Below are 56754 nucleotides of genomic sequence, written 5' to 3'. Positions count from 1 at the left end.
GGCCGGAAACGTGATCGCGTTCCGCCAATTCCAGCCGGGCGGAAGTATCTTCGGCGAGAAATGGGTGGGCTTCAAATACATCACCCTGTTCATCAACGACCCCAGCTTCTGGCAGGCCTTCCAGAACACCATCATCCTGGGTGTCCTGACGTTGGTTTTCTGCTTCCCGATGCCCATCATCTTCGCGTTGATGCTGAACGAACTCAGATCGCAGAAGTTCAAGAAGTTCGTGCAGACCGTGGCCTACCTGCCGCACTTCATGTCAGTGGTGATCATCGCCGGAATGATCCTGCAGAACTTCTCCATGACCGGCACCGTGAACCAGATCGCGGAAACCCTGTTCGGAACCACCGTGAACTTCACGCAGGATCCGGGCTGGTTCCGGCCCATGTACATCAGCTCTGAGGTGTGGCAGACCATGGGGTGGGGTGCCATCCTTTACCTCGCGGCGCTGACCCGCGTGGATGAGTCCTTGTATGAGGCGGCCAGGATCGATGGCGCCAATCGCTGGCAACAGACCTGGCACGTGACCCTTCCCGCCATCAGGCCGACCATCATCACGCTGCTCATCCTGAACATCGGCACGTTCATGGCGGTGGGGTTCGAGAAGATCCTCCTCATCTACAACCCGCTCAACTACGCAACGTCAGATGTCATCTCCACCTACCTGTACCGGGTGGGTTTGGAATCCAGCAACTTCAGCTACGCGGCCGCAATCGGAATGTTCGAATCCGTCATTGGCCTCACGCTGATCCTCTCAGCGAACGCGATCTCCAAGCGCGTCGCAGGAACGAGCCTGTGGTGAACAAGACAGCTACTGCCATCAAGGGTGCTCCAGCCCAAGGCGTCCTCCTGAAAGACATGAAAGTGTCTACCGGCATGCGGGTCTTCCGGGCCCTCAACCTGGTGTTCCTGCTGCTCGTGGTGTTCTTGACGGCCTACCCGTTCCTGAACATCATTGCCCAGTCGTTCTCCAGCGAGGGCTTCATCAACGCCGGGCAGGTCAACCTGTTCCCTATGGGGTTCAATACCGAAACCTACAAGCTGATCCTGGCTGACTCCACGTTCTGGAACAACTACGGCAACACCGTGCTGTACACGGTAGTGGCGACGGCGATCTCCATGGTGCTGACCACGTCCTTCGCCTACGCAATCGCCAAGAAGGAACTCAAGGGGCGCAGCGTTTTCATCGGCCTTGCAGTGTTCACCATGTTCTTCAACGGCGGACTGATTCCCAACTACGTCCTCATCAGTTCACTAGGCATGCGAGACACCATCTGGGCTGTGGTGCTGCCGAACGCCATCAGCGTGTTCAACCTGCTCATCATGAAGTCGTTCTTCGAGAACATGCCCCGTGAGCTGGAAGAAGCAGCATCCATTGATGGGCTCACCCAGTACGGCGTCCTCTTCAGGGTTGTGCTGCCGCTCAGCAAGGCAATCGTGGCCACCATGGTGCTGTTCTACGCGGTGGCCAACTGGAACTCCTGGTTCCAGGCCTTCCTTTACCTCGACAACCCGGATCTCTTTCCGGTCACCATCTACTTGCGCAACATGATCGCCGGAGTCACCACAGCGGGCTCAGCCGGCGGCACAGCGGAAAACGTCGGCCAGATCGCCGCGAACATCCAGTCGGTCACCATCGTCCTGACCGTCATCCCCATCCTTTGTATCTACCCATTCGTCCAGAAGTACTTCTTCTCGGGCGTGATGCTCGGGTCCGTCAAGGAATAACACTTATGAAAGGGCATTCAATGATCCACAAGCGAGAGTTCCGTAGGCGCGACTTCCTTGGACTCGCATCCGTGGTCACCATCGGTCTGATGATGACAAGTTGCGACTCCGACACCGCCGAGAAAGTAGACACCACCAAATCCCGCAACGGTGCGATGGACAGCTTCAAGGTAGGAGACACCTTCAAGGCGACGGTGCCTTTGACGTTCACCTTCCTGTTCTCGGACCAGCCAACCTACCCGTACAAAAAGGACTGGCTTCTGTTCACCAAGATGGCCAGCGACAACAACGTCACACTGGAACCCACCATCGTTCCCAACAGCGACTATGAGCAGAAGCGCAGCCTGCTCATCAGCTCCGGCAGCGCCCCCGAGATCATCGCGAAAACGTACCCCGGGCAGGAAGCGGCGTTCGTTTCCGCCGGGGCGGTTCTCCCCGTCAGCGACTATGTGGACCTCATGCCGCACTTCCAGGAGAAGGTGAAGAAGTGGAAGCTTGAGCCCGAGATTGAAGCGCTCACCCAGGAAGACGGCAAGTACTACGTCCTTCCCGGCCTGCACGAGGAACTGTGGCCCGACTACTCGCTGTGCCTCCGGAAAGACATCCTGAAGAAGGAGGGGCTTGCCGAGCCCACCACCTGGGATGAGTTCCGCGAAGTGTTGCGGTCGCTCAAGAAGTCTTATCCCGACGTCGTGCCCTTCTCGGACCGCTTCAAAGGTGACTGCGTCCTCAACGTTGCCGCCCCGTCCTTTGGAACCGTGGCGGGTTGGGGCTTGGTGGATGGGCTGCAGTTTGATGCAGACAAGAAGGAGTTCGGCTTCGCTGCCGGCTCCGGCGAGTTCAAGGAAGTGGTGACCTACTTCAACTCCTTGGTTTCCGAAGGATTGATGGACCCCGAAAGCTTCACGCAGACCGACGACGCCGCCATTCAAAAGTTCGTCTCCGGCAAATCGTTTGTTATCAGTGCCAACTCGCAGAACGTCATCACTTACCGCACCTCCATGGAACAGACCTTGGGCAAGGGCAACTTCGAGATCGGCAAGATCACGGTTCCCGGAGGCCCGGCAGGGGACATCATCGGCGGGACCCGGCTGGAGAACGGCATCATGTTGAACTCGTCCGTAAAGGACAAGGACAGCTTTGTGGCGCTCATCCAATACATCGACTGGTTGTTCTACAGCGACGCCGGCCAGGAGTTCAGCAAGTGGGGCGTGGAAGGAACCACGTTCACCAAGTCCGGCGGGAAGCGCCAACTCGCCGCCGATATCAACTTCCAGGGACTCAACCCCGCCGGGACCAAGGACCTGCGGGTGGACTACGGCTTCTCTGGTGGGAACTTCGCCTATGGTGGCGCTACGGAACTGCTGCATTCCACGTTCAACGATGAGGAACTCGCGTTCCAGAAGGCCATGAAGTCCAAGAAGCCGCGCCCGGTTGCGCCGCCAGTGCCATTCAACGACGTCGACCGCGAACAAGCCACATTGGCGCTCACCCCGCTCAAGGACCACGTCAAGCAGAACACCCTCAAGTTCATTACCGGGCAGCGCGGCCTCAGCGAGTTCGACGCCTATGTGAAGGAACTCGATAGCAAGGGACAGACAAAGTACGTCGAGCTGGCGAACAAGGCCTACAAGGCTTACGCGGACAAGAAATAGTTCAGATGGCAGGCAGGGAGGCAGAATACGGGTCCGGGCCGTTATTCAAAGCGGCGGGCACGGTATACGGCGTTATGGTCAGCAGCACTTTACTGGTGCTGGCGAACGTGCTGGTTGTTCCACTGTTGCTTGGGGTTGGTCCTCTGGCGTTGCTGGGATTTATGCTGCTTGGACCCTCCGTTGTGGCTTCCTGCTACGCCTTCAACCGGCTCCTGGCAGGCGAGGACAGCGGGGTGTTCCAGGATTTCCTGAAGTCCTATCGGAGCAACTTCGGCCAGGCAGTGGCGGTGTGGCTGCCGTACATGCTTTTCCTCGGCATCATCGCGTTCAACCTGAGCGTCCTGCCAGGATCCGCTTCGCCGGGGTCCGGCGAAGCGGATCCTGTCCAGTTGGCCGCGCGGGTAGGGCTGGTAGGGCTCGCGCTCATGGTTTGCACTGCAGCCATGAACGCGATGCTCCTCCTGTCCCGCTTCACTTTCCGCACCAGGGATATCTACCGCTTGTCCGTCTACACCTTGGGCGCACAGCGGAGGGGGTCGTTGGGGAATGCCGGCATCCTGTTTGTCACCGCTTTTGTCCTGGTCATGACAACCGCCTGGCTGATCCTGTTCGTCGCTGGACTCGTTGTGTACCTGGCGTGCCTTAACTCCCGGCCATTGTTGGCGTCTGTTGAGGCCAGGTTCACGGTGGCCGCCGGGCCTTCCGAGGGCGGCTAGAGGTTCGTCCGGACTACAGCACCTTGCGCGATTACCGTGCTGACCTTCTCCAAAGCGGAGCCGTCCGTCAACGGATCGGAGTCAACCACCACGACGTCGGCCATCGAGCCGGTGACCAGCCGTCCCACGCTTTCGCCCTGTCCAAGCAAACGGGCAGCATTCGTGGTGGCGGCTTGGAGTGCCTCCAAGGGGGTGAGGCCGGCTTCAGCGAGCAGCCGGGCTTCGGTGCCGATTGGCGTGACATCCGTTCCGAAGGAATCTGTTCCGGCCACGATGGTGACGCCGGCATCCTTGGCTGCACGGACTGCGGCCTGCAAGATGGGTGTGTACTCCTTACCGCGGGCGGCCAGAATAGGGTTCGCAGAATTGGCCATGCTGGTGATGGCATCCATGGTGGGCGTGAAGAACGTCCCGCGTCGGGCCATCTCGCTGATGGTGTTCTCCGTCATGAAGACGCCGTGCTCGATGCTTCGGACACCGGCCCGGACTGCGCCATCAATGCCCTCGGCGCTGTAGGCGTGGCAGAGGACGCCGGCACCCTTGGCCGCCTTGACGATCGCTCCGATCTGGTCCACGTTGTGCACCAGTTCGCGGGGGTCCTGCTCGGGAAGGCCGGCCCGTGGGTTGGCGCGGGTCTTGATGACCTGGGCACCGCGCTTGAGGTTGACACGGGTGAGGTACGCAAGATCCTGGGGCTCCTTGACTCCGCCACTCAGCGTCGCCAAAGGGGCCAGATCCGGATCGGCCAAGAGGGAATCGCCCTGATCCGGGGAGATGAACAAGCCTGCCGGTGTCATCCTGGGTGAGAGACCGGGGGCCCACGACGGCAGGGCGGCCAAGGCAATGTCCTGGTAAAAGGTGCTAGAGCCGCTGCGGACACTGGTGGCCCCACCCTGCAGGAGCGCGCGGGCATCGGCCATCGCGTTGGCGTGGACGTGGGCATCGACGAGGCCAGGGAGCACCCACTTGCCCGAAGCGTTCAGTACGCGGGCACGCTTTGCGACGGCGGCCACTGCCTTCCGCGTCTCGTCGCGGCTTCCGACGGCGGTGACCTTGCCGCCGTCGAGAACCAGCACGCCGTCTGCCACGGCATCGCCGGTCTTGGGGTCCACCACGGTTCCACCCTCAATGATCACTGCTTGGGTAGGCAGAGGCTTGCCGGGGTAGTTCGGTCCGGACGGGGCGTTATCCGCGAGGGCCGCGGGCGCTGATGCCAACTGCGCGGCAATGCCCGCTACGGAGATCCCGGCCAGTGCGGCGGCTCCGGCGAGGATCCCTCGGCGAGGCAGTTCACCCTTGGGCGTGGGGGCTGCGGTGTGGTCGTGAAGGCACATCGTTGTACTCCTGGGGGACGAGCTGTCGGAGCCGCCATTGACGGCGGTATGCTTTTGGTATTCCAGAATGCCCCAGTCTCGCACCTCGATGCAAGTGATATCTGTGCCCATTGCGATAATTTCGGAGTTTTGGTATGCCAAAATGGGGACTCGCTTGTCGGGGACGTGGGGATCCTCTTCGTTGCGGGCACGGGCCGACACGGGGAGCTGCCCGGAAGCGAACAAAGTGTCGCGTGGCCCTCCCAATAATCAGACCCCGAAGTTCACTTTCACCTACGCCCGCGGCGTATCCCACGCAACACACTTATTTCTTGAGGGGTGTGTGGTGGTGGTTGCGTCGGGGTGTTTGGTGGGGGTCGATGTGGGGTGGGGGGATGAACCAGGGGATTCCTGTTGTCATGTCGATGCGCCATTGCTCCTTGTGGATGAGGTGGTGGTGGTGGCTGCAGAGCAGGGTGCCGTTGTTTGTGCCTGTGGTGCCGCCGTGGGACCAGTAGGTGGTGTGGTGGGCTTCGCACCAGGGTGCGGGCATGGTGCAGTCGGGGAAGGCGCAGCCTTGGTCGCGGGCGGTGATGGCTTTGCGGATGTGGGGTGGGAAGATCCGGGTGGTGCGGCCGATGTCCAGGACGCGTGAGTCGCTGCCGAGCAGGACGGGAAGGATGTCGGCGTCGCAGGCGATTTTGCGGATGGTGTTCGGGTGGATCGGGCCGGTGAACGTGGCTGTGCCGGTGCTGAGCCGGTTCCCGGAGCCGGGCTGGGTGGGGCTGAGTTGGAGTTGGTTGAAGAGGTCGCGGCGGTCGATGGTGACGGTGACTTGGGGTCGGAGGCCGCCGTTCGACGGGAGTTTCCCGGTGCTCATCGCGACGCTGCACGCACCGACGAGGCCGTCGAGAAGTTTCTGCGCCCTCGAACGCCGGTCCAGATCCGGGCCGCTTGATCCGAGATCTGCTTCTTGCATGGTTGCTTCGTCGGCTCCTGATCCGGCCGGGTAACCTGTGCCAGGTCCTTGATCCGGGCCTTCGCTGGGTGCCGTGCCGGACTCCGGACCATTGAGTCGGGGGTTGGTGGCGGCGTTCATGGCGGTGGTGAGGGTTTCGTATTGTTCGGCGGTGGCGAAGATTTCGAGGTGGTGGAGTCCGTGGCGGCGTCGGCGGCGGAGGAACGCGCCTTGGAGTTGGCGGAGTGCTTCTTCAGTGGGTTCGGGGCCGTCCTGATCGATGAGGTCGGTCCAGCGTCGGGCCATCTTGGCCACGAAGTCCGGGTCGGATTCGATGGCGGTGGTGGTGAGGGCGTGTTCCATGTCGGTGATGGTCCCGGGTTCTGCGAGGTGCCGGACTTTGTCCAGGGCGGTACTGATGATCGTCGCGGACCGGGAGGGCACCAAAGCCGATCCGATGGCGTCGGCGAGGATTTCACGCCGGGCCGGGACGTCCTGCCCGGTCATTCCGGCCTGGGGGAGGACCTCGGCGGCGAGTGCGAGCCTGCGCCGGGCCTCGCCGATACCGATCCGCAACCGTGCCCGCAAGAATTCCGCGGCGTTCCGATACCCATCATCCAAAAAACTGCCCGCCGGGGCCGTCGCCGCGGCATGGGCTACTCCCGCCAGGGCCGCACTCACGTGGGCCGCACTGTGGCTCGCTCCCGCCAGGAATGCTCCCGCCGGGCCGGCACCTGGTGACGCTGCGTCTCCAGCAACCGCCGAAGCACCGGCTGGCTCAGTCCACCCCGTCCGCCACTCCGGCGCTGCCGCCGACACCCCCGGCCGGGCTTGCTGAGCTTCCTTCCGGGTCCGTTCCACCGCCTGCGCAGCAACCAGCTGCAAATACTCCACCGACCGGGAGATCTCCTCGACCCTGCCGGCGAAATCCGCGGCCTCAACAAACCCCAACAGCAGGGCCTCGTCGGCGATGGATTCGCGGAGCGAGCTCAGGGCGTCGTCCGCCTGCGTCATACGCATACCATGATCCATGGCCACTGGGTTCACGTTTGCGGTCGAGCTGAATCCCGACGACCATGTCAACGACACCGGCCCGCGAGGCAGCTCACCGGCCCGGGGGCGATCCGCGAGGGTGCCTGCCGCCGTCGTGCTTTTGAACGCGGCAATCCTCCCTGGCACGCCTAGTGACTTAGCGGGGACGCCTCGTGGGAACATCGACGCGCGCGACACCCTAACCCGCTGCGCGAAGATTGTCCCGATGGCTCCCATGAAACAACCCTGTCATGGGGGTCTGACATTTTTAGCTCGCGGCTACGACGTGACCTGTTCCCGCAGGATATCGGCGTGACCGCAGTGCTGGGCGAGCTCCCGCAGCATGTGCAGGTAAACCCATCTGAGCGGCAGCGGACCGCGGCGGTTTCCCAGCAGAAGGTCGTCAAGCCCAAGGGGAGCCGCAGCCCGCCTGGAAGCTTCGCACGCCTCGCGGTGAGCTGCTTGAATGCTGGCAATGGTGTCGTTGTCGTCCAGAATGAACGACTCGTCGGGTGATGCCGGGATGCCAATCTCTGCGCGGGGCCTCTGCGTAATGGCTTCGTCGAACCACACTTTCTCCACGAAGATTGCGTGCTTCACCAAGCCTAGAAGAGTTGTGCGGGAAGGCACCAAAGGCCGTCGTGCTTGCTCTTCGGTGAGTCCATCCAAGCTGGCGTTCAGGGCCCTGCGGTGCTCCTCCAAGAAGCTATCGAACTGAGCTCGATAATCTTGGTTGATGACGTCGTCAGCGAACGTCGGAGGGAACGCAGTCATCCGAAAACCACCTTGCCGTCGTCGTCAACGCGCCAGCCGGGGTTGTGCGCGATCTCCCAGACGATTCCGTTCGGGTCCTTGACATGGCCGTGGAAGATGCCGCCGAAAGCGCCTGCTTGGGCGGGCTTCACCACAGTGGCGCCCGCCGCCGTCAGGGTGTCGATGGTGCTGGAAACCTCCGCCGCACTGCTCACGTTGTGTGAGAGTGTCACGCCGCTGACTCCCGGCGTCGGAGCAGTAGCGCCGAGGTCCTGATCGAACTTCGCGGCGTCGAACAGGCCGAGCATCAGTCCTGGTGCTACTTGGAAGAAGAGGATCTCGCCGGGAACATCCATAACCGGATCCCAGCCGAGCCCGTCCTTGTAGAACGCGCGCGCGGCGTCGAGATCCTTGGTGGCGAATGTGAGGAAATGCAGTCGCTGGTCCATACGGGCATCGTAGCGGGAAGGTACGACGGCAATGCCACAATGAGGGCATGGTTGAAGCAGCCCAGACCCAGCGCCTGCTTCAACGCGTGGCGCTGGCGATATCTGCGGCGACGTTAACGACGGCGGTCACCACGGGGTGCGGCCTCCTGCGTTCTCCCCACGAAACCACTCAACATCACGGAATAGGCAGACTTGCCGGGTCCTGTTGAGGCCCGGTCAGAGCTGGTGGGAGGATGGAGCAGTGGAACCCCTCTTCGATTTCCTTGGCAGTTACTGGTGGCTCATTTTCCCGATCGGCGGGATGGCTGGTGGCTGGGCAAGTCAGTGGTCCAAGGCCAGCGCAGAGCGGCACCGCCGGAAGGTTGAGTTGCTGAAGTTGCGGAACCAACTCGCGGTGCACGAGGAAGCCAACCAGGCTGAGGTTGTTTCGTTGATTGCCGCGCATGACTCGGTGAATCACAGGTGGCTGGATTACGAGCTCGACGTCGGCAACCTCATTGATTTCCCGCTCATGACGGACGTCCGCGAACCGCTCACCGTCGCCTTCCTGCGGGCCAAGAAAGAAGCCGACGGCTTGCGGCCCGCAACCCCGGAAGAAATTTCGACGCCGGCCCGGCTGGCTGAGTACCGCGCGGCAGTCCACAGCTACGAACTCGCTTTCGACGTTGCCGAACGGGAAGCCAGGCGTATCAAAGATGGTAACTTCACCGGCCCTGAGCGGCAACGGCTGGCTACGGCACGGAAGCTGCTACGGATCGCGGAGGACACCGCAGCCACGCCCGCCGAACGTCAAACCGCGTACAAACGAGCCCGCAAGGAACTGGATGGCTTGATCGTCCTGCCCGAGGCGACCGTTGCCGCGCTGGAGAGCAAAATCATCAGCATGCTCGACACTCGCAGGGACCCGGAAACGGATGTCCGATCTGCTTGACGCAAAAAGGGGGTCGGGACGCTACAACAGCTAGCTGAACTCAACGCCCATCACGGTCCGCACCATGGATCCGCCCAGATCGTCTTCAAGGTGCCGCATCCCAATAGCCTCGGCAACCCGTCGCGACGCAACGTTGTCCGGGTGGATGATCGCCACCAGTTTGGTCGTCCCGAGCAAAGTCCGGGCATATTCCATACACGCCAAGGCCGCTTCCTTTGCATACCCCCTGCCCTGAAGCTCCAATCGCACGTGGTAGCCCACCTCGAGCTCGGGCCGCCCATTTACGTTTTGCCATGTCAGCCCGCAGTCGCCCACGAAGCCGCCGTCGTGCGTTTCAATAATCCAGAGCCCAAAGCCTTCGCGAGCGTAATTCGCCTGGTTCCAAGCGATCCAAGCTGCTGCTTCTTCCCGGGTTTTCGGCGCCGGGTAGTACGTCATGACCGCGGGATCGCCGAGCATCGAGCTCATCACGTCCAGGTCAGACGGTGTCATTTCGCGGAAGCGCAGCCTGTCCGTCGGGTGGGGGAGCATCTCAAAAGCCTACCGACACCATGCCTGTACCTTCAGCAGTAGTGCCGGTACGTTAGCGCTGCCGCACCTCCACCGGCGTCAGCATCTCCCGCTCGAACCCCACAACTCGTCGCGGCCCGTGCAGGATGACCTCATGCGAAGCAACATCGGACACGCTGGACGTGGAAACGTGCAGCTTCACCAGCCCTGACGTCACCACGCGCTTAAGGTCCAGCCCGGTGAAGGACGTGCGGTCCGCGTGAACCATAAAATCCACGACGGCGGATTGGCCGGCTTCCAGTTCGACGCGGGCGTAGCCAATCAACTCGCGGACGGGACGAACCACTTCGCCCACCGGGTCCGTCAGGTACAGCTGGACAACTTCAGCGCCAGCACGCGAACCAGTATTCGTCACAGAGCAACTCACAACCACCGAGTCCGACGTCGACATCGTCGGCGCACTGCGCTGGTGATCGGACAGCTCAAACGTCGTATAGGAAAGGCCGTGCCCGAAACCGAACAGCGGCGAGGGGTCCAGCGCGCTGACCCCGCTGGGACCGGCGAGCTTGGAATGAAGGTACGTGCCTGGCTGGCCACCGGAGGTTCGGGGCACCGAGACAGGCAACTTGCCGGAAGGATTCACGACGCCGGTCAGCACATCCCAGAGTGCCTCGCCACCTTCTTCGCCGGGGAAGAAGCCTTGGACGATCGCGTGTGCCCGGTCAACAAAGTCGCCCAGTGCGTAGGGTCGCCCGCTGAGAACCACCACCACGGCACGAGTTCCGGACGCCTCGCATGCAGAGAGAACACGGTCCAGCATCCGGTGCTGGTCGCCGGGGAGGCGGAGGTCCGCGGCGTCGTTGCCTTCGCCCGAGGTGCCCCGGCCAAACAGTCCGGCGTTGTCGCCGACCACCACCACACAGGTGTCCACGCCGGACGCTACACGGCAGGCTTCGGCAATCTGCTCGTCCGTGGCCGATTCGCAATTACCGGTGACTGAGCTGAGCACAGATCCGTACCGCCCAGCTGCAACGGCCGCGACTGAAGGAACAGAGATACCCATCGGCACCTCGGGATGCGACGCACCAACATGGGCGTCGAAGGAGTAGCAGCCGAGCATGGCGAAGGGGTCGTCGGCCAACGGACCCACAACTGCCAGGGAGCCCACCGGTTCGAGTGGCAGGGCCGGAGCATCACGGAACTTCCTGTTGCTCAACAACACCAGAGACTGGGCGGCCACCTCTCGCGCCAACGCACGGTTCTCGGAGGAATCCAACTCAATCGGACCAGCCTCACTACTACCGGACAGCACCGGAGGAACGGCCGAGAAGTCGGGCGACAACAGCCCAACCTCAGCCTTCTGCGTAAGGACCCGTCGCAGTGCCTCGTCAACCACGGATTCGTCCAGTACTCCGTCGCGGATACGACGCAGCAGCGGCTCACCAAAGCAGTTCACAGTAGGCAATTCCACGTCAACGCCTGCGGACAGCGCCAGCACGGCAGCGTCACCGGAGTCAGCGGCTACTCCGTGGGTGATGTCCAGGAACGCGACGCCGAAGTAGTCGCCCACTACCGTCCCGGCGAAGCCCCAGTCCTCACGTAGCAGCCCGGTGAGAAGGGCGCGGTTCGCGGCGGCCGGTACGCCATCGACGTCGGTGTAAGCGTGCATCACCGAACGCGCGGCCCCGTGGCGGATCGCCATTTCAAACGGCGGCAGCATGACGTCGGCGAGTTCTCGGGGGCCCATGGAGACGGGCGCATGGTTGCGGCCCGCCTGGGAAGCTGAGTAGCCCACGAAGTGCTTGAGGGTGGCCACGATTCCGGTGGTTTCCAGGCCCTGCACGTACGCGGTGGCCACCGTGCCCACCAAATACGGGTCTTCGCCGATGGTTTCCTCCACCCGGCCCCAACGGAGATCGCGGACCACGTCCAGGACGGGGGCCAAACCTTGGTGAATGCCCAAGGACCGCATGGTCGCTCCGATACGGGATGCCATTTCCCGCACCAACACAGGGTTGAAGGTAGCGCCCCAGGCGAGTGGTACAGGGAAGGCCGTGGCCTTCCAGGCAGCCAGACCGGCCAGGCATTCCTCGTGAACCTGCGCTGGTATTCCGAAGCGGGAGGCGGCCATGATCTGTTCCTGGGCTGCGGCCAGGCGGCGCGCGCCTTCGGAGGGTTCCACGGGGACGGTGCCGTACATGCGAGTGATCTGCCCGAGTCCGTTGGCGATGATGTCATCCCAAGAACGCGTGTCACCGGCCATCTGGCTTTGCAAGGGAGCCACGGAATCGCCGTCAGTGGATGCGTTGACCCACACTCCCACCAGTTGCGCGAGCTTTTCCTCAAGGGTCATTTCACGGATGAGGTGCTCCACGACGTCCGATGCGGATATGCGGGCAAGTGCTTGCTGATCGGCGGCGCCGGTGCTCACAGGCTTCTCCTTGGATTCTGACGATGATTTTTAGAAACTATCAGAAATCTACGTTTACTTTACATAGCCCGTATCCCTTGACTTAGCTTGACCGCTCTCCATAGCGTTGAGCACTGACGGGAATTCAGTCATGGAAATTCCTCACATGGCGATACGAAACTTTCGTACATGATCAAGCAAGCTCGACGGAGAGACTCACACATGCAGACGTACAAAGTGGCCATCGTGGGCACAGGTGGAATCGCGGCAGTGCACGCATCCAACCTCGCCCGCACAGACAATCGGGCCGAGTTAGTGGCCGCATGCGATGTTGACGACGCACGCCTACAGGCCTTCGCCAACAACCACGGAATAGCCGGCCGCTACCAGAGCCTCACGGAGCTGCTTGCCGAGGCCAAGCCGGACATCGTGCATCTCTGCACACCGCCCATGATGCACATTGACCAGGCAATTGAGTGCCTCGAGGCCGGGGCGCACGTGCTGTCAGAGAAACCGCCGGCCTTGAGCCTGGCCGACTTCGATCGCCTCAACGAGGCCGAAGCCAGAGGCGGCGCGCAGTTCTCCTGCGTGTTCCAGCACCGGTTCGGCGATGCCTCGGCAGCCGCACGGAGCCTGATCGGCGGCAGCGACTTTGGCCGCCCACTCGTGGCCCGCTGCGATACCCTTTGGTACCGCCCGGACGAGTACTTCGACCTACCTTGGCGTGGCACCTGGAAGGCGGAGGGCGGCGGACCCACCATGGGGCACGGCATCCACCAGTTCGATCTTCTCCTCCACCTGCTCGGTCCGTGGGAAGAGGTCAGCGCCATCGCCTCAAGGCAAGCTCGCGCAACCTCCACCGAGGACTTTTCCGCCGCGCTGGTCCGCTTCGACAACGGCGCCGCCGCAACGGTGATCAACTCGTTGCTTTCACCGCGCGAAACTTCGGACATCCGCGTCGACTGCGAGTTCGCCACCATCGAACTCAGCCACCTTTACGGCTACAGCATCAAGGATTGGACCATCACGGCGGCACCCGGACACGATGAGGCCGTTTCAGGTGCGTGGACCGGCCAACCGTTGGAGCGGGGGAGCGGACACTCCGCTCAGTTCCTTGCCATGTATGACGCGCTCGACGCCGGGCTGCCGCTCCCAGCCGGCGCGGACTCAGCGCGGCAGACGCTGGAGTTCGCTGCCGCAATTTACGCTTCGGCCTTCACCGGACGAGCTGTGCGCCGCGGGGAAATCGTCCCCGGCCATGCCTTCTACGAGGGCATGGACGGCGACGGCCGCGGTACCCGTGTCCTGGCCTCCACAGCCCGCTTCTAAATTCCTTCACTGAAACCGGAGAACCCTTATGACCACCACCGCCCAGTCCGCCGTGACCGACACCCTTAGCTATAGCGACGACGGCCGTTCCCTAACCTTCACGGTGGGGGACCAAGACATCGCGAGCTACACCTACCTCCCGGCCGATGACCAGTACGAAAGCCCCCGCCCCTACTTCCATCCACTGACCACCTTGGAAGGAGACGAAGTCACCATCTCCCGGCCATGGGACCACGTGTGGCACAAAGGTCTTTCCTGGGCGCTGCCGAACGTAGGCGAGCACAACTTCTGGGGCGGAGCCACCTACACACGGGAGACCGGCTACGCCAACCTGGACAACAACGGCGCCATGAACCATCAGGCGTTCACTAGCATCGAGGAATCCGGCACCTCCATTACCGCCACAGAAACAATGCTTTGGACTGTCCAACCCGTCGGACCCGGGCAGCAGGGCCAACCCTTCATCAGTGAAAAGCGTCGCTTTGCCATCCAACTCCTTCCGGCCGGAAACGCGTGGGCACTCCTCTTCGAAACCACCATGGAGAACGTCTCCGGCAGACAGATCGACATCGGAAGCCCCACCACGGAAGGCCGCGACAACGCTGGCTACGGTGGCCTGTTCTGGCGTGGACCCCGATCCTTCACCGGCGGTGAGTTCCGATCAGAAAACGGGACCGGCGCGGACGAGTTCATGGGCACCCGCTCACCCTGGATCGCCTTCACTGGCCAGCACGACGTCACATGCCGGAAGTCCAGCATCCTGTTCGTCGAGGACCAAGCCAATCCTGGCGCCGCGAATCAGTGGTTCGCCCGCTCCTCCATGTTCGCCTGCCTCGGCTCGGCCCCGTTCTTCAGCGAAGTAGTCCCCCTGAAGGTGAGCGAACCGCTCAGCTACCGCTACGCCGTCGTGATTACCGACGGTTCGCTGGAGGATGAGCAAGCCGCCGCGCTCGCCAACGCCGCTAAGTCCGCGCTGGATGCCTGGGCCTGACATGTGCACCTCACCTGACATGCGCACTTCACCTGACATGCGCACCTCTTTCCCGGGTGCCACGGCGGTGTCTGAGGTCAGCATCTACGATTGGCCGGGGTTGGACGGCGCAGCCGGTGGGTCTCCGCATATGCACACGGCATCGACGGAGGCCTATGTAGTGCAGCAGGGGACAGGCCGCTTGGAAACCCTGGATTCGCGCGGCTTTACCTCTACTCCGCTCGCGCCCGGGACTGTTGTCTGGTTCACGCCCGGCACTATCCACCGCGCCATCAACGACAGTGGCGACCTCAGGGTCCTCGTGGTGATGCAGAATGCCGGGCTGCCGGAGAATGGGGACGCCGTCCTGACTTTCGCTGCCGAGCACCTGGTGGATGTCGACGCGTACTCTCGCGCCGCAACCTTGGTGTTCAAAGACGCCGACGCCGGTGACGCTGCAGCTGAGGCGGCTGCGCGCCGTCGTCGGGATCTGGCGTTGGAGGGGTATCTGGAGCTGAAGGCCGCGGTGTTGGAGTCGGGAGTTTCGGCGCTCGCGGAATTCCATGCGGCAGCGGCGGGTTTGGTGAGCGCCATGACGGAAGGCTGGCGGGACCTTCTCAGCGGGGGAGCGGAACGGCAGGCAGCCGTGACGGGGCAGCAGTTGGATTCTCTCGGGTCGTTGGAAAGTTTCTACTTGCAGGAGGCGAGGACTACGATGGGCGAACGGAAATCCCGCAGGATCTATGGCATGTGCGGCCGGATCCAAGCGTGGGAAGTTTCCGAAACTGTCGTCGCTGGGACGTAAATTCCGGCTGGAAGGTGGGGACCGTGGTGACCAAGCAGGATTCAGGGCGTGCAACGATCAGCGAGATTGCGCGGGAGGCTGGCGTCTCCGTGCCCACGGTTTCCAAGGTCCTCAACGGCCACGCGCACGTCGCCGCGGCTACCCGCGCCAAGGTCGAAGAGATCATCGCCAAGCGCGACTACGCCCGCAGGCCTGCCAAGCGCAGCAAGAAGGCCGGCCTCATTGACCTGGTGTTCCCTGGCATGGGCTCCGAGTGGGCGTGCGAGATCATCGAGGGCGTGGAACGCGTGGCTCAGGAAGCCGGTTACGGCACCGTGGTCAGCAGCCTGTCGCTGGACGGTTCGCGGATCCGCCCGTGGCTGGCGAACCTAGCAGAGCGCAAGTCCGACGGCGTGCTGCTGGCTGTTTACGAACTGGACTCCAAGCAGATCCAGCGCATTAAATCGCTTGGCATTCCCGTGATCCTGATCGATCCAGTGGGGCAGCCGGGACCGGACCTCATGACGGTTGGCGCCGCCAACTGGGACGGTGCTTTCTCGGCAACCGAGCATCTGCTGAAGCTTGGCCACACCCGGATCGGCATGATTGGCGGCCGTGAGGATTTGCAGTGCAGCAGTGCCCGCGAGGACGGGTATTTGGCGGCGTTGCGGCGAGGTGGGGTTGAGGCTGATTCTGCGCTCATGGTTCCGGGTGACTTCTCCACCGAGTCGGGAGCCCGGGGGACTGAAGCTCTGTTGGCACTTCCCGAGCGGCCGACGGCGATCTTCACAGGTAACGATGCACAGGCCCTCGGTGCCTACCGCGCAGCCCGATCCGCTGGGTTGCGCATTCCGGAGGACCTCTCCATTATCGGCTTCGACGACATTCCCGCTGCCGAGTGGATCGAGCCCGGCCTCACCACCATCCGCCAGCCAGTGGTCCAGATGGCCGAGACTGCCATGCGCGCACTCCTCCGTCACCTTGAAGGGGACGAGGAGTTGCCGCAGAGGATCGAACTGGGAACGGAGCTGGTGGTGAGGGGCTCGACGGCGGCCCCGGCTTCCTAGCGCTCTTTCCTAGCCCCGGCCGCCGTCGGGCGCTCCGTCCGCACGATGACGGCCCTGTCCGCCTTTGCGATTGCCGTTGGGTGAGTCCTCGTCCATGGCGTTTGAGCCTTCGCTGATGGAGGAGTGAACCTGGATGTCGTCGTCCTTCTCTCCGGGTTCGGGGACATGCCCGTCGTCGACGGGATCGGAGGTACCGGCGAGGTCTTCCATTACGTTTTCGGTGGCCTTGCGGATGCTGTCTTCTACGCCCATCAGATGACTCCTTTGTACTAACTGTCCGGATGGCGGATCTCGGATTGTGATAGTAAGCATACTTACTTTTCGGGTTGCGTGAAACCCTTGCCTTAGTTGACAAATGGCACATTCGGACTCACGTATCCGCAGGTCAGGCCGTTCCGTGCAGCACTTTGTACCGTTGATCGTTGGGCGATAAGGTATTGCCAGACCGTTTTGCAGAGGGCGGCAATATTCGCTCCTTTGCTGTCTGCTGGGGACGCATTTCAGTCAGTAGGAACGTGCATGGTCAACCCCCGCCCTGAGCAGGAAGCTCTCCAGAATGGATACTTTTTGGATCTCGTCCTGGGCAGCGAAGACGTCGAGGCTTTTCTCGGCGATCTGGCGGCTTTCTCCGCCGAAAGCCTCTCGCACACAGAAGCACCCGTCTTCTGTGGCATCACCGTATTGCGTCGCAAGAAGTCGGCCACCGCAGCCAGCAGCGACGATCGCGCCAGAGCAATGGACGAGCTTCAAAACGACTTTGATGGCCCTTGCCTCACGGCCATGGACAAGCTCACGCCGGTGATGGTGCCAGACCTTCTTCAGGAACACCGCTGGCCCGACTATGTGCAGGCTGCCTCGCATTCAGGGCTGCGATCCATCCTGAGCGTCCCGCTTTTGGTGGAAGGCGATACGCGTGCGGCGTTGAACCTTTACTCCGAGCAGCCGGACGCGTTCAGCGACGCGGACGTAGAGCGGGCTGAAGTTTTCGCATCGCACGCCTCAAAGTCGTTGCGGCTCGCCCTGAAGATCGCGCAGCTCAGCGATGCCCGGAACGATCTTGCAGCGGCTATGCAGTCCCGCACGGTGATCGATCTTGCGGTCGGGGCCATCATGGCTCAGAACCACTGCAGCCAGGACGAGGCCTTCACCATCCTTCGCACCGCGTCCAGTAACCGCAACATCAAGCTGCGGCACCTGGCCAAGTCGATCATCTCCGCAGTTTCATCAGGGAAGATCACCACGCACTTCGAGGAGTAGGTCCGCCCACCGAACCTGTTTCGTGACCCGAGGCAACCATGGAGCAGACTTGGACGGGTGACCGCCAACAAACCTCGTCCCGGCCTCGCAATTGCTGCGCTGAGCCTCGGGACGGCGCTGAACCCGCTGAACTCGTCCATGATCGCCGTCGCGTTGGTGGTGTTGCGGGAGCATTTCGAGCTCGACGTCGCCACCGTCACCTGGGTGATCACCTCGTTCTATCTCGCATCCGCCGCCGGCCAGCCCCTGATGGGCCGGCTCGCAGATCGTTTCGGTCCGCGACGCCTGTTCATGTTCGGCATGGCCCTGGTGGCGGTCACATGCGCGATCGCGCCGTTCCTGCCCAACTTCGCCTTGGTCTGTGTGGCCCGCGCGCTCATGGCTGTAGGGACCGCGACGGCGTACCCGTCCGCCGTCGTGATGGTCACCGAGCTGAGCCGGCTGGCCAATTTGCCGTCCACGCGGCCGTTGGGCCGGATCCAGATGGCGAACACCTCGGCGGCGGCTGTTGGGCCCGTGGTGGGAGGGCTCTTGGTGAGCCTGGTCGGGTGGCAGGCGCTCTTCGCGATCAATGTGCCCATCGCCTTGCTGGCCATGATCGTGGTCTACAAAGTGGCGCCTGTGGATTCCGGGCGTGAGACCGGCAGGCTCGGCCAACTGATCCGCGATTCGGACATCCCCGGCATCCTGGCGTTCGTCACCTCACTAATGCTTGCCATGATGGCGCTGCTCAACGTGATGCCCGGCTACCGCTGGTATCTGTTGGGTGCTGCCACTGTGATCGGCGCGCTGTTCGCCTGGCGCGAGCTGCGCTTCCAACCGCCGTTTCTGGACCTCCGTCTGCTGGGCAGGAACCAGCCGCTGCTGCTGGTCTACCTGCTGTTCGTCGTGTTCAGCGGCGTCTACTACTTTGCGTTCTTCGGCCTTCCGCAATTGCTGCAGGAGGCGGGGCATTACGACGCCGGCGTGGTGGGCCTGCTCATGCTGCCCCTCGCGGCGTTGTCGGTTGTGGTGACGCCACTAACCGTGCGGTTCATTGAGCGGTTCGGCGTGCGTCCCGTCCTGATCACCGGGGTGCTGATCCTGACTATTGCGGCCGGCACTCTCGGGTTCCTGACCATGACTCTGTGGGCGCCGCTGGTGTTCGTGCTGACGGCGTTGATGGGTGTGCCGTACGGGGTGGTCAGCACAGCGTCTAACCAAGGCCTCTACGTTTCTGCCCGTCCCGAAGAAAGGGGAGTGGCCGCCGGTATCTTCCAGACCTGCCGCTACCTCGGAGCCATCACCGCGACCGTACTGATTGGCGTGCTCTACGGCCCGGGCGTGAACCAGGCGAACTGGGGGACCATGGTCCTGGTGATGCTTGGCCTCAGTGTTGTAGTGCTGGTGCTTGCGGTGATGTGGCGGAAGCCAGCGGTTTAGGGGTTTAGCGGGATCAGCAGTCCCACCGCGCCAGCAATGGAGAGTGCTGCGCGTACGTGATTTGCCGGAACCCAGCCCCGCAAGAACTGGCTCCAATCGTGGATGGCGCCCTGGGGCAAGCGGTTGTTGAGCGGCGGATCTTGGACCTTCTCCTGCTGCAGTTGGTGCGCATCAACGCAGACCGCGCCGAATCCGGCAATCCGAGTTGGGCCGCTGGAACCCGCGATCCTATCGTTACCCGGGCACTCGCGGCCCTGCACCAGGAACCGGCGGCGCCATGGACCGTGGCTGAATTGGCACTGAGGTGCCACGTCTCAAGGGCGACCATGGCCGCCCGCTTCCGTGCCGCCGTCGGGCAGTCACCCATGGCTTACCTGACCACGCGGCGACTGGCGCTGGCCGCGGACAGATTGGCGTCCAGCACCGTCACCACTGCCGTGATTGCCGAAGAAATCGGCTACAGCAACGCCTTCACGTTCATCGCTGCGTTTTCGCGCGAATACGGGGTCAGCCCGAGTGGGTACCGCAGGTCCGCGTCCTTCCCTCCCGGGGTAAGCGCCGTCAAGCCATAGAACTGCTCCTTGACCAAATTACTGAGTGCGCTCATAATTGAGTTAGGTCAGTAATTATCCAAGGAGCGTTCCATGAAAGCCTTCGTCCTCACCCAATACAAGCAACCGTTGCAGCAGATAGACGTCCCGGAGCCCGTGCTCGGGGATCATGACGTGCTGGTCCAAGTGAAAGCCGCCGGACTGAACCAGCTCGACGAGAAGATCAGGCTGGGGGAGTTCAAGCAGGTCCTCCCCTACAAGCTGCCGCAGGTTCTTGGCCATGATGTGGCCGGTACCGTTGTGCAGATCGGGGCGAAGGTGCGGTCCTTCAAACCCGGCGACGAGGTGTTTGCACGCCCCGGAAATGACAGCATCGGGACGTTCGCGGAGCGAGTCGCTGTCGCCGAGGAAGACCTGGCCGTCAAGCCGGCAACTATCAAAATGGAAGAGGCCGGCTCGCTTCCGCTGGTGGCATTGACCGCGTGGCAGGCACTCGTTGAGCGGGGCTCCGTGGGCCCGGGCCAGAAAGTACTCATCCACGCGGGTGCCGGGGGAGTGGGCTCCATCGCTATCCAGCTCGCTAAGTACCTCGGGGCCACGGTAGCTACTACGGTCAGTGCCGGGAACAGGGACTTTGTTCGGGAACTCGGAGCGGATGTGGTGATCGACTACCGGACCGAGGACTTCACCGAGATCCTTCACGACTACGACCTGGTCCTTGACAGCCTCGGGGGCGAGAACCTGGAGCGCTCCTTGAAGGTCCTGAAGAAGGGTGGCCGGGCCATTGGCATCGCAGGGCCGCCGGATGCCGGCTTCGCACGCCAGCTGGGCGGAAACCCAGTTCTGCTCGGGTTGATGACCCTGCTCAGCTCGCGTATCCGCCGCCAAGCCCGCCGGTTGGGAGTCACGTACGAGTTCCTCTTCATGCAGGCCAACGGCAAGCAGTTGCGCGAGATCGCAGCACTCATCGACGCCGGAGACATCAAGCCAATAGTGGGACGGGTCATTCCGTTCGATCAGACCTCCGACGTTCTGGCAGCCCTTGATAAGGGCGGGGTCCGCGGCAAGACCGTTGTTAGCCATCTCTAACCACTCACACCGACAGGACGAACATCATGAGCAGTGAACAGCAAAACCAGAGCAGCTACCTCCAGGTGCCCGCTAAAAGCGTGACGGCTAACGGGGTCAGCTACGCATACCGTGAAATGGGGCCCAAGGGCGGAATCCCAGTAGTCTTCCTGATTCATCTCGCCGGGACCATGGACAATTGGGACCCGCGCATCATCGATCCCATCACCGAGAAACATCACGTGATCACGTTCAGCAACCGCGGCGTGGGCGCCTCAACGGGAACCGTCCCGGACAGCATCGAAAGCATGGCCGACGACGCCGCGAGCTTCATCAACGCCCTCGGGTATCAGAAGGTGGATCTCTTCGGTTTCTCACTCGGTGGCATGATCGCCCAGTCGCTGGTAGTGAAGCATCCCGGGCTTGTCCGCAAACTTGTCCTGGCTGGTACCGGTCCTGCTGGCGGGGAGGGCATCCAGAAAATCATCGGTATCACTTACTACGACATGCTCAGGGCTACCCTCACCCGGCAGGACCCCAAGGAGTTCCTGTTCTTCAACCGGAACACCGCCGGCAAGCCCGCTGCGAGGGCGTTCATTAATCGGCTCAAGGAACGCACCACCAACCGCGAGGCGCCCATCAAGCTCCAGGCGTTCCAGACCCAACTGAAGGCCATCAGGCGGTGGGGGCTGTCGCCGTCGGCCGATCTGGGAGTCATCACCCAGCCGACGCTGATCGCCAACGGCGACAACGACCGCATGGTGCCCTCCAAGCTTTCCGGCGACATGCACCGAAGGATTCCGGGCAGCGAGCTGGTCATCTACCCCGATTCAGGGCACGGCGGCATCTTCCAATTCCATGACAGGTTCGTCCCAGTAGCCCTCGAATTTCTTGGCCGCTGATTTGGCGGACCGCTGATACGGTAGCTGAATGCAGCCTGCGCCCCAGACAGTTGGCCGACGTGAGCGGAATAAGCAGGAGAAGCTTGACCGCATCACCGCGGCCGCACGAGAACTTTTCACCCAATACGGAGTGGATGAGGTCACCACCCAGCAGGTGGCTGAAAAGGCCGACGTCGGATCGGGAACCTTGTTCCTCTACGCCAAGACCAAGGCGGAGCTGCTGCTGCTGGTGCACAACATGAAATACGCCGAGGCGCTCGCCTCGGGCGTTGAGGCCGCTTCCACGGAGAAGGCTGTTCTCGACGCAGTGATGGCCATCATCAGTCCCATCATTGAGTGCAACCGAGTCCAGATCGAGAACGGCCGAACCTACCTGAAGGAAATCGTCTTCGGGGATCCCGCCGAGCCGCACCATGCAGAAGCGCTGTCTCTCACCATTCGCACAGAAGAAGCCATCGCCGAGATCCTTGGCCGGGACGATCAGCTGGTTGCCCGCGTTCCGGCGAAGCTGGCGAGGATTATTTCATCGATCATGTTCGTCAGCATGTCGTCGTCGGCCACCATGGGATTCACAGACGCCCAGGTTGGCGACGAGATCCGGGATCAGATCAGCGTGCTCCTGGGCGCCTGACGTTTGACGGGCCTTATCGGTTGAGGAACGCCTCGTGTTGGCGGTGCGCTTCGGCGACCTGCTCGCGGATGGTCTCCACGTCCTTGGCCTTGTTCCTGTATTTCAAAGGCATCTGCACGATCTGGGCTTCTTCCGCAGTCAGGGCCCGGTAGATGCGCTCACGCTCGTTGGCGTCGGCCGTGTAGTCGAGGTCGAGGTAGTTGACGGCGTGACGGCGGGCGTTGTTGATAGCAGTCTGGGCCTTGCCCGCGGGGCTTATCAGTGAGAGCACCACGGTGATGATCAGGACGCCGATGATGACGCTCAGCGAAAGGCCCGTGGTGATTTCGATGACGTTGACGTGCTCGCCGTCGTTGATGAACGGCAAGTTGTTCTCGTGCAGGGCGTGCAGGATCAGCTTGACGCCGATGAAGGCGAGGATGGCCGCCAAGCCGTAGGAGAGGTAGATGAGGCGGTCCAGCAGGCCGTCGATTAGGAAGTAGAGCTGGCGCAGGCCCATCAGTGAGAACGCTGTGGCTGTGAAGACGATGAAGACGTTCTGCGTCAGGCCGAAGATCGCCGGAATGGAGTCCAGGGCGAACAGGATGTCCGTGCCGCCGATGGCCACCATTACCAGCAGCATGGGAGTAAGGGCCCTCTTGCCGTTGACCATGGTGAAGAGCTTGTCGCCGTCGTACTTATCCGTGGTGTGGAAGAGCTTCTTGGCCATGCGGATGATGAAGTTGTTAGCCTGACCGTCCCCGTGGTCGCCGGGCTTGAGGAGGTTGCCGGCCGTCAGGAGCAGGATGAGACCGAAGATGTAGAACACCCAGGCGAACGAGTTGATCAGCGCAGCGCCCAGAAAAATGAAGCCGGTCCTGGCGATCAGCGAGAATACGATGCCGAAGAGAAGGACCTTCTGCTGATCTTCACGCGGGACCCTGAAGCTCGCCATGATGATCAGGAACACGAAGAGGTTGTCCACCGAGAGGGCCTTCTCCGTGATGTAGCCGGCGAAGTACTCCGAACCCATTTGGCCGCCGCCGAATATCAGGACCAGGACTCCGAAGAGCACGGCTAACCCTACGTATATGGAGGACCAGATGGCTGCTTCTTTGAGCGACGGGACGTGCGCCTTCCGAATGTGGAAGAAGTAGTCGAAGGCGAGCAGCGCCAGAATAACGACGATGGTGATGCCCCAAATGAGGGGAGAGACAGTCATATGATCCTGCTTTCGTGAGGTGCGGCGTGGTACTCACCGAGGGTCAGAACTTCTGGGATCAAATTTACCGGCTTCCCTGTGGCTGGTGATAACTGTGTGGCGTTCTGCAGCTTGGGAAAGTACTTTCCTAGGCTGGCGTCACTGAACATCACCAATTGGGGGAACCATGAACGAGAACACAGACAACATGTCACCGGCTGAAGCACGCGAACTCCTGGCAAGGGCCGATTCCCTGGGCGCGACTTCTATCAACGCAGCAGCGTGGCCCGTTGCCGTCACTTTCACGAGCCTCGCGATCATGGGTTCCTTGTTGATGATCGGGATGCATATCGTGACCCACACCGGATACGGCGCGGCACTTCTGGCCTGCTCTGTGGGCGCTTGGGGCGCCATAACCGCGTCCATCTGGCCCATGTTTCAACGGTCAACAAAGGCCGGATTCACCAGACGGTTCGTCACGTCCCTCCTCGCCTACTTCGCCCTGTACGTGGTGGCGCTCGTTGGCGGAGCCTACCTCTTCCCGAGCGGCAACCTGTGGTTCTACATCCCGGCCGCTATTACCTTGGCCGCCATCGGCCTGGCTGCGGCCTTTCGAGAGCTGCGCGCATGAGCACACCAGCAGAACACCCGCGGCACAAGCTCAAGGAACGGTCCAAGGAGGCTTTGGTGACCTTCGTGAGCAGCCAGGTAGTTCCAAGAATTCCGATGGGCTTTCCCAAAACCAGTGCCACGATGATGCCGACGGTCACCGGGTCCATTGCGGCGGAGACGAAACCGTCCCAGCCTCCGACGGTGACACCGGCTGAGAAGAAGGCAAAGACGGGGACGGCGATGCCGGCAGAGACCGGCCGGAAGCGGTGTTCAAAGATCTCCGCGAGGCCCGGTCCGGCGGAGGGGCCGCCGCTGGCCTGGTCCCTGATGACGGGGATGGCGAAGCCCAGCAGCACACCGGCGACCGTGGCATGGATGCCCGAGGCGTGCACCAGCGCCCAAGTGAGATGGTCGCCGCGATCGTGCGCCGAGGTTCCCCGGTGGACCCCGAAGTAGTTCATCGTCAGATCCTGAAGCCCGATGACCATATACGCGGCACCAGCCCGGCGAAGATCTCGGTGTTCGTCCATGGCCGATGGGATCTCGATCATCGCTCCGCTGGGGCGCGCAACACCCCGTCTTTCGCTGATATGGGTGAGGGCTCTAAACTCGTCAGTGCTACCGACATACGAGAGCATGAGGGAGAGGTTTGGCCAACGACTCGATACCTCGGCAACGGCTGCCGCTTCGGCCTCGTACTCGTCGGGCTCTTCTAGAGCGCGCCGCGCACCACGTGGGCTGAGGATGGGATTCTCAACCAGCGAGACGGACCTGTATCCCGCAACCGTTAGCAGCTCCCGGGACTCAAAATCACTGAGGCGATACCAGACCTGTTTCGGGAAGAACGAGGCAGCGAGTCGCTCAAGGGAGTCCCGTAAGGCCTCGAAGCCCCCGTCTGTGGTCGGTGACGCGCCGATGCTCCTGATCAAGTACTCACTACGCAGAAGCGAGACGCCCGACGCTCGGTCCACCAATTCAGGATCGAAAAACTCTCCGCTCGCGATGACCCCTATTTCAGACTGCATCGCGCTTGAATACCATCAGTTGATACGGGAAAGGTAGAGCCGGAACGGGGGAGAGTTCCGAGTAGTGAACCAGAACTCCGAACGGCGCGAGGAACTCCTCCCATTCGGCGGCCGTGCGATGCTCACGCACGCAATCGCTGCCAAATTGATTGAGCGTCTGGTTGAAGAACAAATCAAGGGCAGGGTGCAAGTCGCCGGAGAAGTCCTCATCAATGCAGTTCTCTAAGACAACCAGCTTCGTCGCGGTCGTTGACATGATGGCGTCGAGAATTGCCTGTGGATCCCGTTCATGATGCAACACTGCGCCCAAGAAGATGGTGTCGGTGTGTGGGAGCGCGTCGCCGTCCTCCCAAGGAACAAAATCGATGAGCTCGTTGTCAATGAGGTCGTCGAAATGCCCGACGCGTTCCAAAGCGGTGATCTGCTGCCCAGTACGCGCAGCAATCATGCCTGTTAGGCGGCAGTCTCCGGCGAGCAGGTCTACGTCCGGCTTCGTCTGGCCGCATAGATGCGGTGCGACCCAGTCGGCGACGGCGCGCGAACGTTGTTCCGCGAAATTCATATTCCACGCCGCCCTGACCCCAGAGGAGACCAGCATGTAACGTGCCTTGTCCGATTCGAACCCGTCGTCCGCGATGTGCCGTGTAAGTTCCGCCACGAGCGACGGCGGGTGCAGTACGCCGTCGCGGTCCAGCACTTCGCTGATGGCCTTACCGAAGTCACCAGCGACGTTAGCGAAGTGAACGCTTGCAATAGTGGGCGATGGGCTCAATTGATTGGTCCTTCCGATGACTGAGCAGTGGCTGCTCTCAGCGCGATTGCTTTCCGTGTGCGGGACTTGATCGTCTGCAGATGAGCAACTTCAGGAAGCTCTTCAAGCGGGACGCCGAGGAGGTTGTGGAGATCGGCGTAATGCAGGATTACCGCATCCAAACCGGCGTTCTCGGCGGCACTTAACAGGGCGTCATCCACATAACCTGCCAGGCTGATGTGCACTTGTTGCGCTGGTAGCGCGGCGCGAATGAAGGCGAGCGCCTCTCCCATTCCCGGGATCAGACGCGTTCGCGCACCGATCCGGCGGGACGTGGCCCCGAGCAGGCTTGTCAGGTCATTTGATCCGACGACGACTCTCGTGGCGCCCGCCCCAAGGAGGTCTCGGGAGCTGAAGGCAAGCGAGGGAACTTCAATCATTGTTCCAACTCCGACATCGGCTCCCAGGTGGGACTGCACTCGGTCGCGGTACCAGACATACTCGTCGACCGAAGATACGAACGGCGCGATGAGATGGAGGTTCGAGTGCGTAGACAGAACGGACTTCAGTACATCCAGCTCGGCATCCAGGCTGGCTGGGAACTTCATATGGCGGCGTACGCCGCGAAGTCCCGTGAGGTCATGTATGGTCTCCGTCGTCTGCTGTTCAACCCCCCGGAGTACATTCGCTTCAGCTCCTGTGACTTCCATAGTTCGATAGCCCACACTGGAACATGTGTCAGCGCAGATCTGACACATGTACTCGTACAGGCGCTGCTGAGCATCTTCCTCGGTTGGGTAGGCCAAAAGTTCGCGGAATAGGTACTCCGATCGCACGAGGCCAACGCCGTCGTAACGTGCAATGAACTCACTGCCCGGTCGCTCACCGCTTAGCGCGAGCGCGATCGGAATCGATGCTTGGAACGTCACCGGTTGCCCCCGTCGTTGGTTGTCCGATGACTGATGCTAAGGGTCAGATGTTGACATTCCTCGAGGACTGAGTTGACCCACTGGGTGGGCCGCCCCGGATGCAGCCGCGCATGAGTAACTATGTTCCAGTACGTGCTGTACAGGTCTTCGTCATCACTCACGGCCCGCAACAGCTTGGGCCTCCATTTTCCGCGGCCGGTCACGAGCTCGCCCCTTGAGGCGATAAAGGCGTCAATGGTCTTTTCGTACGCGAATTGGGCCGACAGCACGGCGCATTCGGAATGCCCTGCGTCGAGCTGGCCGGTGGCATCCTCGATGTAGCCCTCTCCTTCATTCAGAAGCGCGTTTGAAATGACGGTCAAGAAATGCGAATCCGCCAAACGCTCCTGTGCCGTACGCAGCCAAGCCGGCGATGTGAGCGCTTGCCCGGTCGAGAACTTTGTCAACAACCCCAACTCCCGTGGAGTGAGTTGTGGACTATCAAATACGTCGATACCCTCGAATTTGCCTAGCAGCTGATCGACTTGGTCTGGGGTCCAGAACTCGAGATCGAGACGTCTGTCCCCCTCGAGCGTCCTAATTCGGATGCTCGGAAGCGTGAGCGCAACGGCGGCGAACTTGTCGTTGGATTGGCTGTGGATGTTCGACGTGACGACGAAGATATCCAAGTCACTGTTTTTGTTGCCCCAGCCTCGTGTCACCGAACCTGCCGCATAGATTGCTGCGGGCACTTCCGTGTCGCCCAGACTCAACTTCACACGTAGTAGAGCATTTTCGAGTTCCACATCCAGATTCGGTTTCAAAGCCAATGTTTGTCCAGTCTTTCGTCCAAGAACCCCTCAGCCAAGAGTTTTTCTGCGATTTTTTCGTCCCGAAAAGCCCCGGTACGGCCGAACGCGGTGATGGTGTCGCGTGCTGGGCGCTGCTTCGAAGAAGTCATCGTTGAAGGTGGCGAGTCCTTCACAATGCTGCGTGCCGATTCAATATCAGACCCCAAACTGCAGTAGGACTGAATTTCGGCTTCGACGTCGGGTGCCAGGAATGCCTCGACCATGCGCGGCAGTTGGGAAACTACGCTCTGACGCTGTGTTGGACTGAGATGCGGCCACACTTCGTCCAAAACGGACCGGAAGAATACATTATGGCGACCCTCATCTTTCGCATGGTCAGCAACGACCTCCCGGGCGGACGGCAAAATGCGCTCATCATGCGGTATGTCAGCGAGAAGACTTGAAATCAAGGTTTCGCTAACCACGGCACTGAAAAACCGAAGAAGGCGCGTCTGAGGTCCTTCAGTGCCATGGAAAATCTGTTCGAGGCGCCATTCGAAGGCCGGCGCGACAAGGGTCGGCGCTATCGCTGTCCGCTTCGCGAGGGCTTCCGTGTAGTCATATGCACTTTGAGCATGCCAGGCCTCGTCGGTCGTGATCTTGTAAGCTCCCGCGCGGGTCTGTGCTGCAAAGTCGACGTCGTAGCGATTCAGGCTTATTGACGACGTGACGGGAAGTACAACCACCTGCTCCAGTACTGTCGTGAAGTGCATGTATTGATACAAGTACTGCAGTCCCACGGCCTGGAGGACTTCCGTCGGGGCGTCCTTGAGTTGCTCGTGATGCATTCCCCCCATCAGTTCCGGGGGATAGAAGAAGTAGGCGCCGCGGTCTGCTTCAGTGGCCTCGTAGCGCTTCATCGTTGCTTCTTTGCTCCAAAGTGTGCCGCGGAGGGAAGATCACCATGGGGGTTTTCCGGTTCAGCAGATTGGCCGTCCAGTAGGTCGGCTAGGGCGTCGAGCCGTTGGTTCCATTAATGTGCGTAGTCTTTCAGCCAGGTGCTGACTTCCTTAAGTCGTGCGGCTTGGAGGTGGTACATCCTGTGTCGGCCATGCCGTTCCTCGCGGACCAAGCCTGCTTCTTTGAGGCCCGACAGGTGTTCTGGCGCGCTGGAACGGCTGAGATCCAGCCGTCCCGTGAGTTCGCCCGCCGTGAGGGGTCTTCGCAGGAGGCAGTCGAGGATGGTGTGCCGCGACGGGTTCGCGAGGGCGCCGAAGACGTCGGCGCGGGAAGGTGCAATGAATTGGGCCCAAATTTGCACAGCGACACTTCGCTCAGGGGGTACTCCGTGCGCTCCCTGAAGGCAACGGGGGCGCTGGGCTTGGGTACATCTGCACATCTGACAGAGCCTCCCACCAAGCCTGACGTAGGCGAAGAGTTCGAGGCGATGCGCGAGGCTAGGGAGCGCTGTCCGAGACCGTTGTTTCAATGGCCGTAAGCGTTATAGCCGTTCCTGCCGGTATGTTGCCTTGCGCCTGCGTAAGGACTTCCCGCTCTCCGATGAGTAAACCTGTTGCGGGATCGATGATGATGTCCTGCCTACTATGAGAGGCGTCCTCCACGCGCCCGATTGCAACGCCTACTCGCCCATTCAACGTTGCCTGCGCATCGGTCACGGTTACTCCTGGGATCAGCGCGGCGGCCTTGTACAGAGCGGCTCGTAGATCTGCGGGAACCATCCCGGTTCGCAGAAGGTCAGCGATGAAAACCAGGGCCTCACCATCGACAGACTGCCCATGGCCAAGCGTTTTCTTATAAATGTTGTTCAGGAGCAGGTAAGGGTCCCGGGGCAAAGCATCCAGGTAATTGGCCGAGGGAAATCCGGACTGTTCCGGAGGTCCATAGAAACCGCCGTTCACCGCCCGCAGTGTCTCTCCTGTCGGGGTTCCGAGTTGGCCGTTCATTGCATACTCTTTAGAGGCTTCATCGAAGAACACCGTTGGAATCCGGCCTGAGCGCTCCCATACCCATTCATCCATGCGGTTGGCCGGAATGTACATGGTCATGTTCTCGATATCGAGCCACTGGAACTGTCGGCCGTTCTCATCCACAGATGTGCTGCCCCAGAGATTGCTGCTTTCAATCTTCAGGTACTGGCCAGGGTTGACTACGGGGTCAGCGTTTTGGATGGTGGTTTGCGCGGCATCGTTCAAGACTTGGGCGGCCTGGGCCGTTGCAGCACCCCGCCAACCCGTGGGACCGATCACGTCGACTGCCGCAAGCACGGCCACTGCTGCGACAGCAGCCACCAAGGATATGCCTACCTTCTTCGATCCTTTTCTTTTCCTAGTGGGTAACGACCATGCAGAGGCCAAGGATGGGGAAATGCGGTGAAGCAGCCTTTCTCGCCCCTCCTCTATGGTCGAGTCCTTGGGAACAGGTGTCTTTTCACGCATTGCTCGAAGAAGCGCTAACTCGTCCATGTTCGATCTCCTTGTCTTCTGTGTGATTGAGGGCAGCTGCATCACGAAGGATGCGCCGGGCCCTGTTCAGACGCGACCTGACTGTACCTACAGGAACACCAGTGGCTAGCGCTATGCCGTCATAGGTCAGATCGGCCCAGGCATAGAGCAGAAGGCACTCCCTGTCCGCGGATGAAAGCTTTCGCATTGCGGTCGCGAGGCGCGCTGTAGTGGCCGCTGCATCAAGTCGTTCGGCCACACGGTCAGTTCCGTCGCCGTAGCTTTCACGGCCTGCAGCTTTCGCGAAAGCTTTGAGACGCCTGCCCTCAGCACGGTGGTGCCGGCGGAGCAAATTGGTAGCGATGCCAAAGAGCCAGGGTCTGGCGTCCTCGGACCTGTGGTCAAAAGATTCCCGACTCTCAAAGGCAACCAAGAATGTCTGTGCCATGACGTCATCAGCGACGGATTCACCAGCTCTGGTAGCCGCATATCGGTGCACTGAACGGCAGTACTTGTCGTAAAGCGCAGCGAATGCTTGCGGATCATCGCGGGAGCTACGTATGAGGTCACTGTCGGTCGTCACAAGCTGTATTGCCCTTTCACAGGAAAAGAGTTCACGGCAGCCACAACAAAAGATGCTCACGCTTGTGGTTGCACGCTCTGCATCCCGAAAACAGTCCTTTGTGCGTGCCTTGGTGCCAAAAGAGTTGCTGGGCGGGGACGAGCTTCAGTTTGGGGGGCGGATCGCTGTCCACCCCGATGACTTCTTAGGAGGTTTCGCCGTCGTTGTTTGTCAGCAGGAACTTGCGCAAGAGGTCGGCGAGCTGTGTCCGCTCGGTCTTGGATAGTCCTTGGAGCATCTTCTGCTGGTTCTCGACGTGGTGTTCCACCACCTCATCCACCAAGGCGAGTCCCTCGGGGGTGAGGCTGATCAGCAGTTGCCGGCGATTGTCCGGGTTGGTCTCACGGTGTACCAGCCCGCGGTTGACGAGTCGGTCCACGCGGTTGGTCATGGCTGCGGAGCCGATCATGGTGAGGCTGGCCAGTCGTCCGGGCGTAAGCGGAGCCTCGGCTGCTGAGCGGCGCAGCGTTGCGAGGACGTCGAACTCCCAGGGTTCCAGCCCGAACTGATTCATGAACTTCTGGATGTCCAGTGAAGCCAAGCGGCTGGCCCTATTGAGGCGCCCAAGAATGCCCATGGAGTTGACGTCCAGGTCGGGGCGCTCTTTGTTCCACTGCTCCAGAATCAGGTCTACTGCGTCGCGGTCCATCATGCTCCAATGCTTGACCTCAAACAGTACAACACCTACATTGTTTTACATCAAATAGTTCGACATCGAAATGTATGGAAGTGAACAATGTCCGCCTTGAGGACTGTCAGCAAGCCCATCGGTTCCGGCATGGCGAAGGCGTCTCCTCGAGACCTCTTCATCACTGCACTCGCGCCGATGGTGTGGGGATCCACCTATCTGGTGACCACTGAGTTTCTCCCCGCCGACCGGCCGCTCCTCGCCGCAACCGTGCGGGCACTACCGGCGGGCATCGTTCTGATGCTCGTCACACGAACGTGGCCGCGGGGGAGCTGGTGGTTCAAAGCAGCGGCGCTGGGGGCGCTCAACATTGGACTGTTCTTCTTCCTCCTGTTCTTCACCGCGTACCAACTGCCGGGTGGGCTCGCTGCGTTGGTCATGTCGATCCAGCCCCTGTTTGTGCTCTTCCTTGGGGTGCTGCTGCTGCGGGAGAGCATCCGTCTTATGCACGTGGTTGCCTGCGCGGTAGGAGCGGCCGGTGTTGGCTTGCTCGTCCTGCGATCCGACGCGTCGCTGACTCTTGTGGGTGTGCTCGCCGGGATGGCGGCGGCGTTGAGCATGGCGGCCGGCATCGTCCTCACCAAACGCTGGGGAAGGCCCGACGGCGTGGGGCTGCTTGGGTTTACCGGCCTGCAGTTAGCGATGGGTGGCGTGATGTTGCTGCCCGTGACGTTGGTTGTTGAGGGGCTGCCGGGGTCGGTTTCCGTGCCGAACCTGGCGGGGTTTGCGTACCTCAGCGTTATCGGTGCCTTGGCCGCCTACGCGGTGTGGTTCCGGGGGATCCAGCGACTACCGACGATGGTGGTCTCGTTCCTGGGATTCCTGAGTCCGCTCGTGGCTACGGTGCTGGGGTTCGTGTTCCTGGGGGAGTCGTTGTCGGGGTGGCAGCTGGTGGGCGCGGTATTGGTGCTGGGGGCTGTGGGGTTGGTGCAGCGGCCGGGGGCTGCAAGTCAGGACTCCCGCGAAAGGGGTGCATGCTGAGGTGATTTCAGGAGCAGATGCTCGATGGCGGCTCCCGCCACTTGTGCTTCATTCAATCGAGGTGCGGTTTGGCCGGAAGTACAGCCTTTCCGGACACTCAACGACGATTTAGTCTGCGAGCCCATCCCCGTCACTGGCTGCTGAAGGTACGCCGCAGCCTCAAGATGCGGCGTGTGAACATCGCCAATCCCGAAGAAGGTGACAGTCTTCGGATATGACTACTTCAGACGCGAACGTTGGCGCCATGCAACAGGAATCCTGGAAAATATTACTCAAAGCTCACGAGCAGTATTTCTCCGAGACGCCACGTGCTTACGACGAAGTCCTAGACGAAGTCGCAGGACGCATAGGGAGCAGCAAAAGCATTGGAAAGGCCGACATCGGATCACTGCTCCTTTGGAAGCGACTTCGTGCGGACACCAGGTGGGTCCGCAACCTCATGGTTATCCCGGACAAAGAAGTTCGCGAGCACACCTTGAAAGCCGTTGAGGCAGCCAATGATCTCTCGCGCTCGGTGCCTGAGGCCGCTGCGTCCGGACGATCCGCATTGTCGCCTCTACCTGGATTTCAAGCGGGCGACGCTTTGGCATCGGCACTGCTGCTGGCTGCTGCACCAGAGCGCATGGCCGTGTACGACAGACGTGCCCAAGGGGGCCTCGAAATGCTGGGGCTGCAGCTGTCCCCGGCACGGGGTCGTTATGGGCGCTACATGGAACTCGTTGAAAATATCCGGCTGAGCGCTAGCGCCAATGATCATGAATGGACTGCACGAGACGTTGATGTTGCCCTCTACTGGCTCGGTGGTTCGATTTACTGAGCGTTTAGGGCCTGCCTTTTTGAACCTAATTGCAGCCAAGATATGGAACTAGCCCTCTTGGGATCCATTCTAAATTGGCTAACTTCGTGGCGGACGAGTTCCGAACTTCAGGGGGGACCAGGCGACATTGGGCGACCGACGCCAACTGGCTTTCAAACTTCCCCTATATCGACCACGCACTTGGGAATGCACTCAACAGTAAGGCTTTTAGTACCAAAGAGTTGGCACTGCCATGTCCTAGCCCTTGAGATCTTCGATCGCAGGAAGAGGCGGGCTTTTTGGCGGCAGCCCTAGGAGCTCGCGTATTTCAGATGGCTCGTACGGCGGGTTTCGTCGGTGCGCGGCCGAGTGGCAATTGCTGCAGAGCGGCACGAGGTCCCGGATGGGGTCAACTAGGTACCCGTCGCCCATGGTTGAGACAGGAATTCGGTGGTGGACTTCGATGTACCCTGCGGCTGGCGGACCGTAGAGTTCCCCGAAGTTGAGTCCACAGGCCCAGCATTCGACACCATAGTGGCTGATGCAACGGAGCCGGTTGACGGGGTTGCGCTCGTAGCGGTTCACCTTGACGGTGGTTAGGGCCCCTTCGGGCAGAGGCTCGACGGAGGGTAACTCTGTCACTTCGTCGTCTTCGAGGAACCCGTTCAGGGCCAAGGCTAAAGCCGGGGACGCCACAGTGATGAGACTGCGGGTAATCTCTTCGGGTGTCCGCGCCGGGATCCGTGCCCAGCACTCAATACCGAACGCCCGCCAAAGGCCGCCGGGTGGTTCCCGCGGGTCATCGAGAATTTCATGGTTAACAGTGATGGTGAGTGTCACGTCCTGGGTGCTGATCTCCTCGATAGCACCCAGCCATGCGTCTGGATTGTCCTGTGCCCACCTCCCGAGCTGACGAACGAGCGAGCCGGCAAATTCCTCAGGCATGACCGTCGCAGCGGCACTAGTCATCGTCCGCGAGAGTGCGATGACTAGTCCGCGGCCCGCTTCAGCGGCTGCAAGGCGTGCTCCCGTACCGGCAATACCCGCTTGGGATATCGTGCATGGCTCCAAAGCCAGTGTTGTGACACTGCCCAGTTGCGCCAGCGCGGCCTCGAAGGTGTGTTTCATGGGTGGGTGTCGTCGGGCGTCTGCGGGGAGGGCAGGTCTTTGACGAGTTTGCGCAGGTTACGGCTTATGTCGACACGAATTTCTTCGAACATTTCTTGGGAATCCGCGTTTGTGGCGTCCAGTTCAGCCTGCGCCATCGCGTAAAAAAGAAATTCGATGGCTTGAGCCATGGTGCTATTGGACGCGACCGGGAGATAGGCCTTTTGGTACCAGTCATGTCCGGCATTCAGTTCGACCTGAAGGATGTTGTTGGTTGAGAGGGACATATCCCAGAGCACGCCGTCCTTGAGTGATTCCCGGCGGACAACGTTCATAGAGGAGAATTCGTCTTCCACGGTGACGTTGACGATTCCAGACGGTTGACCATCGGCGCCGATGACGGGGACATTGCCGGTCTTGTTCACCATCATCACGGCACCATCGGAACCCGCGGTGATGGTCGGGATGGTGAGGTTGCCCTTAAGCCGGCCCAAGGTCACTTCGGTCGGCCTGCTGCCGCTCATGCCGCCGGCGGCGACTTTGGCGTTTCCGGCCCTGGATCGCTTGTTGGCTTCACGGCGTAGCGGTGCCAAGATGTCAGTCAGTTGTTCAATGAGGGTTTCATCGATGTGAACCCCGGACTTTTTGATCCCAACCCCGAACACGGGGTCCAGCTGGGCGTCGAAGGACAGTTCGACCCTGAGATTGTTGATATGTGTTTCAGCCGCTCCAGTGCCGAGCCAGCTTGGCCCATCGATGAGCCGACCTTCGCGGTACAAATAGATTCCTTGGCGTCCTAGCGATACAGCGGCTTCCTGCCATGCCTGGAGATCTTCAACTTCGTCTTTGCGCGGCAGGATGAAGGCGCGCAACACAGCTGTGTGCGGGTCGCCTTCGGACAGTTCGAAAGTGAACTTCTGCTGCTTAACCATGTCGCCCCCTGCGCCTTCGGCGAAGGGGTCCCAAGCGCGGAGCTTTTCGCCGTTGAGGTAGATGTTCACATTGCGGGCGCGGTTGTCCTCGGGGTCGAGGAAGCGCTGGAAGACCATGCGCAGGTGCTCACGCAGGGTCGCCTCGCTGCGTTTCATGGCGATCGAGCGGTTCTTGGCTTCCTTGCCGCCTCGTGTTCTCAGGAGACGGTCGATCTTGTCCCATATGATCAGCGTCCCGGCTTCCGGGTAACTGCCAGCCAAGGAAGACAGCTCGTCCAAGGCATCGTCGAGTGCCGCCGCTTCCCTCTCGTCGGCAATGTCGTGTTCCAAGACCCAGCTGCCGGTTTCTGCCACCGTATCAAGGTCCCAAGCTGCTGCGTAGGGCGGTTCGGCGGCAATGGGACGCGAGACCACAACTAGTCGTCGGCAGAACTGGGTGGATGCTGTCTTCAGTCCAAGGCCGAACTTACTCAGGCTGTTCTGATTCTCTTGCCTGTCCGCACCGTATCTCATAGCGTTTTCCAGGCCGTCGAGGTCCATGCCGACACCGTCGTCGGCGACCTCTACTATGGGGTCGTTCGCTGGGTCTAGTCCTATTCTGATGGACACATTCTGTGCGCCGCCAGGGCCGATCGAGTTGTCGACGATATCAGCGATCGCTGCTTCGAAGGTGTATCCGGTGTCCCGGAAACCCTCGATTACCCGCGTCGTATCGGGAAGGACGATTTTCGTGTTTTTAGCCATGGTTCAGTCCTTGGTGTCGGTGATGATCATGCGCCATCCATTGCGCAGTATAGTTTCCGTCGGTTCTGACGCGGTTAGGTCTTCGGCCTCGTAGAGCACAGCCTCTATATCGCCTAAGCTGCTGCGGCGGAACCCGAGCTCGTCCCCCGCAGATGCTGATAATGCGCGCAGCATCTGCGTGGTATGCGTCAATCGATACTCATTACGAGTTCCTTGTCCGTGCGTCTTGTTGTTGTAGTAGATGAAGCGCAGTGACCAATGCTGGCCTGTTTCCGGTGTGGCGACAGTCATCCAGAAGTCGGGATTGTAGGCGGCGACATCCAAAGGGGGAAAGAACGCGAGGATGTCGGGATTTTTCGGGATCGTGATCCCCGATTGGTGGGCCCCAGTCAGGCCGAGATCATTTGCGCTGAGGAGTTTTCTGACTTCTCCAAGCCGTGTCATGCGGTGGGTCCTTCGTTCGTGTTGGCTGCCCCGTCGTCCACGCGCCGTGCCAGAGCGCGTTTCCAGTCCGAGCGCAGGAGTGCATCTTCTTCCACAGTGTTTTCATAGAAGAGATGGTGGACAGTGACCGGCAAGGTTTGTTTTCTCCGGTGGGCGCGGGCCGTGGCTTGGCTGGTCAGCGCCGGGTTCCATTCGGGGTTGAAGTGGATGACGTGGTTGGCTGCTGTGATGTTGAGCCCGACGCCGGCGGCTTGGGGGTTCATAAATAGGGCGCCAGGTCCTGGGAACGCGGTGAAAAGATCAATGATCGTTTGGCGATCGGGCACCGGAACCCTTCCATCTATGACGGCCAGGAAGGCACCGGGTTGCCTGGCTTTTACAGCTTCGAACATCCGGTCAAGGGCTTGTTGGAAGGATGCAAAGACCAAGACTTTCTCCCCACTGCTGAAGGCCTCTGCAACGATCCGCATGGTGTGTTCGGCTTTAGGAGCGGCGCTTTCGCCGGGACCCCAGTCGTTTTCTTCCGCGTGGGCGCATAGGACCCGCAATGCTGTGATAGCTGCGAGGGGGCCAGCACTAGCGGTGGCGATCTGGGCGTAGCGGCCTTTTGCGTCCTCGGGAAGTTCGAAGGCGGTTTCGACGTGGACGAGTTCGGGCAGGTCGGTCGCGACGTCGGCGACCAAGCGTCGGAGGGTCACGGGAGCGATGATTTGTCCAAGAGATTCGGCCCGTTCGAGTTCATCAGGGAAGGCTTCGTCGAAGGCCTCCCTGCTACCAAGCAGTGCTGGGACGACAAACTCGGCGATGGACCACAGGTCAAGGAGACGGTTTTCCACCGGTGTGCCAGTTAGGGCGAGTGAGACACGGCGGCTCAGGCCTTTGACGCTTTGGGCCCGACCCGTCTCCGGGTTGCGGATCATCTGGGCTTCATCCAAGGCGAGGACGTTCCACGGAATGTCGCTGAGGAAGCTCATGTCGCTCACCAAGGTTTCGTAGGAAGTGATGACGACGTCGTGCCGGGCCAAGCCGCTGGCTACGCCGGTACGCAGTGGCCCTGCATGGGTGGTAATAGTCAGGGCTGGTGCCACCTGTCCAATTTCCCGGGTCCAGTTGCGCAGCAGTGACGCAGGACAAACGATCAGGGAAGGACCACGGCCGCGCTGATCCAGTAAGAGGGCGATAGCCTGCGCAGTTTTACCCAGGCCCATCTGGTCCGCCAACAGCACTCCGACGCCACGTTCTGCCATTGCGACCATAAACTCGGCGCCAACCTGCTGGTATGGGAACAGATCGATCCCGAGACCTAGGGCCGAAAAATCTCGGATCAGCTTGGCCGGTGTAGCCCTGTCATCCAGCCCGGTGTCATCAACCAACAGCCCGGCCCCCGCGGGATCGGCCTTCACCGCCAAGTAGTTGCCTAACGAGATCTCGGAGTCCTGACACAATTCGTGCTTGTCGAGAAACGCGAAACAGGCTTGGACCGCAGCCAAATCAAGTGGATGCCAACGGGACTCGTGAATGACGCCTTGGGCATCCAGCCCGGGGACCGGCATGAACGCCGCACCACGCCGGACACCGACACAGACACGCACCCCATCCGGCAATGCCCCGCGAAGAACTATCTCCGGGGCCAAAGCGATGCGGCCAAAGCGCAGACCAGTGGCATGGCGGAGGCCTTGGCCTGAGTTGGCCGCTTCGGCAATCTCGCGCACAGTGGCTCGCCGCCATATGGCCTGCTCAAATACGAAGATTTGGGCTTCCTGGATCTTCCAATCAGCCATGGATGACAGCCTTTCCGGCGAGTGCGCGCCCTTCGCGGGTCTTGACCTCGATTAAGAAGTCGTCCAGGCCCATGAGCCAGTATTGCTGGGCCGGGCTGAATCCTTGGCTGTGCAGCTCGCGTGGGACGACGAGTTGGAGTCTTTCGGCTCGCATTTCGGCTGTTTGGTCCTCGGAAACCGCGGGCTGAAGCGTGAGCAGGTGTTTGTTCGGAATCCGGTCTGCCTCGTTTAGTACCTGCCTCCACCGGTCTTTGAGCGTGGTTTTGGAACCCAGCATCGTCAGGCAGGGCGGCGGGAATGTCGGGTCGTCGTAAGCAACCTTGGAGGGGAACAAGAAGTCCGGTTCCTTCTTGCCTTCCGTTTTGGCTTTCTTCACGTAGCGGATGTCGTTTGAGCGGAGAACGGCTGAGATATGTTCCTCCAGGGAGAGCCCGGCCCGTACGCTCCTCCTGCCGTGAACAGATTTGGAGAACTTGAGGAACCCTTCGACGTCCACGCCGCCACTGGCGTCGTAGAAGCCGTTGGCGATGCTTTCGCTGATGCGGTGTTTCTCTAGGGTGCGGAACATTCGGTGTTCCATGCTGACCCAGCGCAAGAGCGCGCCGTCCGGGTCTTCAACAGGGTCAACGTGTTTGACCAAGGAGCGGGCGTAGCGGGCGAAGTCCAGCGTTGATGGCCACAGCGTTTCGTTGAAGCGGAGCAGGATGGAATCCAGCAGGTTGTCGTCAGTAAGGTCAACTTCGATGCCGAGTAGGGCAAGCAGTTCCTCGCTTGCCATTTCTTCACGTCCGGGCTGAGCATCCATGTCAGTGGTAACGAACAACGTTTCGTTGGTGTGTTGCACATCGAAGATCCACTGCAACTGCCGCAGAATCGTGGAACCCTGCTTGGCAATCACGAGAATCAGACTGCCGTTCTTTTCCTTGGCGAGGAAGAGGGTGTCGCCGGCTTCAGACCGGTAGATGACCTCTTCTGCCTCCGACAGGTACAACAGACGGTATTCCGCACCTCGCGTGGGGTGGTTCTCACGACTGTCGTACCACGTCAGCGATGTCTCGAACAGTTCTGGCATTTCCTCCAGATCATCATCGAGATACGCCATCTTGGTTGGCAGGTGACTCTTACCTACGGGTGTACCTAGCAGTTCCCGGAATCCTTTACTTCCGTTGAATTCATGCTGGTTCGAAGAGAGCTTGTTGACGTCGACGTCGGCCAAGACTTTGACGGCAAAGCCTTGGAAGTAGTCCCGAATGTTGATCACGGGGTCAGGCTGCTGCTTCCACCGCGGCTTCAGCGCTGGAATGCTCCTGTGTGCCAGCTGCTTCAAGTTCCGCTTGTTCGGCAGCGATGGTCGCTTTGACCTGCATCAAATGGGGCTTCATGATGCGTGCGACTTCCTTGAAGACGGGCATGACGACGCTGTTGCCGAACTGCCGGTAGGCTTGGGTGTCCGAGACGGGGATGACGAAGGAGTCATCGAAGCCCATGAGGCGGGCGCATTCGCGCGGCGTGAGCCGCCGGGGACGCTGTCCGGGCTGCTCGACCAAGATCTCCGAACCGTCCTTATAGTAGCGAGCGGACAGGGTGCGGGTGCGGCCTTCGGCGTTGACGAGCCCGAAACCGAAGCCGTTCCCGGCAGCCTTGTGCTTGATGGCGTAATTCTGCAGGTAGGTCCACAAGCCCTCCGTTAAGGTGAACTTGTCGTTGACCTTCTTCTCAGCGTGGTTGAAGTATTTGTCGCCGTCGTGCGGTAAAATTGGTTCGCTTCCGTCGGTTCGGTGCAGGATGTCCCCGAGTTTGTGGCTGGTCTTCTCCGGCAGGACCAAGTCATCCCATGTGAATTCGGTCTTCCTGGCGAAGCCAACGATGATGATGCGCTCACGGTGCTGCGGGGTGAAGTGGCCGCCGTCGATCACCTTTTCGTAGACGTCGTAACCCAGCTCTTCCCGCAGCACAGCCATGATGATCTTGAACGTGTTGCCCTTGTCATGGGACTTGAGGTTTTTCACGTTCTCCAGCACGAACGCCGCGGGGCGGGTGGTTTTGATGATCTCTTTGAGTTCGAAGAACAATGTTCCCTGGGTGGGGTCTTCAAAACCGTGAGGGCGTCCAAGCGAGATTTTCTTGCTTACACCGGCGATTGAGAACGGCTGGCACGGGAATCCGCCGAGCAGGACATCATGAGCGGGAACGATGTCTTGCTGGCCAACAATGTCCCCAATGAACTCGTGTCCGTCACCGAAATTCACGGAGTACGTCTTCTTTGAGAATGCGTTCCATTCCGAGGTAAAAACACACTGCCCGCCGTGCTTCTCGAAGCCTTGGCGGATGCCGCCGATCCCGGCGAAGGTGTCGATGAACGTGAAGTCAGGGTTCTCGTGGAGCTGAACCGAGGAAGGCGTCAGCAGGGACTCTAGTGCGGCGCCGACGAACGGTTTCGGGGTGTTCTCGCCGGTAGCCCATCGGGCGATGGTCCGGGTTTCCACACCAAGCGCGGAGGCCAGTTCAGTTTTCTTGAACCGTTCGAGCGCTTGGGTAAGAAGTGTCTGGACCTGCTCGGGAGAATGTGTCGTCATGGTGACATCTTGTCAGGTCTTTGACCCAGAATGCCAAAGGCGCGCGGTTCGAACACGTATTCGATACTACTTCCTCGTCACGTCCCTCGGAAGTCGGTTCCGCAGGAGGACCTGTCGTCCTCGATGCATGGTGCCGGGATTCGTCGACCGGTGGTCCCGGAGCCGGGACAATAGGTAAAGCTGGCCTATTTTACTTGCGGGACCGCTATTTAGGTCGAGTTGGGCTGCCATCTGTGCCAGCAATCTTTCGCAGGCAGAGGTGCGGCCGACGGTGTAGCATCTTCAGCCGATATCCCTGACTGACTGTTGGGAGCCGACGTTCACCTCTTCGCTCAATGTCGCTGGAGATGCCAGAAGTGGCTCGCAGGCCCGTCTTTGCCACCGGTCTGTAGTAGTCGGGGCACCCTCGACCGCGGAATGTTGTTGGTCCCGTTTCCCGGTGCCCTATTCGAAATGCGGTATGCCTCGGATCAGTTCCAAAGCTACATATTCGTCAGCAGCGATCAATGGATCCAGCCTCGCTTTGCCAATGCTTAGCACGCCGGACCGATCGCGATCCGGGCCATTTCGCGGGTTCCAGTCGGCCTCAAGGAGCTGCCCGCGGATCACGATGGGGAGAGTCTGCACGGCTACGGGTGGCATGAGCCTCTTCAGGTGGACGCCACAGCGGATGCGGCCATGGGCTATGTCGCTTGCGGTAACTTTCTGCTTTGGTTTGTGCATCCGGTCAGCCTACCTAGAAACTGTTTAATGAGAATCGATTCCGCTCCCCGGCCTCGGAAACATATTGGCAATTAGGATGTCAGTCATGGGGCTCCTGTGACGTGCAACCCATGGTGATACGTGACTCCCCGAGAATGTCCTGGGCAGTGCAACTCATGTCCTGCCACGCCTCATGAAGGCCGACATAACCGCCCATGGGCCGATCTTCGCGACCGAAGGTTTGAGTCTGGTGGTTGGCCTCCAAATCATACTGGTCGGCTATGGAGAGCTTTACGCCGATGGTGGGGCCAAGCAAGCGGGCAGACATGTTGCCATTGCCCAAAGTGCCGAGGTTTCCGAACATCGGAATGACCTCCACGTCTGGTTTTCGGGGACGGCCGCGCGGAAGCGTTCCTTGTCCGCCTCTGAGGGCATAGGCATTTGCATGGAATCGTCCTCCTGGGGGGGCATCTGAGTGCGGAAGTGATGTTCACAGGCAGGGGATTCGCTCAGCGATATGCTTGGCATCTAAGCCCATGCTGCCGGCGATCGCTGAGTGGTGTCGGGTTAGCCAAGGTAGCCCGACGACGACGTGCAGGCCGGGGATCTCCGTGACACCTCGTGTGTGTTCGGGGGTAGCCCCACTCGTCGACCAGAGGCATCTCGATGACACCGGAAGTCGAGCTTGTACCCGGTTGCCCACAAAACGGACGTGAGGTTCGCATCGACGAGGTTCAGCTCAGCCTGATCGAGTGGGGGCCAATTATCTGGCGACGGGGGAAGATGCTTCGGGCATCCAATAGATGAGGTCCTGGCCGTGGTATAGGCGGGGCGCTTCGGGAACGATCGAAACGGCGAGAAGGACTTCACGGCCGGCGGCGTGGACTTCCTCGGGGATCCGGCCGCCTGACTGGCCCGGACCGACGACGAGCACCGCGGCGGCATCGCCTTGCCGTTGGTTACGCGAGCGCGCATGAGGTGAGCGTATGCGCCGCAGTCTCCACAATTGCCCGTCACATATTGACTGTGACCCGCCTCACCGTCACAATAAATGAACGTCATTCATTTCATCTCACTTCACATGGCCAGCGGCCTCTATCAGGCGCCCATGAGCCACCCCCAGCACTTCAGGATCGCGGTGACCCCGTAGATCCGGTCGCCGCTACGAAGTTCTGCAGCGTCGCAGCTTCCAAGCACACACCAGTATGACCAACAAGGATTCCCAATGACCCCCACGTTTGAAACTGATACACCGGCAGGCGAGAAGCCTGTGGGGCCAGCCTCCGCCCAGGCGCCTTCCCAAAGTTGGCGCCGTGTCCTCGGCGTTCCATCACTGGTGTTGCTGGGCTTGGTCTACATGGTGCCGCTGACCATCTTCAGCACCTACGGCATCGTCGTGGAGCTGACTGGTGGGCGGCTCTCCGCTGCCTATGCCGTGACCCTGGTGGTCATGCTCTTCACGGCCCGCTCGTATGGCCGGATGTCCCAGGCGTTCCCGTTCGGGGGATCCGCGTATACGTATGCAACTCGATCCTTCGGGCCAGGCCTTGGATTCATGGCTGGATGGTCGCTCCTGCTGGATTATCTCCTGCTGCCGATGATCAACTATCTACTCATCGGCATCTACATGGAAGCCGCATTCCCGGCGATTCCTGCGTGGGTGTTCATGATCATGTCGATTGTGGCGGTGACCTTGCTGAATATCCTCGGCATCACTGCAATTGCGAAGGCCAACTTTGTGGTGGTGGGTCTCCAGGCGCTCTTCATCGTGTTGTTTGTGGCCTTGGGACTTTCCTCCATCACGGGAACCGGCAATGTTGACCTACTGGCGCCTTTCGCCGGTGCCGAAGGTGCCGAAGGACTTTCACCCGTCTTCGCCGGCTCCGCAATTCTCTGCCTCTCTTACCTGGGGTTCGACGCCGTCTCAACCTTCGCGGAGGAAACCAAAGATCCCAAGCGGAATCTTCCCCGGGCCATCATGATCACCACAGTCCTGGCCGGCATGATTTTCCTGGGACTCGCGTACATCAGCCACTTGGTTCTCCCCGTCAGCACCTTTAACGACGTGGACTCGGCGGCCATCGAGGTCATCGGCGCGGCGGGCGGCGAGTTGCTGGTTGCCTTCTTCACAGCCGCATACATTGCCGGCAGTCTCGGATCTGCATTGACCTCCCAAGCTTCGGTCTCGCGGATCATTCATTCGATGGGCCGCAGCGGCGTGTTCCCGGCAGCGTTGGGGCGGCTCCACGCCCGCTTCAGCACCCCGGTGTTGCCCATCCTGCTGACCTCCGCGGTGTCGCTGCTGGCTTTCGTGTTGGATCTGCTGACGATTTCCTCGCTGATCAGCTTCGGTGCCCTGGTCGCGTTCTCCGTGGTCAACCTGGCCGTGATCAAGCACTACTTCTTCGACCAGAAGGTCCGCGGCGCCCGTGGCGTGATCCACAACCTTGTGCTTCCTGGCATTGGATTTGTGCTTACGATCTGGCTGTGGACCAGCCTCAGTGGCCTGTCGTTCACCTTCGGGTTGATCTGGGCAGGCGCGGGATTGGCCTACCTGGCATTCTTGACGCGAGGGTTCCGCAAACCTGCGCCGCAGCTGGACCTGAAGGAGGCGTAGTTTCCTGAGCGGAAGCTCAGAGGATCTTCGCCAGCCGGGTGCATTCCTCCCACAGCCTCTTCCGGGCGGCCGGATCGGAACCCATGCCCGGAGTCGGCAGTTGCTTGCGCTTTGCCCAGAGCTTGCCGGACACCGCCGCAGTCTCCGGTGAGGTGGCCAGCCAGACGGGCGTATCGGCCGCTTCCTCGGCAGGCTTGCCCCAGGTGTTCGTCAGCCAGCGGAATGGTCCGCCAACGTCCTGCAGCAGCCCCGTGTTCTTAACCAGGCCCGGGTGCACGGCATTCACCACGACGTTCGACCCGCGAAGGCGCTCCGCGAACTCCTGCGTCAACAGAACCCGGCCGAGCATTGTTGGTGGGGTAGCGCGCGTATAGCTGTACTTGCGTTTGGCGGTCTGGAGGTCGTCGAAGTCGATCTTGGTAACCGACGGTCCACCCGAATACTTCGACGCGATGTTGACCACCCGCGAAGTCCAGGCGTCGTCGGCACCTGCACCGCCTTTCAGCGAGTCCAAGAGCAAATTGGTGAGCAGGAAATAGCCCATCACGTTGGTGGCGAACGTGACTTCAAGGCCGTCCGGGGTCACTTGGCGTTCCTTGCGGAACACGCCGGCAGCGTTGACGAGCACGTTGAGCTTTTGGTGACGGGAATGGAAGTCCTCAACGGCCCACCGGATTGAGGCCTGGCTTGAGAGATCGCAGGCCAGCGGCTCCAGCGCTGCGTTGGGGACCACAGCCTGGATGTCACGAATCGCGTCTTCTGCCCGCGCTTCCGAACGGCCAACCACGACGACGGTCCCTCCTTCGCGGGCCAGCGCAGTAGCGATGGCCTTGCCAAGGCCGCCAGTAGCACCGGTCACGAGGGAGACCCGCCCATTCATTGATGCCATAGCAGGATCACAGCACTTCCTGACACTTTTGGCGAGGGCTTTTGCTTGAAGAATTCCCTATTTCTTGGGCAGCTTTGCCTTGGGTTCCTTCGGTGCTTTCGGCGGCAGTTTCGCCACGTTCTCTAAGGCCTTGGCCACCCATTCCGCAGTTTGCTCGGCGTCGTCCTGCCAGGACTGGGGAAGATCGACGTAACCGCCCATGGGGCGCTCTTCCGGGCCGAAGGGTTGCGTTTGGTGATTGGCCTCCAGCTCCTGCTGGTCGGCCACGGAGAGCTTGACGCCGATGGTGGGGCCAAACAAGCCGGCGAACATGTTGCCGTTGACGAAAGCGCCGAGGTTCCCGAACATCGGCTTGACCACCACGTCTGGACTTTCGGGAACGGCCGAGCGGAAGCGTTCCTTGTCCGCCTCTGAAGGCTTTGGCATTTGCATGGAATCGTCCTCCTGGGAGCGTTTGCCTGAGTGTGGAATTAGTGTTCACGGGCTGGAGATTCGGTCAGCGACATATCTGGCATCCAAGCCCACGCCACCGACTATGGCTGAATAATGCCGGGTTAGCCAAGGGAGCCCGACGACGTACAAACCCGGAATCCCGGTGACACCGCGCGTGTGCTTGGGGTAGCCCCATTCATCGACAAGTGGCATGTCGACGAACCCGAAGTCGAGCTTGAAGCCGGTTGCCCACAAAACGGATGTGATGTCCGAATCGACGAGGTTCAGCTCAACCTGATCGAGGGGGAGCCAACTATCTGGCGGCGGGGGAGGCTGCTCCGGCGCGTCGATCCCTGCCGCTGCGATGTAAGCATCAATTGCTTTTCCCGAGCGTTGGGCGAAGACCGACTCGACTGCCGCGAGGCGGTCGGGGAGGTCGTCACTAAAGGTGATGTCGCCGTCGTCGATTGTCTCCAGGTGGCCGTGCAGGTGCATGCCGCGCCGGCCGAGTTCTCGGAGGTGAATGGCGTGGCCGCCGTCGATACCAGAGAGCAGCGGGTTGGGCGCGAAGCGCAGTGCGGGGGAGGGGAGCGCCTCGGTGGTGAGGGCGTTGACGCCGTAGTCGGGGCCGTGTTTGCCGGTTTCGAGCATCCAATAGATGAGGTCTTGGCCTCGGTATCGGCGGGGCGCTTCGGGGACGATTGAGACTGAGAGGTGGATGTCGCGGCCGGTGGCGTGGAGTTCCTCGGCGATCTGGCCCCCTGACTGACCCGTTCCGACGATCAACACCGCACCGTCCGGCAGCTGCTCCGGATTGCGGTAATCATTGGTGTGCAGTTGGGTCATGCCTGCAGGGAGCTTGGCGGCCAGGGCTGGGATCTTGGGAACCTGGTAGGCACCCGTTGCCAGGACAACGCTTCGTGCACGCAGGCTCCCGAGCGACGTTTCAAGGTGGAAGCCGCCATCCGGTGCCGCGGATAGTCGGGTGACGTCGACACCCGTGTGGACCGGAGCGGAGATCAGCTCCGCGTACCGCCTGAAGAGGTTCACCACAGCGTCGCGGGAGATGAAAGCGTCCCGGTCGTCGCCGTCGTACGGCATCCCAGGGAGGTCCAGCGAAAGGTTCGGGGTGTTCATGTAGAAGCCGTCCCAGCGGTCCTGGAAAGCGCCGCCGAGTGAATCGCGTCGATCCAAGATCAGATGCTCGACGCCGAATTGCGTCAGCCAGTAGCTCGTCGTGAGGCCGGCTTGGCCTGCGCCGATGATGACCGTATCCGGGGTCGGTCCCATGGGTGCACTTTACGCTTGGCAGTGCTTCCAGAACAGGCAACAGGGGAGTGGGATCCGGGACGTATTCAGAGGCGCTTTGTGCTCTCAAGACGGACATCGATCAACATCCGATGGATAAATATTTCCCAGCACTAGCTATCTGCTCAGATGTATGTAGACTTGACGGTGTTGTTGTGTTTGGCATTTGGTAGTTCAGGCAGTCCCCACGATCCTTCCGGATCGTGACCTTCTGAAGTAACGGTGGAGAACACCCCACACCCGGAGACCCGAAAGTCGGGACAATCTCCACCTTCAGTAAGGACTGAAAAAATGGCTACAGGTACCGTAAAATGGTTCAACTCCGAAAAGGGCTTCGGCTTCATCTCTCCTGAAGATGGCAGCCAGGACGTTTTCGCTCACTACTCTGCGATCAACTCCTCGGGCTACCGCTCCCTCGAAGAGAACCAGAAGGTTTCCTTCGACGTCGAGCAGGGCCCCAAGGGTCCCCAGGCAGTAAACATCCAGGCTATCTAGTCTTCGGATAACTAAGAAGCAGGGCCGGTCACTGACCGGCCCTGCTTTTTTGTCTGCACTCGCAGGGTGCTTGGGGGCTAGATGAACTTTGACATGCGTGACCATACCGCGATGGAAATGAGCGCCACCAGGACCAGGGCGCCATACAGCATCCCCAGGCCAAACGTCGTCTCCACAGGAAGCGGTGGGCGGGGGTTGAATCCGCCCCAATAGTTGAATACACCTTCACCGGCGGCCGTGAGGATGTTCCGGGGATCATATGACCAAGTGAACGGCATCAGCATGAGCAGCCCTCCAGCGGCCAAGCTCGGTATGAGCATGCTCCTGGCCACGAGCCCAATAAAGAGCCCCAAGAGACCAAAAAGCACTGCTACACCCGCGCTGAATGCAACCTGCACAGCCGGATTGCCCACGCCTGAGTCATCCACGGCATACTCAAAATCTCTGCTGAGGTCGGGGAGGAACAGGGCTTTCAGGAGGGGTGCCGCTCCAAAGCTGAGGAGGGCGGCAAGCATGGTCGCACCGAATGAAACTAGAACCACTGCGGCAACCTTCGCGGCGATATAGGGCCCCGGGCCCTCTATGACAATCCGATCCTTCAAAATGCGTTGCCGAATGTCACTTACGGCTGTTCCACACCCGTAGACGAAGAAGAGCAGTGGGATCACCAGGAAAGTGATCATCTCCAGACCGGTGCCGACGGCATACGGTGCTTCGAGAGCGCGGTAGGCGAAATACGCAGCCTCGTAGTCAAAACGCACAGGATTGTCCAGCATCCGTTGGCCGCCTTGGACTACAACATTGCTCGGATGCCCCATGGCGTCCGCCAATGTCATTCCGTTACCCAATGCCTGTGCCTCTGTAACCTGTAGCCTGGCCAACCTGGCGGTCACGTTGCTGATGCTCCCGGTGAACGCGAAAAGAAGTGAAACCGTCAGGCCGCCGACAGCAAGGAAGACTGACCTGCCCCACAATTGATAACGCACTTCTGTTCGCAAAGAACGCATATACCTATTCATCAGATTCTTGTTTCGAATTTAACTGGCGGTGGACCTTCCCCTGCCGGATAGTGAATTCAGAGGAGACCAAGTCTTGGTAAGACGAATCTTCATGATCAGATATGATGACGCATTTCTTGGCCGCAACGGATTCTAACGACCTACGAAGTGCACGACGTCCGGCTGCATCGAGTCCAGATGCAGGCTCATCGAGCAGAATGCATGGTCTTGCGGTCGCAAACGCAGCTGCCAATTTGAGTTTTCTTCTTTGCCCTAATGAATAGGAGGATGATCTCCTACGCAGTAGATCATCGCTCATGAACTGCTTGACTACTGGCACCGCCGACACTTCTTTGGGAGAAATATCCAAGAGAATGCTGAGATTTTGCAGTCCCGTCAGTCGTCCATGAACCTCGGAGTCATCAAACGCTGCAGCTATTTGACCATCCGGATCGGTGTCCAACCAGCGAACATTTCCATTGAATCGTTCGAGGCCGGCAAGGCACTTGAACAGTGTGGTCTTCCCGTGGCCGTTGTCGCCACGGACAACAAAAATCCCCGCGGAAGGGATGCTGAATGTGACATTATCGATGATCTTCCTGTGACCGTAGCTCTTGGAGAGATTCGTGATGTGCAACATTAATCCTCATCAATGACAGGGGGTCGGCCAGAGCTGACCGACCCCTGACGGCTCATGCTTTGGACGCTACTGCTGCCAAGCTGACCAGGCGCCATCGCCATATACAGCAGCCCCTTGGATGACCGTGGCATGGTAAATATTTACGTTTCCCCAAGGTGTAGCAGAACCTACGCCAGCATCTGTTAGGGCGCGGTAGGAATGCTCCCAGTCACTCGTGTAGCTACGGTTAATTCCCAAGGCTTGTACCGTGTTGAATCCGAAGGCGCCTACACGCTGATACCCGTAGCTACTGGTGACTCTGCTCCAATCGAAATAGAAATCAACATTTTCTTCAGTGAATAGCATCCAGTTGCCGGAATACAAGCTGGCACGACGGAAGCCGATTGCGGTGGTCGAGTATGTTGGTTCTCCTTTCGTGAGGCGCAACCCCTGGGAACTTCCCGTGCTCGAAACTGACTTAGGGACAGTCAGGTCTTTTAGTGTTTGCGCGCTGTCCGGCTCGTCAGCAGCGTGGGCGGGAGACGCTAACGTTGCGATGGAGACTGCCAGAGTGATTGCTGTGATAACTGTGCGAAATTTCATATTCGTGTTTCCCCAAATGAAAGTGATCTGCCACTGCAGAAAATATTTTGATTGCGCACGCCATATGGTCAAACTACGAACTTGGAGTGCTCCGAGCGGCGATGGTGTGTCTCGGCTAAATAACTCAACCCGCCAATTGGAAACTTCTCTGTAACCCTCTGCCAGGTGAGTGATCAATACTCTCGACCCGTAAACCTTCTTTTGTCAAATCGTCTTAGAACTTGGGGCTTAGTCGAAGGAGACCCGTTCGATCGGGCGGTATCGCCGGTTGGCGGAGAGGCGAGGGAGGGGTCGTTCAGATGTGTGTTCGATATCCAACTCATGGACTAGAACATATATCCACATAGGGAACTACACCCATGTAACTCACTCGCGGCTCTCCGTAGCGTGGAAGGTAATCCACCCACAGAACCGAGGGAGCATCCCACATGGGCCACCTGACCTCTGAACAACGCTGTCCCCTAGTCGAGCCCGGCGAGCACCTAATTTGGCCCAAATCACCACCTAGACACCCCCAAAAAGGTCTGTGCAAGGCCGTTTTGCCACCTAGTCCCGTTTTCAAGATCTAGCCTGCGAAGTGAGCCGCATGTCGGGCATCCACAAAAACAGAAGGCTAGGTCGCGTGTTCGATTCAGAGGTTCAACGAATCCTGGACTTTGTCGCACGCGGAATCGGAGTGAGAGTTGTCGGCGCACCGGGTAGCGGTAAGACGTCAGTCCTGCGCAGTGTCATGAGCAACTTGGAGAAGACGGGCGTTTCCGTTCACTTCATCAGTGGTCTCCGCACGCATCGAACCATCCCGTACGCGGCCATCAAAGGACTCGGTTTGGAAATCAGGCCAGGCCGCAGCGGTGTTTTCGACATGGCGGATGTGTTCTCGAGCAAGTTGGCCACGGCCGGCAAACACCTGCTGGTGGTTGACGATCTTCACTTGGTTGACAGTGAATCGCTGGCGGTCCTCGAGGCCGTGAGGCAGCGGTCGGATTGCCCTATGGTGGCCACAGCACCCGAAACATGGGTTTTCTCCAGAGGGCAGTTGGCCGTCCTTAACAACGGTCGCGAGGCGCATCTTCAATTGGATCCGCTTCACTACGAGCAAGTCCACCTCCTCATTGCACAGGTCCTTGGTGCCCCTGCAGATGCAGACACAACTGCCCGCATCCTCACCAAGTCCGCCGGAAACCCCCGTCTCATCGTGCGGATCGCAGAAACCGCCTCGCTCAGCAACCTTTTGGTCATGAAAGACCAGCAATGGTGCATGGCCGGCGACACCCTCTGGAATGAGCACCTTCGCGGCACTCTCGAGGCCCTGTTGGCTGAGCTGCACGCTGACGAGTTCACAGCGCTGCACATCATGGCGATTCTCGGCACGGCAAGGGTGGACGTGCTCCATAAGGTGATTCACCCGGATGCCCTGGAAGGCTTGGAACGCAGAGGATTCCTGTCTGTTCTGGTGGACCACCACAATGGTTCGATCGCTGCTATCAGCCCGCCAGTCATCGCTGACTACTTCCGCGGGAGCAAGAAGCTCCGGGACCGGAAACTCCTCCGCAGCAAGATCGCTGGCGTTCTCGAAGCTGCTCCGCAAGCAGCTTCGGAGAAGCCGGTCACAACGGACAGCCTCACACGCGTACTTTCAACTCTCCGCCTTGAGAAGGGCGACGACGACGCCATCGCCTCCCGCCACTTCCACGAGCACAACGCGGACCGCGAACGTATCCGCGGTGAACGTTGGGAAGCAAACAAGTCAGCGGCGAATGCGGCGGCGCTGCTCCGGATCTATTGGGGTGCGCCAGTGGATGTTGAACGCGCGAGCCGGCTCTGTACCGAAACTACAGATGTCGACGCAGATCCCAAGGATGTTCTCTTTGTCACCATCACTGAGGCCATGCTTGCGATCCACACAGGCCAGGGCCACAGTGCCGCCGTCGACATCCTCCAAAAGTTCGCGGGAGACAATCCCCACCTGAAAGCTGAAGTTGAGAACGCCATTCTGTTCATCAGCGCGTCTCACGGCAGGGTGCCGCCGGACACCAGCAAGGTGCCAGAGGCTTTAGAGGGCCGGGAATCAGGAATGGGGAGCCTGGTCCATGGGTTGCTGGAGCTATATCGCTTCAAACCGACCGCAGCCTTGGAAGCCGTAGACGGCGCAGGCGAAGATGACGCCTTTCCACATCTCCGCCTTTTCATACGCGGCTTCGCGCTATTCGCTGCCGGCCGGGTGGAGGAGTCCTTGGTACTTGCCTTGGACTGGCGGTCCGAAGCACGCAAGAACCTGGACCAGTTCGGCGTGGTCACAAGTAGCTACGTGGCCGCACATGGCCTGCTCTACCGTGGACATTTCGAAGAGGCCGAGTACCTCATGAGCAGTGTCTTTGCGATGGGTCGCCCAGGTTTCGTCGTCGACTCCCTCTACGACGCCATGCTCAGGCTCGCTGGGCTCAGGCACGCAACATCTGCCATTTTGCCTGAGCTTTCCATCGCCGCGCAGGCGCGGACGGAAGTGCCCGACGTCGGGCCGCTTCCCGGCGTCGGCAAGGGGGCTTACGAGCTCATCGCCCACAACAATGCTCAGCCCTCAGCGTTCGATCGCAAGGCCACGAGGCTCATCAGGCGACAGTTGAAGAGCGGCTACATCCTCGAAGCCATGTTGACTGCGCTGCTCTGCACGTGCCTATGCCCTGGCCGACCTGTTCTGGATCTATTGCAGAAGATCCTGCGCGATAGTGGGGTAGCGGTTCATGACCAGTTCATAGCCATTGCCACCGCGGTGGTTGAAGGTGACAATAAGTTGCTCGGGCTGCTTCTCAAGCACTATGAACCCGACATCGACACGTACCAAGTGGGAATGCTGCTTCGAGGAGCCCTCAAACGCCACGTGATCGACGGCGATGCCGCAGCGGCTGACGCCATGGCGCAGGCTTCGTCCATATTCGCAGTTCGGTTCCCGGCAACCAACGAACAGCTTTCCTTCAACTCCTTCAGAACCACACCGCTCACTGAACGGGAGATCGAGGTAGCCATCCTGGCCGGACACCACACCAATGTGGAGATCGGGGAACACTTGCGCATCAGTGCCAGGACAGTGGAGAACCACATCTCAAACGCCTTGCGGAAGACGGGCGCCACATCCCGCAACAGTCTTTTCATGCTGGTGGGGAATTCACTTCCGCCACGCTGACGCGGGATAGGCTGGGTTTTCGTGAGCAAATCTCCGGCTTTGGCCCGCCGACTGGGCACGTTCGACGCATCGCTGATCGGCTTAGGGTCCATGATCGGTGCCGGTGTTTTCGCAGCCTTCACCCCAGCCGCTGCAGCCGCGGGATCAGGACTGCTCATCGGTTTGGTAGTGGCCGCGTTCGTCGCGTTCTGCAATGCCACGTCGTCAGCCCAGCTCGCTGCGGCGTATCCGACCTCCGGCGGTACCTATATATACGGTCGTGAACGACTCGGCCCTTGGCCCGGGTTTCTGGCCGGGTGGGGATTCGTCATCGGAAAGACGGCGAGTGCCGCGGCCATGGCCATGACCTTCGCCGCCTATGCCGCACCACAAGGTTGGGAACGTGCGGTGGCGATTGCCGCCGTCGTGGTTTTGACCGCAGTGAACTATCACGGGGTGACGCGCACAGCCGGGTTGACCCGCGTGTTGGTGATAGCTGTGCTTGCTGCCCTGTCGATTGCCGTCGCAGCCGTTTGGGGTGGCTCAGGCCCTGACTTCGGCAGTTTCGTGGGGGAGGGGCTGTTGGCACACGGCTGGTACGGCATCCTGCAATCAGCGGGGCTGTTGTTCTTCGCGTTTGCGGGGTACGCAAGGATCGCGACGATGGGTGAGGAAGTCCGCGAGCCCAAGCGCACCATACCCCGGGCGATCGGCATTGCCTTGGGAATCACCATTGTCATCTACGCTGCCATAGCGGTTACTTTGCTGGCGGCTCTGGGCCCCGAAGGCGTGGCTGCTACACCGACGCCGTTGGCCGATGCCGTGAGTGCCGGCACCTGGGCGTGGGTTGCGCCCGTAGTCCGCGTTGGTGCTGCTGTAGCCTCTCTGGGTGCGCTGCTGGCACTCATCGCAGGACTTGGAAGGACGAGCCTGGCCATGGCCCGCGAACACGATCTGCCGCACTGGCTCTCCGCAGTACATCCCCGCTATAAAGTCCCGCATCGTGCCGAGGTCACGCTAGCCGTGGTGATCTGTGTAATTATTGCGGTGGCTGATCTCCGCGGCGCAATCGGCTTCTCATCATTCGGAGTGCTGCTCTACTACTTGGTGGCTAACATCGCCGCCTACACGCAGCCGTCCCAGGACCGCCGCTACCCGAAGTTCCTGCAAGTGGCGGGCGGTATTGCCTGCGTGGTCCTTGTTGTCACTTTGCCGCCTGTGTCTGCCGCTTTGGGTGTGCTGATGTTCGCGGTTGGCATTGCGTACAGGGTCATCCGGTTGAGGGTCAGCCGCTAGCTGATCACCTTGGCCTGGTTTGCAACCGGCAAGAATCGGCGAATCGCAACAGCCGAGACCACAGCGAGAACGCCGGTGAAAAGCCATGGCGAGCCTGCCGCCGTCGACGACTGGTCAGCAAACTCGTAAAGAGGAGCCATGGCCGTGTTTCCGATAAGGACCATGGCGCCGCCGCCACTGGCGAGCAGTCCGTAGTAGGCGCCGGTCGGCCGGCCACCGGCGAAGTCCATAACGAGCCTCATCGCCGTAGGAGTCGCACACATGTTGCCAAGGCAGAGCCCGGTGACGAGAGCCAGAGCGGGTAGTACCGGCACGGTTGTGATGGGTGGCTGGGTAGCCAGCACAGCGACCGCTGCGAATCCGGTGGCTTTCAGGCTCAGGCCCAAGGTGAGTGCATTGCGTTCACCGAACCGGCGCATAAGCTTGGCGATCGGCCACTGCAAGGTGACCGTCAGCAGCGACGCGTAGGCGAACACGAAACCGAGAGCACCGGCGTCGAGTCCGCTGCGTCGAAGCTCCACCGGTAAGCCGAAGTACAACTGGTTGTGGGCCAAAAGGCTGACACTAAAGAAGCATGCGAACGCCACAAAGCGCTTATCCCGCAAGCAGGCCAAAAGCTGGTGTTTCGGTACCGACTTGAGGTGGTCGTGTCCGCGCTTCCCGTCACGTGGCAGGAAGCGCCAAAAGATCAACGCCATGATCGCGAAGATCCCAGAGGCAACGTAAAGGGACACTTCGAAGCCGAAACCCAAGAGGAGGCTTCCGAGTAACGGCCCTGCCACTGCACCGAACTCACCGACGATCACCAGCGAAGCGAAGAGGGTGGGGCGGTGCTTCCCGGAAGGCGCTCGCCGTTCCTCAGCGGCTGCCACCAGGCTCTCGAGCGCCGGCGAAAATAATGCTCCACCGATCCCTGTGACGATTGCGCCCACCAGAAAGAGGCTGAAATTGTCGGCCGCGGCCAAGAGCAAGTAGCCGCACACCCGGACGATGCACCCCGCAACCATCGTGTACCGGGCGCCCCACCGGTCCGAGATGGCGCCACCCGCCAGGAACATTCCTTGCTGAGCGAAGGTCCGGGCTCCCAGGACGACGCCAATGGCAACTGCGCTCATGGCGAAGTCGTTGGCCATAGTGAGTGCAATGAACGGCACCACGGAATAGAACCCGATGTTGAAGATGAGCTGGCTGGACAGCAGAAGTTTCGGATTGGGTCTGGCCGGTGGTGAGCCCAGTTCCTCGGTAAGGAGCGGTGTTTCTGCGGAACTGGTGGCGGGTTTCATGAACGGCTTTCCTTGGCGGCGACTCGTTCGAGATTATCAATAATCGTTCTCGTTAACCCCTGTGACGACTTACAGCGTTCCGGCTGGGCACGGCCCCACCCGGGGGTTGTCAGGTGGGACCGTGCCTTTGTGCCTCATACGCCAGGAACGGGTGGGGCTCCCGTCGGACACCGGGACTCCCGCTCCAGAGGCACATGAAGAGACTATGGGCGGTTTCCGGCACTAGGTGTCAGAAACCGGCTACTAGGTGGCAGATACGACGCAATTAGGGGTTGCCCGAGGAAAATTAGGTGCTCCTCGGGACCGGCTAGGGGTTTGAGCCGAAGACGTGCGGTGCGGGAGGGGCGGCGCCGGCTGACCCAGCGCGCTAACCCTGCACCGAGAGACCTGCCGCAAACGCCGTCAGCAGATTGCGTCCTTCCTGCCAGTCCGCCAATCCGCTCGCTGAATTGATGTGCCCACGGGGACCGATATCGATCTGGGAAGCACCCCACGTGTCTGCGAACTCCCGTGAACGCTCGGGGGTGCAATAGGGGTCGTTCCTGCTGGTGACCAGGACGGTTGGAATGGGAATGCGGCCGTACAAGTCGTCACCGAAACGAGGGCCACTCTCAGGGTAATTGGGGCCAAAAGGATCCGGGACTGCTACAAGAAACAGCCCTGCCACGCGGCCTGCGTTCGCGAGACTCCACTGCGCAGCGACAAGGCAGCCCAGGCTGTGCGTGACCAAGACGGGTTTGGTATCTCCCACGGCCGCGTCCAAAGCTGCAACCCAGTCGTCGACTTCTGGCTGATCCCAAGAAGCTGGAGCAATCCGTTTCCAATCGGTGCTGGACCGTTCCCAGTGCGACTGCCAGTGGTCAGCATCCGAGCCGTTGATACCTGGAACTACCACCACGTGCATTGGAGCCTCCGAACTAGCCGTCGGCAACATCGTCCTCCCGAAGGGACACCGACGCTAGATGTGGAGGAGGTTCAGTCAGGTTAGCGTGCCGCGTGCTTCTTCCTATCCGCGCGCTTCGCCTCGCCGTTCTCCGCGGCAACAACCGAAGCGCCCGTCCCCAACCCGCGGACGGTCCACCCCGCACTCCGCCAGGCCTCAGCGTCCAGTACGTTGCGAGCGTCCAGCACCATCCGGCGTCGTACTAACGCACCGACTTCAGAAGGCGAAAGCGACACGTATTCGTCCCATTCGGTGAGCAGCAGGACCAGCTCGGCGCCTTCGAGGGCGCGCTTGGTGGAGGCTTCGAAGCGGATCTGTGGGTAGCGGATCCAAGCGTTGTTGATGGCTTTGGGATCGGTGACGGTCACGTGTGCGCCGGCTGCGGCGAGTTGCTGGGCGACGTCCAGGGCGGGGGAGTCGCGGATGTCGTCGGTGTCGGGTTTGAAAGCGGCGCCGAGGATGGTCACCGTGCGGCCGGACAGGAAACCACGGCACATTTCGCGGGCCACCTCCACGGCGCGGGAACGCTGGTCCAGGTTCACCGAATCAACCAAGCCCATCCACTCATCC

The 56754-nt window shown here is 60.5% G+C and carries 57 protein-coding genes (2 of these 57 only partly in view); 22 read left to right on the top strand and 35 right to left on the bottom strand.

The genetic code is table 11. The features are described 5' to 3' along the window. The 4 genes from J3A64_RS12610 to J3A64_RS12595 all read left to right on the top strand — a co-directional run. A protein-coding gene (locus tag J3A64_RS12610) for a sugar ABC transporter permease (RefSeq protein WP_011773863.1) crosses the window boundary here: on the top strand, positions 1 to 805 show its 3' portion. Its footprint begins 176 nt before the window's first position; the window shows 805 of its 981 coding nt (coding positions 177-981); its start codon lies beyond the left edge, outside the window; its stop codon occupies positions 803 to 805. 56 nt (positions 806 to 861) lie between these two features. Beyond that, complete coding sequence (locus J3A64_RS12605) at positions 862 to 1731, top strand: carbohydrate ABC transporter permease (RefSeq protein WP_014921001.1); 870 nt, start codon at positions 862 to 864, stop codon at positions 1729 to 1731. Between the two features lie 5 nt (positions 1732 to 1736). After that, positions 1737 to 3386 (top strand): extracellular solute-binding protein, encoded by a 1650-nt coding sequence (locus tag J3A64_RS12600; protein WP_210064448.1) that lies wholly within the window; start codon positions 1737 to 1739, stop codon positions 3384 to 3386. 74 nt (positions 3387 to 3460) lie between these two features. Then, positions 3461 to 4102 carry a YesL family protein gene (locus tag J3A64_RS12595; RefSeq protein WP_286176303.1) on the top strand — a complete coding sequence of 214 codons (642 nt, stop codon included), beginning with the start codon at positions 3461 to 3463 and terminating at the stop codon, positions 4100 to 4102. On the opposite strand, the gene J3A64_RS12590 is transcribed toward J3A64_RS12595, so the two are convergent. From J3A64_RS12590 to J3A64_RS12575, 4 genes are all read right to left on the bottom strand, one after another. Further along, a complete protein-coding gene (locus J3A64_RS12590) occupies positions 4099 to 5436 on the bottom strand; it encodes an amidohydrolase family protein (protein WP_210064446.1) in 1338 nt (445 codons plus the stop codon). The two genes, J3A64_RS12595 and J3A64_RS12590, sit on opposite strands and share 4 nt — an antisense overlap. Before the next feature lie 304 nt (positions 5437 to 5740). Beyond that, entirely contained in the window at positions 5741 to 7642 is a 1902-nt protein-coding gene (locus J3A64_RS12585; protein ID WP_210064445.1) for an HNH endonuclease signature motif containing protein, read from the bottom strand. A 42-nt stretch (positions 7643 to 7684) separates the two neighbouring features. Next, entirely contained in the window at positions 7685 to 8179 is a 495-nt protein-coding gene (locus J3A64_RS12580) for a DinB family protein (protein ID WP_210064444.1), read from the bottom strand. Further along, complete coding sequence (locus J3A64_RS12575) at positions 8176 to 8607, bottom strand: VOC family protein (RefSeq protein WP_011773870.1); 432 nt, start codon at positions 8605 to 8607, stop codon at positions 8176 to 8178. The genes J3A64_RS12580 and J3A64_RS12575 overlap by 4 nt, the downstream gene beginning before the upstream one ends. Before the next feature lie 241 nt (positions 8608 to 8848). Here J3A64_RS12575 and J3A64_RS12570 point away from each other — a divergent pair, with 241 nt between their 5' ends. Further along, on the top strand, positions 8849 to 9538 hold the full coding sequence (locus J3A64_RS12570) for a hypothetical protein (RefSeq protein ID WP_014921006.1): 690 nt from the start codon (positions 8849 to 8851) through the stop codon (positions 9536 to 9538). 30 nt (positions 9539 to 9568) lie between these two features. Here the strand turns inward: J3A64_RS12570 and J3A64_RS12565 are convergent, their stop codons facing one another. After that, a complete protein-coding gene (locus J3A64_RS12565; RefSeq protein ID WP_210064443.1) occupies positions 9569 to 10069 on the bottom strand; it encodes a GNAT family N-acetyltransferase in 501 nt (166 codons plus the stop codon). 52 nt (positions 10070 to 10121) lie between these two features. After that, positions 10122 to 12479 (bottom strand): glycoside hydrolase family 3 N-terminal domain-containing protein, encoded by a 2358-nt coding sequence (locus J3A64_RS12560; RefSeq protein WP_210064442.1) that lies wholly within the window; start codon positions 12477 to 12479, stop codon positions 10122 to 10124. 201 nt (positions 12480 to 12680) lie between these two features. On the opposite strand from J3A64_RS12560, the gene J3A64_RS12555 reads away from it, so the two are divergent. The 4 genes from J3A64_RS12555 to J3A64_RS12540 are packed head-to-tail and all read left to right on the top strand — an operon-like array spanning position 12681 to position 16608. Next, entirely contained in the window at positions 12681 to 13787 is a 1107-nt protein-coding gene (locus J3A64_RS12555) for a Gfo/Idh/MocA family protein (protein WP_210064441.1), read from the top strand. 28 nt (positions 13788 to 13815) lie between these two features. Beyond that, entirely contained in the window at positions 13816 to 14778 is a 963-nt protein-coding gene (locus J3A64_RS12550) for a PmoA family protein (RefSeq protein WP_210064440.1), read from the top strand. A 37-nt stretch (positions 14779 to 14815) separates the two neighbouring features. Beyond that, positions 14816 to 15562 carry a cupin domain-containing protein gene (locus J3A64_RS12545; RefSeq protein ID WP_210066142.1) on the top strand — a complete coding sequence of 249 codons (747 nt, stop codon included), beginning with the start codon at positions 14816 to 14818 and terminating at the stop codon, positions 15560 to 15562. 23 nt (positions 15563 to 15585) lie between these two features. Beyond that, positions 15586 to 16608, top strand: coding sequence for a LacI family DNA-binding transcriptional regulator (locus tag J3A64_RS12540; RefSeq protein WP_011773878.1), 1023 nt, complete (start codon positions 15586 to 15588; stop codon positions 16606 to 16608). Positions 16609 to 16617: 9 nt separating this feature from the next. Here J3A64_RS12540 and J3A64_RS12535 read toward each other — a convergent pair whose 3' ends face one another. Further along, complete coding sequence (locus J3A64_RS12535) at positions 16618 to 16860, bottom strand: hypothetical protein (protein WP_286176301.1); 243 nt, start codon at positions 16858 to 16860, stop codon at positions 16618 to 16620. Between the two features lie 267 nt (positions 16861 to 17127). Here J3A64_RS12535 and J3A64_RS12530 point away from each other — a divergent pair, with 267 nt between their 5' ends. The 6 genes from J3A64_RS12530 to J3A64_RS12505 all read left to right on the top strand — a co-directional run bounded on the left by J3A64_RS12530 (position 17128) and on the right by J3A64_RS12505 (position 22439). Further along, complete coding sequence (locus tag J3A64_RS12530) at positions 17128 to 17865, top strand: GAF and ANTAR domain-containing protein (protein WP_043469867.1); 738 nt, start codon at positions 17128 to 17130, stop codon at positions 17863 to 17865. Positions 17866 to 17922: 57 nt separating this feature from the next. Next, positions 17923 to 19287: an MFS transporter gene (locus J3A64_RS12525; RefSeq protein ID WP_210064438.1), complete on the top strand. Its 1365-nt coding sequence runs from the start codon at positions 17923 to 17925 to the stop codon at positions 19285 to 19287. A gap of 98 nt (positions 19288 to 19385) precedes the next feature. After that, positions 19386 to 19859 (top strand): helix-turn-helix domain-containing protein, encoded by a 474-nt coding sequence (locus J3A64_RS23975; protein WP_210064437.1) that lies wholly within the window; start codon positions 19386 to 19388, stop codon positions 19857 to 19859. A 72-nt stretch (positions 19860 to 19931) separates the two neighbouring features. Beyond that, positions 19932 to 20927: an NADP-dependent oxidoreductase gene (locus J3A64_RS12515; RefSeq protein WP_210064436.1), complete on the top strand. Its 996-nt coding sequence runs from the start codon at positions 19932 to 19934 to the stop codon at positions 20925 to 20927. 26 nt (positions 20928 to 20953) lie between these two features. Beyond that, a complete protein-coding gene (locus J3A64_RS12510; RefSeq protein WP_210064435.1) occupies positions 20954 to 21808 on the top strand; it encodes an alpha/beta fold hydrolase in 855 nt (284 codons plus the stop codon). A 28-nt stretch (positions 21809 to 21836) separates the two neighbouring features. Then, the gene (locus tag J3A64_RS12505; RefSeq protein ID WP_210064434.1) at positions 21837 to 22439 is read left to right on the top strand and encodes a TetR/AcrR family transcriptional regulator; all 603 of its coding nucleotides are present in this window, start codon (positions 21837 to 21839) and stop codon (positions 22437 to 22439) included. 13 nt (positions 22440 to 22452) lie between these two features. On the opposite strand, the gene J3A64_RS12500 is transcribed toward J3A64_RS12505, so the two are convergent. Next, positions 22453 to 23640, bottom strand: a complete 1188-nt coding sequence (locus J3A64_RS12500) for a TerC/Alx family metal homeostasis membrane protein (RefSeq protein WP_011773886.1) — start codon at positions 23638 to 23640, stop codon at positions 22453 to 22455. Positions 23641 to 23806: 166 nt separating this feature from the next. Between J3A64_RS12500 and J3A64_RS12495 the strand changes: the two genes are divergently transcribed. Then, positions 23807 to 24250, top strand: a complete 444-nt coding sequence (locus J3A64_RS12495) for a hypothetical protein (RefSeq protein ID WP_210064433.1) — start codon at positions 23807 to 23809, stop codon at positions 24248 to 24250. Here J3A64_RS12495 and J3A64_RS12490 read toward each other — a convergent pair. From J3A64_RS12490 to J3A64_RS12450, 9 genes are all read right to left on the bottom strand, one after another. Further along, positions 24198 to 25256 (bottom strand): Na+/H+ antiporter NhaA, encoded by a 1059-nt coding sequence (locus J3A64_RS12490; RefSeq protein ID WP_210064432.1) that lies wholly within the window; start codon positions 25254 to 25256, stop codon positions 24198 to 24200. The two genes, J3A64_RS12495 and J3A64_RS12490, sit on opposite strands and share 53 nt — an antisense overlap. After that, the gene (locus J3A64_RS12485; protein WP_210064431.1) at positions 25246 to 26028 is read right to left on the bottom strand and encodes a hypothetical protein; all 783 of its coding nucleotides are present in this window, start codon (positions 26026 to 26028) and stop codon (positions 25246 to 25248) included. The genes J3A64_RS12490 and J3A64_RS12485 overlap by 11 nt, the downstream gene beginning before the upstream one ends. After that, complete coding sequence (locus J3A64_RS12480) at positions 26025 to 26843, bottom strand: putative PEP-binding protein (RefSeq protein WP_307807226.1); 819 nt, start codon at positions 26841 to 26843, stop codon at positions 26025 to 26027. Before J3A64_RS12480 ends, J3A64_RS12485 begins: the two co-directional genes overlap by 4 nt. 89 nt (positions 26844 to 26932) lie before the next feature. Beyond that, positions 26933 to 27739 carry a nucleotidyltransferase domain-containing protein gene (locus J3A64_RS12475; protein ID WP_210064429.1) on the bottom strand — a complete coding sequence of 269 codons (807 nt, stop codon included), beginning with the start codon at positions 27737 to 27739 and terminating at the stop codon, positions 26933 to 26935. Continuing rightward, positions 27736 to 28626, bottom strand: coding sequence for a diiron oxygenase (locus J3A64_RS12470; protein WP_210064428.1), 891 nt, complete (start codon positions 28624 to 28626; stop codon positions 27736 to 27738). The genes J3A64_RS12475 and J3A64_RS12470 overlap by 4 nt, the downstream gene beginning before the upstream one ends. 113 nt (positions 28627 to 28739) lie before the next feature. Continuing rightward, complete coding sequence (locus tag J3A64_RS12465) at positions 28740 to 29027, bottom strand: metalloregulator ArsR/SmtB family transcription factor (RefSeq protein ID WP_307807193.1); 288 nt, start codon at positions 29025 to 29027, stop codon at positions 28740 to 28742. Between the two features lie 136 nt (positions 29028 to 29163). Beyond that, on the bottom strand, positions 29164 to 30162 hold the full coding sequence (locus J3A64_RS12460) for a CU044_5270 family protein (RefSeq protein ID WP_286176735.1): 999 nt from the start codon (positions 30160 to 30162) through the stop codon (positions 29164 to 29166). Further along, positions 30155 to 30751, bottom strand: coding sequence for an RNA polymerase sigma factor (locus J3A64_RS12455; RefSeq protein ID WP_307807192.1), 597 nt, complete (start codon positions 30749 to 30751; stop codon positions 30155 to 30157). The genes J3A64_RS12460 and J3A64_RS12455 overlap by 8 nt, the downstream gene beginning before the upstream one ends. Before the next feature lie 184 nt (positions 30752 to 30935). Continuing rightward, the gene (locus J3A64_RS12450; RefSeq protein WP_286176300.1) at positions 30936 to 31442 is read right to left on the bottom strand and encodes a MarR family winged helix-turn-helix transcriptional regulator; all 507 of its coding nucleotides are present in this window, start codon (positions 31440 to 31442) and stop codon (positions 30936 to 30938) included. Positions 31443 to 31526: 84 nt separating this feature from the next. On the opposite strand from J3A64_RS12450, the gene J3A64_RS12445 reads away from it, so the two are divergent. After that, positions 31527 to 32459 (top strand): EamA family transporter, encoded by a 933-nt coding sequence (locus J3A64_RS12445; protein WP_286176299.1) that lies wholly within the window; start codon positions 31527 to 31529, stop codon positions 32457 to 32459. Positions 32460 to 32673: 214 nt separating this feature from the next. Next, positions 32674 to 33276 (top strand): hypothetical protein, encoded by a 603-nt coding sequence (locus tag J3A64_RS12440; RefSeq protein WP_286176298.1) that lies wholly within the window; start codon positions 32674 to 32676, stop codon positions 33274 to 33276. A 237-nt stretch (positions 33277 to 33513) separates the two neighbouring features. Here J3A64_RS12440 and J3A64_RS12435 read toward each other — a convergent pair whose 3' ends face one another. The 9 genes from J3A64_RS12435 to J3A64_RS23715 form a co-directional block, all read right to left on the bottom strand. Next, positions 33514 to 34383, bottom strand: coding sequence for an HNH endonuclease (locus J3A64_RS12435; protein ID WP_210064425.1), 870 nt, complete (start codon positions 34381 to 34383; stop codon positions 33514 to 33516). Beyond that, positions 34380 to 36038, bottom strand: a complete 1659-nt coding sequence (locus J3A64_RS12430; protein WP_210064424.1) for an ATP-binding protein — start codon at positions 36036 to 36038, stop codon at positions 34380 to 34382. The genes J3A64_RS12435 and J3A64_RS12430 overlap by 4 nt, the downstream gene beginning before the upstream one ends. Positions 36039 to 36041: 3 nt before the next feature. Next, positions 36042 to 36482, bottom strand: a complete 441-nt coding sequence (locus J3A64_RS12425; protein ID WP_210064423.1) for an EcoRII N-terminal effector-binding domain-containing protein — start codon at positions 36480 to 36482, stop codon at positions 36042 to 36044. Then, positions 36479 to 38263, bottom strand: coding sequence for a DEAD/DEAH box helicase (locus J3A64_RS12420; RefSeq protein WP_210064422.1), 1785 nt, complete (start codon positions 38261 to 38263; stop codon positions 36479 to 36481). Before J3A64_RS12420 ends, J3A64_RS12425 begins: the two co-directional genes overlap by 4 nt. Then, the gene (locus tag J3A64_RS23970; RefSeq protein WP_210064421.1) at positions 38256 to 39524 is read right to left on the bottom strand and encodes a type II restriction endonuclease; all 1269 of its coding nucleotides are present in this window, start codon (positions 39522 to 39524) and stop codon (positions 38256 to 38258) included. The genes J3A64_RS12420 and J3A64_RS23970 overlap by 8 nt, the downstream gene beginning before the upstream one ends. Before the next feature lie 4 nt (positions 39525 to 39528). Next, positions 39529 to 40839 (bottom strand): DNA (cytosine-5-)-methyltransferase, encoded by a 1311-nt coding sequence (dcm, locus tag J3A64_RS12410; RefSeq protein ID WP_210064420.1) that lies wholly within the window; start codon positions 40837 to 40839, stop codon positions 39529 to 39531. Positions 40840 to 41283: 444 nt separating this feature from the next. Continuing rightward, positions 41284 to 41562 (bottom strand): hypothetical protein, encoded by a 279-nt coding sequence (locus tag J3A64_RS12405; protein WP_210064419.1) that lies wholly within the window; start codon positions 41560 to 41562, stop codon positions 41284 to 41286. Between the two features lie 79 nt (positions 41563 to 41641). Beyond that, positions 41642 to 41905, bottom strand: a complete 264-nt coding sequence (locus J3A64_RS12400; RefSeq protein WP_286176297.1) for a hypothetical protein — start codon at positions 41903 to 41905, stop codon at positions 41642 to 41644. Between the two features lie 399 nt (positions 41906 to 42304). Next, positions 42305 to 42475, bottom strand: coding sequence for a hypothetical protein (locus J3A64_RS23715; protein ID WP_286176296.1), 171 nt, complete (start codon positions 42473 to 42475; stop codon positions 42305 to 42307). A 291-nt stretch (positions 42476 to 42766) separates the two neighbouring features. Here J3A64_RS23715 and J3A64_RS12390 point away from each other — a divergent pair, with 291 nt between their 5' ends. After that, on the top strand, positions 42767 to 44158 hold the full coding sequence (locus tag J3A64_RS12390) for an APC family permease (protein WP_210064418.1): 1392 nt from the start codon (positions 42767 to 42769) through the stop codon (positions 44156 to 44158). 16 nt (positions 44159 to 44174) lie between these two features. Here J3A64_RS12390 and J3A64_RS12385 read toward each other — a convergent pair whose 3' ends face one another. From J3A64_RS12385 to J3A64_RS12375, 3 genes are read right to left on the bottom strand one after another with little or no spacing between them, the layout of a single operon-like run. Next, positions 44175 to 45047 carry an SDR family NAD(P)-dependent oxidoreductase gene (locus tag J3A64_RS12385; RefSeq protein WP_286176295.1) on the bottom strand — a complete coding sequence of 291 codons (873 nt, stop codon included), beginning with the start codon at positions 45045 to 45047 and terminating at the stop codon, positions 44175 to 44177. A 57-nt stretch (positions 45048 to 45104) separates the two neighbouring features. Next, positions 45105 to 45479 (bottom strand): TfoX/Sxy family protein, encoded by a 375-nt coding sequence (locus J3A64_RS12380; RefSeq protein ID WP_210064417.1) that lies wholly within the window; start codon positions 45477 to 45479, stop codon positions 45105 to 45107. Between the two features lie 45 nt (positions 45480 to 45524). Further along, entirely contained in the window at positions 45525 to 46769 is a 1245-nt protein-coding gene (locus J3A64_RS12375) for an NAD(P)/FAD-dependent oxidoreductase (protein WP_210064416.1), read from the bottom strand. 309 nt (positions 46770 to 47078) lie between these two features. Here J3A64_RS12375 and J3A64_RS12370 point away from each other — a divergent pair, with 309 nt between their 5' ends. After that, positions 47079 to 47282, top strand: coding sequence for a cold-shock protein (locus J3A64_RS12370; RefSeq protein ID WP_011773907.1), 204 nt, complete (start codon positions 47079 to 47081; stop codon positions 47280 to 47282). Between the two features lie 77 nt (positions 47283 to 47359). Here the strand turns inward: J3A64_RS12370 and J3A64_RS12365 are convergent, their stop codons facing one another. The 3 genes from J3A64_RS12365 to J3A64_RS12355 all read right to left on the bottom strand — a co-directional run bounded on the left by J3A64_RS12365 (position 47360) and on the right by J3A64_RS12355 (position 49574). Further along, a complete protein-coding gene (locus J3A64_RS12365; protein WP_286176294.1) occupies positions 47360 to 48289 on the bottom strand; it encodes a hypothetical protein in 930 nt (309 codons plus the stop codon). Between the two features lie 4 nt (positions 48290 to 48293). Beyond that, complete coding sequence (locus tag J3A64_RS12360) at positions 48294 to 48920, bottom strand: ATP-binding cassette domain-containing protein (protein WP_210064414.1); 627 nt, start codon at positions 48918 to 48920, stop codon at positions 48294 to 48296. Between the two features lie 66 nt (positions 48921 to 48986). Next, the gene (locus J3A64_RS12355) at positions 48987 to 49574 is read right to left on the bottom strand and encodes a hypothetical protein (protein ID WP_286176293.1); all 588 of its coding nucleotides are present in this window, start codon (positions 49572 to 49574) and stop codon (positions 48987 to 48989) included. Positions 49575 to 50124: 550 nt separating this feature from the next. Here J3A64_RS12355 and J3A64_RS23710 point away from each other — a divergent pair. Continuing rightward, positions 50125 to 52683, top strand: coding sequence for a LuxR C-terminal-related transcriptional regulator (locus tag J3A64_RS23710; protein WP_307807191.1), 2559 nt, complete (start codon positions 50125 to 50127; stop codon positions 52681 to 52683). Between the two features lie 21 nt (positions 52684 to 52704). Further along, complete coding sequence (locus J3A64_RS12345) at positions 52705 to 53958, top strand: APC family permease (protein WP_210064412.1); 1254 nt, start codon at positions 52705 to 52707, stop codon at positions 53956 to 53958. Here J3A64_RS12345 and J3A64_RS12340 read toward each other — a convergent pair. The 3 genes from J3A64_RS12340 to J3A64_RS12330 form a co-directional block, all read right to left on the bottom strand. After that, positions 53955 to 55241 carry an MFS transporter gene (locus tag J3A64_RS12340; protein WP_210064411.1) on the bottom strand — a complete coding sequence of 429 codons (1287 nt, stop codon included), beginning with the start codon at positions 55239 to 55241 and terminating at the stop codon, positions 53955 to 53957. The two genes, J3A64_RS12345 and J3A64_RS12340, sit on opposite strands and share 4 nt — an antisense overlap. A gap of 367 nt (positions 55242 to 55608) precedes the next feature. Next, positions 55609 to 56145, bottom strand: a complete 537-nt coding sequence (locus J3A64_RS12335) for an alpha/beta hydrolase (protein WP_286176292.1) — start codon at positions 56143 to 56145, stop codon at positions 55609 to 55611. An 80-nt stretch (positions 56146 to 56225) separates the two neighbouring features. Next, on the bottom strand, positions 56226 to 56754 hold the end of the coding sequence (locus tag J3A64_RS12330) for a UDP-glucose/GDP-mannose dehydrogenase family protein (RefSeq protein WP_210064409.1). It continues 857 nt past the right edge of the window; the window shows 529 of its 1386 coding nt (coding positions 858-1386); its start codon lies beyond the right edge, outside the window; it ends in the stop codon at positions 56226 to 56228.

It is taken from the genome of Pseudarthrobacter sp. PvP004 (assembly GCF_017876035.1).
Lineage (GTDB): Bacteria > Actinomycetota > Actinomycetes > Actinomycetales > Micrococcaceae > Arthrobacter > Arthrobacter aurescens_A.
Note: the sequence above shows the minus strand (reverse complement) of the source record. Positions and strands in the feature narration are given on the sequence as shown.

Coding starts and splice junctions, on each gene's coding strand:
- J3A64_RS12425 (WP_210064423.1), bottom strand. CDS start 36,482: ATGACACGGCTTGGAGAAGTCAGAAAACTCCTCAGCGCAAATGATCTC.
- J3A64_RS12505 (WP_210064434.1), top strand. CDS start 21,837: ATGCAGCCTGCGCCCCAGACAGTTGGCCGACGTGAGCGGAATAAGCAG.
- J3A64_RS12535 (WP_286176301.1), bottom strand. CDS start 16,860: ATGGGCGTAGAAGACAGCATCCGCAAGGCCACCGAAAACGTAATGGAA.
- J3A64_RS12545 (WP_210066142.1), top strand. CDS start 14,816: ATGCGCACCTCTTTCCCGGGTGCCACGGCGGTGTCTGAGGTCAGCATC.
- J3A64_RS12460 (WP_286176735.1), bottom strand. CDS start 30,162: ATGCGTGAAAAGACACCTGTTCCCAAGGACTCGACCATAGAGGAGGGG.
- J3A64_RS12600 (WP_210064448.1), top strand. CDS start 1,737: ATGAAAGGGCATTCAATGATCCACAAGCGAGAGTTCCGTAGGCGCGAC.
- J3A64_RS12490 (WP_210064432.1), bottom strand. CDS start 25,256: ATGCAGTCTGAAATAGGGGTCATCGCGAGCGGAGAGTTTTTCGATCCT.
- J3A64_RS12400 (WP_286176297.1), bottom strand. CDS start 41,905: ATGTTCGGAAACCTCGGCACTTTGGGCAATGGCAACATGTCTGCCCGC.
- J3A64_RS12440 (WP_286176298.1), top strand. CDS start 32,674: ATGACTACTTCAGACGCGAACGTTGGCGCCATGCAACAGGAATCCTGG.
- J3A64_RS12550 (WP_210064440.1), top strand. CDS start 13,816: ATGACCACCACCGCCCAGTCCGCCGTGACCGACACCCTTAGCTATAGC.
- J3A64_RS12420 (WP_210064422.1), bottom strand. CDS start 38,263: ATGGCTGATTGGAAGATCCAGGAAGCCCAAATCTTCGTATTTGAGCAG.
- J3A64_RS12380 (WP_210064417.1), bottom strand. CDS start 45,479: ATGCAAATGCCAAAGCCTTCAGAGGCGGACAAGGAACGCTTCCGCTCG.
- J3A64_RS12365 (WP_286176294.1), bottom strand. CDS start 48,289: ATGCGTTCTTTGCGAACAGAAGTGCGTTATCAATTGTGGGGCAGGTCA.
- J3A64_RS12430 (WP_210064424.1), bottom strand. CDS start 36,038: ATGGCTAAAAACACGAAAATCGTCCTTCCCGATACGACGCGGGTAATC.
- J3A64_RS12575 (WP_011773870.1), bottom strand. CDS start 8,607: ATGGACCAGCGACTGCATTTCCTCACATTCGCCACCAAGGATCTCGAC.
- J3A64_RS12595 (WP_286176303.1), top strand. CDS start 3,461: ATGGTCAGCAGCACTTTACTGGTGCTGGCGAACGTGCTGGTTGTTCCA.
- dcm (WP_210064420.1), bottom strand. CDS start 40,839: ATGACGACACATTCTCCCGAGCAGGTCCAGACACTTCTTACCCAAGCG.
- J3A64_RS12495 (WP_210064433.1), top strand. CDS start 23,807: ATGAACGAGAACACAGACAACATGTCACCGGCTGAAGCACGCGAACTC.
- J3A64_RS12375 (WP_210064416.1), bottom strand. CDS start 46,769: ATGGGACCGACCCCGGATACGGTCATCATCGGCGCAGGCCAAGCCGGC.
- J3A64_RS12470 (WP_210064428.1), bottom strand. CDS start 28,626: ATGAAGCGCTACGAGGCCACTGAAGCAGACCGCGGCGCCTACTTCTTC.
- J3A64_RS12510 (WP_210064435.1), top strand. CDS start 20,954: ATGAGCAGTGAACAGCAAAACCAGAGCAGCTACCTCCAGGTGCCCGCT.
- J3A64_RS12515 (WP_210064436.1), top strand. CDS start 19,932: ATGAAAGCCTTCGTCCTCACCCAATACAAGCAACCGTTGCAGCAGATA.
- J3A64_RS12565 (WP_210064443.1), bottom strand. CDS start 10,069: ATGCTCCCCCACCCGACGGACAGGCTGCGCTTCCGCGAAATGACACCG.
- J3A64_RS12590 (WP_210064446.1), bottom strand. CDS start 5,436: ATGTGCCTTCACGACCACACCGCAGCCCCCACGCCCAAGGGTGAACTG.
- J3A64_RS12445 (WP_286176299.1), top strand. CDS start 31,527: ATGTCCGCCTTGAGGACTGTCAGCAAGCCCATCGGTTCCGGCATGGCG.
- J3A64_RS12530 (WP_043469867.1), top strand. CDS start 17,128: ATGGTCAACCCCCGCCCTGAGCAGGAAGCTCTCCAGAATGGATACTTT.
- J3A64_RS12605 (WP_014921001.1), top strand. CDS start 862: ATGAAAGTGTCTACCGGCATGCGGGTCTTCCGGGCCCTCAACCTGGTG.
- J3A64_RS12405 (WP_210064419.1), bottom strand. CDS start 41,562: ATGCACAAACCAAAGCAGAAAGTTACCGCAAGCGACATAGCCCATGGC.
- J3A64_RS12500 (WP_011773886.1), bottom strand. CDS start 23,640: ATGACTGTCTCTCCCCTCATTTGGGGCATCACCATCGTCGTTATTCTG.
- J3A64_RS12585 (WP_210064445.1), bottom strand. CDS start 7,642: ATGGGAGCCATCGGGACAATCTTCGCGCAGCGGGTTAGGGTGTCGCGC.
- J3A64_RS12335 (WP_286176292.1), bottom strand. CDS start 56,145: ATGCACGTGGTGGTAGTTCCAGGTATCAACGGCTCGGATGCTGACCAC.
- J3A64_RS12435 (WP_210064425.1), bottom strand. CDS start 34,383: ATGAAACACACCTTCGAGGCCGCGCTGGCGCAACTGGGCAGTGTCACA.
- J3A64_RS12580 (WP_210064444.1), bottom strand. CDS start 8,179: ATGACTGCGTTCCCTCCGACGTTCGCTGACGACGTCATCAACCAAGAT.
- J3A64_RS12360 (WP_210064414.1), bottom strand. CDS start 48,920: ATGTTGCACATCACGAATCTCTCCAAGAGCTACGGTCACAGGAAGATC.
- J3A64_RS12385 (WP_286176295.1), bottom strand. CDS start 45,047: ATGGCATCAATGAATGGGCGGGTCTCCCTCGTGACCGGTGCTACTGGC.
- J3A64_RS12370 (WP_011773907.1), top strand. CDS start 47,079: ATGGCTACAGGTACCGTAAAATGGTTCAACTCCGAAAAGGGCTTCGGC.
- J3A64_RS12340 (WP_210064411.1), bottom strand. CDS start 55,241: ATGAAACCCGCCACCAGTTCCGCAGAAACACCGCTCCTTACCGAGGAA.
- J3A64_RS12555 (WP_210064441.1), top strand. CDS start 12,681: ATGCAGACGTACAAAGTGGCCATCGTGGGCACAGGTGGAATCGCGGCA.
- J3A64_RS12450 (WP_286176300.1), bottom strand. CDS start 31,442: ATGATGGACCGCGACGCAGTAGACCTGATTCTGGAGCAGTGGAACAAA.
- J3A64_RS12390 (WP_210064418.1), top strand. CDS start 42,767: ATGACCCCCACGTTTGAAACTGATACACCGGCAGGCGAGAAGCCTGTG.